Source organism: Streptomyces sp. NPDC093598 (assembly GCF_044764825.1).
Lineage (GTDB): Bacteria > Actinomycetota > Actinomycetes > Streptomycetales > Streptomycetaceae > Streptomyces.
In genome coordinates this window covers 1,012,792-1,068,923 of the sequence record NZ_JBIWIV010000002.1, presented here as the reverse complement: position 1 = coordinate 1,068,923, position 56,132 = coordinate 1,012,792, and the positions used below count along the sequence as shown (strand labels likewise).

Below are 56,132 nucleotides of genomic sequence, written 5' to 3'. Positions count from 1 at the left end.
CCCTCGACCTCCACCTCCACGACGTCACCCGGCTGGACCGGCCGCGAGTTGGCGGGGGTGCCGGACAGCAGGACGTCCCCGGGGTACAGGGTGATGGTGCGGGCGATGTCCGCGACGAGGTAGTGCATGTCCCAGGTCATCTCGTCGGTCGAGCCGTCCTGCACCACCTCTCCGTTGACGTACGTCCGCAGCCGCTTGCCGTGGAAGTCCCAGTCGGTGACCAGACCGGGGCCGAGCGGGCAGAGGGTGTCGGAGCCCTTCACCCGCAGCATCGACCCGGCGTCGGTGTCGCGGAAGTCGTGCAGGCCGTAGTCGTTGGCGACGGTGTAGCCGGCGATGTACTCCCCCGCCTCGGCCTGGGAGATGTTCCGGGCGGTCCTGCCGATGACGATGGCGACCTCGCCCTCGTAGTTGAGCCACTTGCAGCCCTCGGGGCGGACGATGGCGCCCTGGTGGGCGTTGAGGGCCGAGGTCGGCTTGTGGAAGTAGGTGGGGGTGTCGGGAAGTCCGATCCGGAACTCGTCCACCCGGCTGCGGTGGTTGAGGTGAACGGCGATGACCTTGGACGGCACGACCGGCGGCAGATGCTGTGCCGTCTCGGTCTTGACGCGTCGGCCGTCCCCGGCGACGAGTTCGTCACCGTCGACGGTGACCTGGACGGCGGCGCCGTCGAGGAGGATACGGCGGTACTCAGACATGGGCGGACTCCTGCGCGGGGGTGTGGTCTGCGGTCCAGCCGCCGGCGGGGCGGTCGAACCAGAGGTGGGCCTGGCCGGTGCCGACGGAGTTCTCGTACTCGCCGTACTGACGGGCCCGGGCGACGCAGCGCCGCTCGCCGAGCGCGCCGGCCATCATCAGGTAGTGGAAGAACTTCGCCTCCGGCTTGTGGCGCCAGAAGTCGTCCATCGTGTCGAGGACCTTGTCGTGGCGGCCCTCCTTGAACCAGGCGATGCGTTCGTGGTCGGCGGCACGGGCCTCGGGGGTGCGGATGTGCACCGGGTCGCTGGCCTCGTGGTCGCGCAGTTCGCGCAGCGGCCAGAAGGTGTGCGAGAGGGCGCCGGAGGCGATGAGCAGCACCCGTCGCCCGGGGGTCGCGGCGATCCCGTCGGCCAGGGCCCGCCCGAGCCGCAGATGGTCCTCCATGTCGCCGGTCTGGCAGACGCCGATGGTGACCCACCGCTTGTCGGGCAGTCCCTCCCCCAGGTACTTCCAGAGGTTGAGGGTGGCGTAGTAGATCGGCAGGTACTCGTCGTCGATCGGCGTGATCCAGGTGCCGTGCTTGTCGGCGAACGCCGCCACGTTGTGGGCGAGTTCGGGATCGCCGGGGAAGTCGTAGGGCATCCTGCACATGCCGCGCGGCAGTTCCTCGGAGGTGAAGAGCCCGGCTCTGCGCTGCTGGGCGGTGACGACGAACTCGACGGTGGTCGCCCAGTGCGAGTCCAGGACGACGACGGTGTCGTAATCGGTGGCGGCATCCCGCGCGAAAACGTCCTCGCGCAGCTGCCGCAGCCCGGTGACGAGGGTGATCTCCTTGCCCTCGTTGAGCTCCAGCCGGTCGGCCTCGGGCAGCACGATGGTGGGCACGTGGGCGAGCAGCCCGGCCCCGACGATCTCACCCATGGTCCTGGCTCCATCCCTTCGGGGCGGTGACGGTGTTCTTCAGATCGCAGTAGAAGTCGAAGCTCCAGGTGCCGCCCTCACGGCCGACCCCGGACTGCCGGGAGCCGCCGAAGGGCGCCTGGAGGTCGCGCACGAAGAAGCAGTTGACCCAGACGGTGCCGGCGACGAGCCGCCCGGTGACCCGCTCGGCACGCTCCCGGTCGCCGGTCGCGACGGTGGCGGCCAGCCCGAACCGGGTGTCGTTCGCGAGCCGTACGGCCTCGTCCTCACCGGTGAAGGTCTGGAGGGTCAGGACCGGCCCGAAGACCTCCTCCTGCACGATCTCCGAGTCCTGGGCGACGTCGGTGAGCAGGGTCGGCGCGTAGTACTGCCCGTCCTTGCGATGTCCGCCGATGACCGCCCGCGCCCCCGCCGCGACCGCCCGCTGCACAAAACCGTCGATCTTCTCCAGCTGGCGGGGGTGGATGGTGGGCCCGATGTCGGTGCTCTCGTCACGCGGGTCGCCCTGCCGCAGGGCCGTGGCCTTCTCGACGAACCGGCGGGTGAACTCCTCGGCGACCGGTTCCTCGACGAGCATCCGGGTGGCCGCCAGGCAGACCTGTCCGGCGTTGTCGTACTGCTCGACGGCGAGGTCGACGGCCAGGTCGAGATCGGCGTCCGCGAACACCAACAGGGGTGACTTGCCGCCGAGTTCCAGGCTCAGCGGCGTGAGGTTCGCGGCGGCGGACTCCGCGATCCGCTTGGCCGTCGGCACCGACCCGGTGAAGCTGATGCGGCGCACGTCGGGGTGGGAGGTGAGCGCGTCGCCGATCTCGGAGCCGTATCCCTGGACGACGTTGAGGACACCGGCGGGCAGTCCGGCCTCCGCGGCGATGTCGGCCAGCAGGGAGGCGGTCAGCGGCGACCACTCGGCGGGCTTGAGGACGACGGTGTCGCCGGCGGCGAGGGCGGGGGCGACCTTCCAGGTGGCCAGCATGAGGGGCGCGTTCCACGGGGTGATCAGCACGCAGGGACCGGCCGGGTCCCAGCTGACATGGTTGGTGTGACCGCGCGTCTCGAAGTCCTCGTGGTCGAGCCGGAGCAGCCAGTCGGCGAAGAAGCGGAAGTTGTGGGCGACGCGGGGCATGACGCCCCGCCGGTGGGAACGGAGCAGGGCGCCGTTGTCCGTGGTCTCGACGATCGCCAGTTCTTCGATCCGCTTCTCGACGCCGTCGGCGATGGCGTGCAGGATGCGGGCGCGTTCGGCGCGGGGGGTTGCGGCCCAGGCGGGAAACGCGTCCCGGGCGGCGGCGACAGCGGCCTCGGCCTCGGCGGGCCCGCCCCGGGCGATCTCGCCCAGCGCGCTGCCGTCGATCGGAGAGTGGTCGGTGAAGGTACCGGCGGAGACGACGCGACGCCCCCCGATCCAGTGCCGGGTGTCGACGGAAACCCCGGCGACGGAGATGTTGTCAGACATGAGAAGAGCTCCATTCAACGAAGGGCATTGCACGTCCTCAGGGGCGCGGGGCTGTATCGATTTGCGGCTCCGCGCGACAAGCCACGACGAGCCCGCACCCGACCACCGCACTACTCGGCACCCGCTCCGGACGTACCCCCCTCCAGCAACCGCCCCCCGTCCCAAACCACCCCGACCTGCCGGTAGTACGCGGCGATCGGCTCCCGGATCTCCAGCCGCGCCAGCTCCTCCGTCGGCGCTTCGAACAGCTCCAACTCCGCCTCGCCCACCCACGCTTGTCCGGCCTCGAAGGACGCCGCCCCGGACTCGACCAACTCGTCGAGCGCCAGCCCCTTGCCCTTCTCGATCGACGGCAGCCACCGGTGATGCGCCATGGGATGCGCGTTGACGAACCCGCCGCTCTCGGACGGCTCCCGCAGCGTCACCACGGCCTGCGCGAGACGCCTGTCCGCGGCCGCCAGCGTCGCACCGAACCGCGCCCCCGCCTCGATCCGCGGGGCGGGCCCGTACGGGTGGGGCCGGGTCTGGTGAATGGAGCCGAGCTTCTTCGGATACCCCTGGTGCAGCCCCCGCGCGATCGCGAAGTCCTTGTCCACCCAGATGTAGACGCAGCGCGAGTACGTCCGCCCCCGGAACCGGCACCGCACCACCGCGAACGCCTCCTTGTACTGCGCCCGCACGGGGTCCAGCAGCTCCTCCCCCGACGCCGAGCACGACTGCCAGTCGGCCCAGATCAGAGCGACGGCCCCTGGATCCTCGTCCGCCAACTCCAGTGGTTCGGGGAGCAGTTCACGCACGCGTGAGGGATCCGTCCGGTACTCGACGGTGAGCAGGTCACCGGAGTACTGCCAGGGCGGAGAGGGGATCAGCGACGAAGCGCCCGTCGCCGTCTTGGGATGGAAGTAACCACGAAGACCGGTCACGAGAGGGCTCCTTGCGAGGTGAGGGCGGGCTGCTTCAGCAGGTCGGCGCGGTACCGGGCGGCGGCACGGGCCGCGGAAGGCCCACCGAGCGCCACGACACCGACCAGCCGTCCGTGCAGGTGGTAACCGACCAGCACGTCCCCCGAGGGGTCACCGTCGAGGACCCGGACGTCGCCGAGACCCAGGACGGGCGCACCGAAGGACTGCAACCGGAAGTCGTGCTGGTCGCTCCAGAAGGTGGGCAGGGGCGCGAAGGGCGGCAGGCCGGCGTCGCCGACGACGAGTACCTTCGCCGCGTGCTTGGCCGAGTCGGTCGGCACGGACCAGTGCTCGACCCGCCGTGGCACACCGTCGTAGCGGGCGTTCGGGAAGCGGGCGACATCACCCACCGCCACGACCTCGGGCCGGCCGCCGACGCGCAGATGCTCGTCGGTGAGCACCCCGTCACTCAGGTCGAGGCCGTTGCCGTCGAGCCACTCGGTGTTCGCGACCGACCCCACGGACTCCACCACCACGTCGGCGGGCAGCACGGACCCGTCGCTCAGCACGACACCGTTCACCCGGTCGCCGCCCTCGAACCCGGCGACACCCGCACCGAGCACGAAGCGCACCCCCCGCCCCTCGTGCCGCGTGCGCAGCTCGCGCGCGAGCAGCTCCCCGAGCGGCCCGACCATGGGCAGGGGCAGCGGATCGACCACGGTCACCTCGGCGGCACCGAGCCCGACCGCCGTGGCGGCCACCTCGCAGCCGATGAACCCGGCGCCGACCACGACGACCCGTACGCCGGGCCGGGTCAGCTCGTCCCGCAGCGCTTGCGCGTCGTCGATGGTGCGGACCGTGTGGCGGCCGGCGACCGGCCCGGGGCAGCCGAGCCGGCGGGGCCGCATGCCGGTGGCGGCGACCAGGGCGTCGTAGGAGAGTGCCGAGCCGTCGTCGAGTTCGACGGTCCGCTCGGCGAGGCGGGCCGAGACGATCCTCGTGCCCAGCCGCCACTCGACGTCGGTCGCGGACGCTTTCGGCGTGAAGGCCAGCGAAGCGAAGGCCGCCTTGCCCGCGAGGACCTCCTTGGACAGCGGGGGCCGGTTGTACGGCGGGTGCGGCTCGTCGCCGATCACCGTGATGCCGCCGGTCCAGCCCGCGGCGCGCAACTGCTCGGCAGCCCGCAGTCCGCCGAGTGAGGCACCGGCGACGACGATGCGCCCGCTCATGTCAGTCCTCGATCCGGATGGCCTGCAACGGGCAGACGTCCGCGGCCTCCTCGACCTCGTCGCGCAGGGCGTCGTCGGGGTCGGGGACGTAGGCCAGCCGGCCGTCGTCGTCCATCCGGAAGACGTCGGGGGCCGAGAAGACGCACTGGCCGTGGTCCTGGCACTTGTTCATGTCGACGACGACCTTCATGGCCGGTCCTCCTGAATGTGAGGGCGTCGAAGCGGAAGGAAAGGGGCCCGGCCGGAAGGGGCCGGGCCCCGGCCAACGGGGTGCGGTCGAACGCGCCCCGAACTCGTTTGGCTTCAAACAAGGTAGGCAGGGGCAGGGGTCTGGTCAAGAGCTATCCGGATGGATAAATTTCTGCCCCGACCCTCTTGTGGGGCCTCTCGTCCAGCCTTACCGTTTGGCAGCAAACAAGCTCCGGGCGGTCCTGGCTCCGCCGCGCCCGGCTGCTCGCTCTCACGCCACCCGCCTCCCCGGCCCCGTGTCCCGGAGGTGTTCCGACGTCCGCCGAGGAGACAACGGTGAGCGCCCACGATTCTGAAGAAGTCCGCCGCCACATGAGCCGGCTCGCCGCCGACGGCATCGACGTGGTCCGGGTGACCTACCCCGACCTGATCGGCACCGACCGGGCGCGTGACGTGCTGCTCGAGGAGCTGCCCCGGGCCTGTGAGCACGGTCTGGCGTTCTGCCGGGCCGTCTACCACACCAGCCCGCAGGGCGATGTGGTCCCGGTCAGCGGCGGGCTGGACGCGGGGCTGCCGGACATCTGCGTCCGTCCGGACCTCGACACGCTGGTGCCGCTGCCCTGGGAGCCGGGGGTGGCTGCCTGTCTGGGCGAGGTCGTCGACCCGGCGACCGGCGCGCCCGCGCCCGAGTCGCCCCGCGACCTGCTGCGGTCCGTCCTCACCCGGTGCGCCGAGCACGGACTGCGGCCGGTCGTCGGACCCGAGCTGGAGTACTTCCTGTGCGAGCCGGACCCGTCGGGCGGCTGGCGCCGCTACGCACCCGACCCCGGTGTCGTCTACACCGCCGGTCTGCGCGCCGACCCGGACAACCACCTGCTGCGCACCCTGCGCCAGGTGCGCGATCTGAGGGTCGGGGCGATCAGCGGCAACCACGAGTTCGACGGCGGCCAGATCGAGATCAACCTGGCCCACTCGCAGGCCGTGTCGGCCGCCGACCGCTCCTTCCGCTTCAAGGCCGCGATCAAGGAGCTGGCCCGCAAGGAGGGCCGGCTGGCCACCTTCATGGCCAAGCCCTTCAACGACGCCGGCGGCTCCGGCTTCCACCTCCACCTGTCCTGCGACGACGAGGAGGGCCGCAACACCTTCGACGACCCGTCGGGCCCGTACGGCCTGTCCGCCACCGCCCGGCACGCCGTCGCCGGTGTCCTCGCCCACGCGCCCGCCCTCGCCGCGCTGCTCAACCCCACGATCAACTCGTACAAACGCTTCGGCCCGGACACCCTCGCGCCCTGGCTGATCGACTGGGGGCTGGACAACCGCAGCGCCATGGTGCGCATCCCGCCCGAGCGCGGCACCGGCGCCCGGCTCGAACTGCGCCTCGGCGACGCGAGCGCCAACCCCTATCTGGCGATCGCCGGGACGGTCGCCGCCGCGCTGCTGGGCGTGCTGGCCGGCGAGGAGCCGCCCGCCCCGCTGGAGGGCTACGGCTACGACACCGCCCGCTCCGCCCTCCTGCCGCAGACGCTGTCCGCCGCGCTGGACGCGCTGGAGGCCGACACCACCCTGACCGACCTGCTCGGCAAGGGCTTCACCACGTCCTTCCTCTCCTACAAGCGCGACGAGGTCGAACGCTTCCACCGGCATGTCACGGACTGGGAGTTCACCGAGTACGCCTACCACCTGTGACGCCGAGGAGCATGCCGATGACGACCGAGACCCCGACCGACGCCGTGCGCGAGCCGCTGCCCCTGGCCGAGGTGAACCTCGCCGACCTGGACCGGTTCACCGACGGCGTGACGCCCTGGCGGATGTTCCACACCCTGCGCCACGAGGACCCGGTGCACTGGCAGCCCGAGGAGGCGCCCAACTCCGGGTTCTGGGCGCTGACCCGGCACCAGGACATCGTGCGGGTCGACCGTGACGCGCAGACGTTCACGTCGACGAGGTTCGTCAACCTGGAAGAGGTCGACGACGACCAGATCAAGAAGCGCGCCTCGATCCTCGAACTGGACGGGGTGCGGCACCGGGCGCTGCGCAGCCTGATCCAGCGGCAGTTCGGTGCGAACGTGATCAGCGGCTACACCGACTTCCTGCGCGGGCTGACCGCGAAGACCCTCGATGCCGCCCTCGCCAAGGGCCGCTTCGACTTCGTCGAGGACGTCTCGGCGGACTTCCCCATCAACGTGCTCGCCCGGCTGCTGGACGTGCCCCCGGAGGACAACCAGCGGCTCATCGACTGGGGCAACCGCATCATCGGCCACACCGACCCCGACTACGCGGACGTCCTGCTGCACAGCGAGGAGAGCGAGCGGTACCGCGATCTGCCCTTCCGCTCCCCCGCCTCGCTGGAGGTCTTCGAGTACGGCCGTGAGCTGGCACGGCAGCGCCGGGGCGGTGACGGCACGGACCTGGTCTCCCGGCTGGTCAACACCACGCCCCGCGACGGGGTCCCGCTCTCCCCGCAGGACTTCGACAACTACTTCCTGCTGCTGGTCGTCGCCGGCAACGAGACCACCCGGCACACCATCTCCCACTCCATGCTGGCCCTCGTCCAGCACCCCGAGCAGCTGGCCCGCCTCCAGGAGGACCCCTCGCTGATCCCGGTCGCGGTCGAGGAGTTCCTGCGCTGGGCCTCCCCCGTCTACCACTTCCGCCGCACCGCCACGCGCGATGTCGAGCTGGGCGGCAAACGGGTGAAGGAGGGTGACAAGGTGGTGATGTGGTTCGCCTCCGGCAACCGCGACGAGGAGGTCTTCGGCAACCCCTACGACTTCGACGTCACGCGTCGCGACAACGACCACGTCACCTTCGGCAAGGGCAGCCCCCATCTGTGCCTGGGCAACCTCCTCGCCCGCACCGAGATCCGCATCATGTTCGAGGAGCTGATCCCGCGCCTGGCGGACATCCGCCTGGCCGGTGAGGTGCCGCGCGTACGCTCCAATTTCGTCAACGGCATCAAGAGGCTGCCGGTGGAGGTCACCCTGGCCTGACGCCTGCGCTCACCACCCGAGGTGCGGTGCGCCCAGCACCTCGCTGCCGATGTGCGTGCCCGCCTCCGGCTCGTCCGGCCATCTGCCGTGCCGTTCGATGGCGGCCGCGTGCTGGAAGGTCCCTCCGGGAAGGAGCCCCGGCCATCCGCCCCACCGCCAGGCTGGCCGGTCGCGGGCGCTGGGGGAACAGCGGAGCTCCGGACATGCATCGCTGCGCGGTCGGCGAGAGGCTGGTGAGGTCGGCACGGCACGCGTCCCGAGGAGATCGTCATGGACACCGCCACCCTGGAAGAGATGCGGACCACGCTGCGGGGGCCGGTGATCGGCCCGCAGGACGCCGGTTACGACCAGGCCCGCAAGATCTACAACGCGATGATCGACAAACGGCCCGCCGCCCTCGTGCCCTGCACGGACACCGCCGACGTGATGGCCGCGGTGACCTACGTCCGCGACCACGGCCTGGAACTCGCCGTGCGGGGTGGCGGGCACAGCGGCCCCGGCCTGTGCCTCGTGGACGACGGCGTGACGATCGACCTCTCGCCGATGCGCTGGGTGCGGGTCGACCCGGAGGCGCGGACCGCCGAGGTCGGTGGCGGCAGCCACCTCGGCGACCTCGACCACGCCACCCAGGCCTTCGGTCTCGCCACCCCGACGGGCATCATCTCCATGACGGGCGTCGGCGGCCTGACCCTCGGCGGCGGCCACGGCTACCTCACCCGCAAGTACGGGCTGACCGTGGACAACCTGATCGCCGCGGACGTGGTGCTGGCCGACGGCGGTTTCGTCACCGCGAGCGAGACCGAGCACCCGGACCTGTTCTGGGCGCTGCGGGGCGGCGGCGGCAACTTCGGCATCGCGACCTCCCTCACCTACCGGCTGCACCCGGTGGGCACGGTCGGGGTCGGCGTGACCGTCTGGCCGGTCGACAGCACGCGCGAGGTACTGGCGTGGTACCGCGAGTTCCTCCCGCAGGCACCCGACGACGTCTACGGCTTCTTCGCCGTCCTCGTCGTCCCGCCCGGCCCGCCCTTCCCCGAGGAACTCCACGGGCAGAAGGTGTGCGGCGTCGTATGGTGCTGCACGGGTGACCCGGACGCGGTCGGCGAGACGCTCTCGGTGGTGAACGACGCGGGCCGGCCGGCCTTCCACTTCACGACGCCGATGCCGTACGACGCGTTGCAGGGCATGTTCGACGAGCTGATCCCGACCGGCTACCAGTGGTACTGGCGGGGCGACTTCTTCGACCACATCCCCGACGCCGCCCTGGACGTGCACCTCGCGTACGGCCGGAACAACCCCACGCCGCTCTCGCTGATGCACCTCTACCCGATCGACGGGGCCGCCCACCGGGTCGGCCCGGACGACACCGCGTGGAGCTACCGGGACGCGCTCTGGTCCGGCGTCTTCGCCGGTGTCGATCCCGACCCGGCCAACGCCGAGACGATCAGACAGTGGTGCGTGGGCTACCAGGAGGAGCTGCACCCGTACTCGATGGGCGGCTCGTACGTGAACTTCATGGGCTCGGGCGAGGGCCGGGAGCGGGTCCGGGCGACGTACCGCGACCACTACGACAGGCTCGCCCGGATCAAGCGGACCTACGACCCGGACAACCTCTTCCACGCCAACATGAACATCGAGCCGGCGCGAGGATGACGGACACCGGCCACCCCCCAGAAAGGCCCGTCATGGGACAGATGATCGACGCCGACGGCGTGGAACTCTGGGTCGAGCAGCGGGGCGAGGGACCCGACGTCCTGCTCCTCGCGGGGCTCGGGGACCCCGCCGAGGCATGGCAGCCGCAGCTCGACGGGCTCTGCGACCGCTACCGGATCACCGCGTTCGACAACCGTGGCGCCGGCCGCACCCCGCTGCCCGAAGGCCCGCTCTCCGTACCGCGGATGGCCGACGACGCCGCGGCGCTGCTGCGCGCACTGCAGATCCCGGCCGCTCACATCGCGGGCTTCTCGGGAGGCAGTTTCATCGCCCAGGAACTGGCCCTGCGCCATCCCGGCCTGGTCCGCAGCCTCGTCCTGATGAGCACGATGGGCCGCTCGGATCCCTACTTCCGCACCATGACGCGCTTCTGGCACTGGATGGTCGAACGCGCCCCGGACGAGCGGGCCATGCTCGAGGCGTTCTACCTGTGGGTCTACACCCCGCGCGCCCACGCCGACGGCACGGTCGACCGCCTCGTCGACGAGGCCCTGACCTTCGAGCACCCGCAGTCCGCCGAGGCCTTCCAACGCCAGCTCGCGGCGTTCGCCGGCCACGACACCCTCGACCGCCTGGGCGACATCACCGCCCCGGCCCTCGTGCTCGCCGGCGAGATCGACCTCGCCACACCTCCGCGCTTCGGCCGCGCGGTCGCGGAAGGCATCCCGGGCGCCGTGTTCGAAGTGCTGCCCGGGGAGGCGCATCAGCCCTTCCAGGAGGTGCCGGAGGTGTTCAACGCGCGGGTCCTCACCTTCTGGAGGGAGGTGGAGGCGCGGGCCGACGGGTGAGCGCGACGGCCGTGTCGACCGTCCACCGGATCGGCGCAGGGCCGGGGCGGTACGCACCGCGGCGGGCCGCCCGGTGCCCGCCGGGCAGTGGCGGCGGACACCGGGCGGCCCGGATGTGTCAGGCCGCGACGAGGGCGGGGTCCCGTTCCTCCGCCGCGGCGAGCAGGGCGAGGAGCGTCGCCCGGGCGCGCGCCACGCGGGAACGGACCGTGCCGACGGGGCAGTTGCTCAGCGCGGCTGCCTCCGCGTAGGACAGGCCGAGCAGCTGCGTGAGGACGAACGCCTCGCGGCGTTCGTCCGGCAGTCCGGCCAGCAGCTCCAGCAGTGCCACACCCTCGTCGAAGCCGGGCAGGCCGCGCGGCTGGGCGAGTTCGGCCGCCGGCTCCCAGTCCGGCAGGTCGGCCGGGCGGGGCCGTACAGCGGTGTACCGGATGCTGTCGGCCACCGCGCGCCGGGCGATGGCCAGCAGCCAGGCCCGGGCCGAGGAACGGCCCTCGAACCGGTGCAGGCTGCCGAGCGCCCGCAGGAACGTGTCCTGCGCCAGATCGTCCACCGCCTGCGGGTCGGCGCACAGATGGGCGACGTAGCGGATGACGTCACGATGCAGGGCGCGCACGAAGTGGTCGACGGCCGCGGGGTCGCCGCCGCGGGCGGCCAGCGCCCAGGCGGTTATCGACGCGTCGGCCGACGCCGATCTCTCGTGCGGAAGAGGCAGGGCAGGAGTGATCACCTGAAGTCCTTCTCGGGCATCCGGAACCACGGGCACGCGGGCGGGCCGTGAGGTCGGACGTGCGCGCGTGAATGCGGTCCGGTGAGCGGGGGGTGCGGGCGTGCCCGTACGGCGCGTGGGAGGCGTGACCGCCTGCGGGTGCGCGCGGGTACGGGCGTACGGCCGCGACCGGGGCGCGCAGGGGCTGCCCCGGGTTACCACCGGCTGCCGTCAGGCGGCAGCGGGCCCCGCGGGTGGTCCCCGAGTGGTGATCGCGTGGACGAGGAGGAGGCGGCGCGGCGTGCGGTTCGACGGCCGTCGCCGTGCGCGCACGGGCGGGGGCGGCGGCGCGGGGAGGGCGAACAGGAGCCGCAGTGGCGCGGCGAGCCGGCTGCCCACGGCACGCAGCAGCCGGAAGACGGCCCGTTCCCCGTGGCCCAGCCACAGGCCGCACAGCAGCGCGGCCAGGAGGTGGGCGGCGAGCATGCCGAGGGAAGAGTCACCGCCGGGGACATGCCTCATGTGCGGGGACATGGACCCCATGGCGTCCGGGCCCATGCCGTGACTCATGGATCCCATGCCGTGAGTCATCGCCGGCATGTCCATGGAGTCCGTCCCCGGTGCGGCCGGCGTCGGCGGCCCGAGTGAGAACGCCGAGTGGAGAGCCGTCTGGACGGCGACGGCGACGGCCACGACCGTCCGGAGTCCGCGCTCACGGCCCGCCAGACACCAGCCCGCCACGCCCGTCACGGCCCAGCCGGCCACCAGCGTCGGCAGGGGCACATGGTCGCCGGACATCATGACGTGCCCCAGGGCGGCGAGCACGACACAGGCGGCCGCGAACACCGCGGCCCGTATCGTGCGAGCACACCACCCAGCTGTCATGGCGCCTCATCCTCGCATCCGGCCCCGCCCCGACACCCATGGGTACGGATGTCGCCCGGGCCGGGCACTCAATCCCAGCCATGTGATCCAGGCCACTGCCGTGCACCGAGGCGGTGGCACAGGCCGACGGTGACATCGCGTCAGTGGTGGGCGTGGACCACGGCGTGCCCCCGGCCGCGGCCGATCATCCACTTGTTGACCGGGGTCGTGATCAGGAAGGCGACCGCGAAACCGCCCAGCAGCGCGGACCAGAACAGGCCGTCCGACAGATGGGCGTCCATCGCGCCCGGGGTGAGCGCGATGATCGCGTTGTCCACGAATTCCATCACGGCGATCGAGACCGTGTCCGCGGCGAGCGCGACCCGGATCGCGGCCTTGAGGCCGAGGCCGGCCCGCAGAACCGCGAACAGGGTGAACGAGTAGCCGAAGAGGAACGCGAGCCCGATCGCCAGCACCATCGTGGGCACGTTGTCCCACTCCAGCGCCGTGCCGATCACCATGCCGAGGATCTCGCCGATCGCACACCCGGTCAGGCAGTGCAGTGTCGCCTTCACGGCGGTCGCCCAGGACGCCGTCCCGTGCGCATGCTTCTCAGGTCCATGAGCGGTGTGGTCCATACCCCGCACCATATACCCCCGAGGGGTACCTTCACGAGATCCGGATAGAGTGGGCTGCCATGACGACGCAGCCGACTCCACCGACCCGGCCGACGCAGGCCTACCTCGACGAACTGTTCTCCCTCGACGGCCGGGTCGCGGTGGTCACCGGTGGCAGTTCCGGCATCGGGCGCGCCATCACCCGCGCCCTGGCCTATGCAGGAGCGAGTGTGGTCGTCGTGGCCCGCGGCGAGGCCGGTCTGACCGCGACCGTCGAGGAGCTGACGGCACAGGGGTGCCGCGCCGCGTGGGTCAGCGCGGACCTGAGCAGCCGCGACGCCGTGCGGACGGCCGCCGAGCGGGCGGTCGAGGCGTTCGGGGAGCCCGACATCCTCGTCAACAGCGCCGGGATCAATCTGCGTCCGCCGATGGACGAGCTCACCGAGGACGTCTGGGACGCGACGATGGCCGTCAACCTGGAGGCGCCGTTCCTGCTGGGACAGCGCTTCGGCCCCGGTATGGCGGAGCGCGGGTACGGACGGATCATCCACATCAGCTCGCAGCAGGCGCACCGCGCGTTCGTCCAGAGTGGCGCCTACGGCGCGTCCAAGGGCGGGCTTGAGGCACTGGCGCGTTCCCAGGCGGAGGCGTGGTCGCCACGCGGCGTCACCTGCAACCTCCTCGTGCCGGGCTTCGTCATGACACCGCTCAACGCGCGCCTTTCGGCGGACCCGGAGAAGGTGGCCGCCCTCGCCGCCCGCACGATGACCGGGCGCAACGGTGTGCCCGAGGACTTCGCGGGCGCGGCGGTCTTCCTGGCGAGCGCGGCGTCCGCCTACGTCACCGGGCAGTCGGTCTTCGTCGACGGCGGGCTGTCCGTCCACTGATGCCGGCCCCGGCGGCCGGGTCAGCCGCCGGGTGAGTCCCTCCACCACACGAAGACCTCCGTGCTCGGCCCCCGTTCGGAGAACCGGCCGGACGGCGATGCCTCGCGCAGCGACCGCCGCAGGTCCGCCTCGAAGTCGGCCCGGCCTTCTCCGAACAGGTGCGGAGCGGAGAACGACATCGAGAACACCCCGTCGACGACGTCGTCACAGGTCCGCTCCAGCGCCTGCCCACCCGGGACGACGAGCCGGCGGGGGCCGGCGAACCCCGCCCGGACGAACACCTCGGCCTCCCCGCCCGGAGTCCCGTGCGGCAGCACCCCGCGCCCAGCGCGCCGCACGGGACCCAGGTACCGCTTGACCAGCTCGTCCACGGCCGCGTACGGGACCGGCGGGTGCGGCAGGCCGTCGGCGGTCCGGGGCTCGGTCTTCAGGTCCGCGATGTGCAGCAGGGCCCCGCCGGGCCGGAGCATGCCCCTGACGGTCGCCGCCACCAGGTCACGGTCCATCCAGTGGAAGGACTGGGCGAAGGAGGCGACGGTGAAGGTGCCGAGCCCCGCGGGCAGGGTCTCGGCGCGGGCCCGCACCCACCGGGACTTCCCGGCCACCCCGCGTTCGGCGGCGCCGCGTCCGGCTTCGGCGATCATCCCGCTGTCGGGGTCCACGCCGACGATCTCGCCGAACAGGTGCGCAAGGCCGAGGGCGACGGTGCCGGGCCCGCAGCCCACGTCGATCAGCCGCCCCCGCCCGTCCAGCCGCAGCGCCTCGGCGAGCGCGTCCGCGAGCCCGGGGGCGTACGGCAGCCGGCCGCGCGCGTAATGGGCGGCGGTCCCCGAGAACAAGGTGTCGTCCCACTCCCAGCCGGCCACCACGCCCCCCACCGCCCTCACCGCACAGAGATCCGCGACCACCCGTCCGGGTGATGACCTCGATGCTTCCACAGCCGCGCCGGTCACCGGGAATCCCCCGAACGGGGAGCTGCCGACGGGCGATGGCCGGTGCCCGGTGTCACGCTGGGCACACATGACCCGCGGAAGGGAAGCATCGCCATGATCACCACGGAGTACGTCCCCGGTTCCCCCTGCTGGCTCGACCTGGGCGCTCCGGACGTCCGGGCCGCCGCCGCCTTCTACGGTGCCGTCCTCGGGTGGGACTACGAGTCGATGGGTGAGAGCGAGGACTTCGAAGGCGGGATGTTCAAGAAGGACGGGAAGATCGTCGCCGGGCTCGGCAAGCTCACCGAGGAGGGGGCGCGCCCGGCCTGGATGCTCTACTACAGCGTCACCGACGCGGACGCCACGACGCAGGCCGTGCAGCAGGCGGGCGGCGCCGTGCGGGTCGCGCCGATGGACCTCGACGACTGGGGCCGGATGGCGCAGTTCAGCGACCCGCTGGGCGGCCAGTTCGCCGTCTGGCAGCCGGGGACCAACAAGGGCCTGGAGCTGGTGGACCAGCCGGGCTCGCTGTCGTGGACCGAACTGCTCACGACCGACGCGGCGGGCGCGCGGGAGTTCTACGGCACCCTGTTCGGCTGGCAGTTCAGCGACATGCCGCTGCCGGGTGACGCGGGCACGTACACCCTGATCACCCCCGCCGGGCTGTCCGAGGACCGGATGCACGGCGGCCTCATGCAGCTCCGCGCGGAGGACCTGACGCTGACGGGCGGGCGGCCGTACTGGCACCCGGTGTTCGCCGTCGACGACTGCGACGCCGCGGTGGCCAAGGTCACCGAGAGCGGCGGCAGCGTGCAGATGGGGCCGGAGGACGCGGAGGGCGTCGGCCGGCTCGCCGTCTGCCTCGACCCGGCGAACGCGGACTTCGTGGTCCTCTCCCCCTCCGAGACCTGACCGGGCCACCGAGGCAGCGGCAGGACTCGGTGCGGGGTGGCAGCAGCGCGTCACCACTGGACACCCCGCATCACCGCCTCGACACGACTACGGTCGCGGTATGAGCGAAAGGCCCGAGTCCGCGGACGCCCTCCAGCTCGCCCGCCTGGCGGAGGGCTGGGCCGAGGCGATCGTGTCCAACGACCCGGTGCGGATCGCGAGCTTCATGGCGGACGAGTGGGTCATCGTCTCCGATGCGGGGATCGACCCGAAGGAGAAGTTCCTCTCCCTCGTCGAGTCCGGCACGCTCACCCACTCGGCGATGGACCTCAGGACCGACCCCAGGGTCCGCCTCTACGGCGACACCGCCGTGGTGACCGGGCGGGTGACCAACACGGCCCACTACCAGGGCGAGCGCCACGACGCCGACGAGTGGACGACGGACGTGTTCGTGCGGCGGCAGGGCCGCTGGCTGTGCGTGCTGAGCCACATCACACCGGCGGCCCCCGACTGACCCCACAGCCCTCTTGCATATGATGCGCAAATGCGCGACTACAGCATCAGGGAAGCCACGGCGGCCGACATCGACGGGGCCCGGGCGGTGATGCTCGACGCCGTGTACCGCGACTTCGGCACGGGTTACGTGCCGCGGTGGCATGCCGACATCATCGATCCGGTGTCGTTCTACGTCACGCCGCCCCGGCACACCCTCCTGGTCGCCGTGGACGAGCAGGAGGGGGCGGTGGCGGCCACGGCGGCACTGGACGCGCGCGGCCCGGCGCACCCGCCGAACCCGCGCTGGCTGGCCGAGCGGTTCCCCTCGGGTGAGACCGCACAGCTCCGGCGGGTGTACGTGCGCCCCGAGCACCGGCGGCGCGGGCTGGCCCGCCAACTGGTGGCGGGACTGATGGAGTTCGCCCTGGCCGACGGCGGATACCGGTCCGTGTACCTGCACACGTACCCGCACTCCCCCGGCGCGATGGGTCTGTGGCGAGCACTGGGCAAGGTGCTGCACGACGAGCGGGAGGAGGTGCCCGGCGGGGGCAGCGGCGTCGTGCACTTCGAGATACCGCTCGTTTAACGAAAATGGTATTCATATACACTATGAGAACGCCCCACCGCCGACTCCTGTCCGGCCTGCTCGCGCTGCCCCTGCTCTCCGGTTGTTTCGCGTCCTCCGGTGACGACTCCTCGGCTTCCTCCGAGTCCGGCGGCGGCGCACGCCTGCGAGTCGCCCTCCCCTTCGCCCCGACCGAGAACTACTCGCCGTACGGCCAGGACGCGATGCTCCTGTCCCGGCTCGGTGTCATCGAGGGGCTGACCAAGCTGGACGCCAACGGCACGGCGGTACCCGCGCTGGCCGACTCGTGGAGCAGTGAGAACGGCGGCAAGAGCTGGGTGTTCACCCTGCGGGACGCGAGGTTCCAGGACGGCGAGGCGGTCACCGCCGAGGCCGTCGCCGCCGCCCTCACGGCCGCCGGGAAGGCCGACCCGGCACCGTCCGCGCTCTCCGGTGTGAAGCTGACCGCCACGGCCGAGAACGACAAGCGGGTCCGGGTCAGCACGGCCGAGGCCGACCCCGTACTGCCGTTGCGGCTGTCGAACCCCTCCCTCGCGGTGTTCGCGCCGAAGGCGTACGACAGTAAGGGCAAGGTGAACGTCGTCGGCACCGCCACCGGCCCCTTCGCACTCACCAGGATCGACGGTGACACCGCCGCCACGCTGAACCGTTTCGACGACTACTGGGGCGGCCGGGCCCAGGCGTCCGGCGTCACCGCCAGGTTCGTCTCCGACGGCACCGCCCGCGCCAACGCCCTGCGCACCGGCGAGGTCGACATCGCCGAGTCCCTTCCCGTCGCCCAGGTCACCTCCCTGGACAAGAACACCGTCAAGGAGGTCAACACCGCCCGCAACACCAGCCTTTACCTCAACACCAAGTCGGGCGCCTTCACCGACGCGGGGCTGCGGGCAGCCGCACGCGAGGCGATCGACACCTCGGTCATCGCCAAGGGCGCGTACGAGGGGTACGCCGTGCCCGCGCAGGGCCTGTTCGGTCCGGCCCTGACCTGGGCGGCCGGCAAGCGCGTCGAACCGGCCGGGCGGGCTCGGGCGACCGGCCCCGACGGCAAGAGCATCACCCTCGCCACCTACAGCGACCGGCCCGAGCTGCCGGAGGCCGCCCAGGTGCTCCAGCAGCAGCTGCAGAAGGCGGGGTTCAAGGTGAAGCTGGAGGTGCGCACGTACACGCGTCTCGAAGGCGACCTGCTGGGCGGCAAGTTCGACGCCGCGGTCTTCTCCCGCAACATGATGCTCGACACCGGCGACCCGGTCACCGTCCTCGCCGGCGACTACACCTGCGACGGTTCCAACAACCTGTCGTTCCTGTGCGACAAGAACGTGGACAAGCTGGTCGCCGACGCCCAGGCCGAGTCCGACACGGCCGAACGGCAGGCCGCCGCCATGAAGGCGGAGGCGGCCGTCCTCGGCACCGACTCGGTGATCCCGCTGGTGCATCTGAAGCTCGTCGCGGGCATCGCGACGTCCGTGCAGGGCGCGCTGCCCGATCCCTACGAGCGCACCCTCATTGGTACGGGGACCCGACGCTGAACAGCGACAAGACCCCCTCGTTGAAAGGGGCCGCCGCCGGGCTGCGCGCGGTCGCGCGCAGCAGCGCCCCGGCGCTGCTGTGGCGGGCCGTGCTCGTGGCCGCCCTGGTGTGCGGAATCGGCCTGCTGCCCTGGCTGTCGCGCACCGACCCCGCGCTGACCGTGCTCAGGGCGCGGTCGGCGGACCGCGACCCCACGCCCGAGACCCTGCGCGCCATCCGGGACCAACTGGGCCTCGACGACGGCCCCCTGATGCTGCTCGGCCGCTGGCTGGGCGGGCTGCTGCACGGGGACGCGGGCACGTCGTGGGTGTCCGGCAGCCAGGTGCTGCCGGGCGTGGTGCAAGCACTCGGCGTGTCACTGCTGTTGATGGCGGGAGCCCTGGTGGTCGCCGCGGGCACGGCGGCCGCCGTCTGCGCCCGCACGCTCCGGCTGGGCGCCCGGGGCCGGCTCGGGGAGCGTCGTCCCGGCGGGACAGGGACGGCCGTGCTGGCCGCGCTGCCCGAGTTCCTCGTCGCCTCGGTGCTGGCCTCGGTGATCGGTGTGCAGCTGGGATGGCTGCCCGCCCTGGGCTGGTACGGGCCGCAGTGGATGGTGCTGCCCTCGCTCGCCATCGGCCTGCCCGCAGGGGCGGTTCTGGGGCGGATGCTGGACGACCTGCTGCCCGGCGCGTTCGAAGAGCCCTGGGCCATGGCGGCCGCGGCGCGCGGCGTTCCGCCGAAGTCCGTGGCGCGGCAGGCGGTGCGCCGCTGTGTCCCCGGACTGCTGCCCAACCTGGCACTGTTCGTGGTCGGACTGACCGGCGGATCGGTCGCCGTCGAGCAGATCTTCGACATCCCGGGCCTCGGCCGGCTCACCCTGCACGCCGCACTCTCCCAGGACCTGCCCGCCCTGCAGACCGGCACACTCGCCCTCGTCCTGCTCGCGGCCACCGCCGGCGTTCTCGCCCGGCTCGCCGCCCGGCTGCTGATCGGTCCGGCGCTGCGCGACGGCGCCCTGCAGTCCCTGCACCGGCCCCGGCCCCCCGCGCCCCGTACCCTGCCGCTGCTCTATGGAGGACTGCTCGCCGCCGTCATCGGCTTCGGGCTGCCCCGCGACGCGCTCGCCCTGGACACGCTCGCCCGGCTGCAAGCCCCCTCCCCGGAGCACCCCTTCGGCACGGACGCGCTCGGCCGGGACGTCCTCGCCCGGATCTCCCACGGGGCGCTGACCACCCTCGGCACCGCCCTCGCGGTGAGTGCCGCCGCCCTCGTCGCCGGACTGCTGCTGGGGCTGCTGCCGAGGCTGTCCGGGCCGCTTGTCGACACCCTCAGCGCGGTACCGCCCGTACTGGCCGGCCTCCTCGTCACCGGCATCATGGGCAGCGGCCCCTGGACGCCCGCGTCGGCCGTGGCCGTCGTGGCCTGGTCCCCGCTGGCCGCGCACACCTCCTCCCTGCTGCGGCAGGAGCGCGCGACCACCCACCTGACGGCCACCCGGGCGCTAGGCGCCGGCCGCTGGTACCTGCTCGTGCACGAACTGCTGCCCGCTGTCCTGCCCCCGGTCGCCCGGCACGCCCTGCTCCGGCTCCCGGGCATCGCGCTGAGCCTCGCCGCGCTCGGCTTTCTCGGCCTGGGCGCCCAGCCGCCGTCCCCCGACTGGGGCCTGCTGCTCGCCGAGAACCAGCCGTACGCCGAGCGTGCCCCCTGGGCCGTCCTCTTCCCCGCCGCCGTACTCGCCCTGCTCGGGGCGCTCGCGGTGACGGCCGCGGGCGGCCTGCGACCGCCCCGGCGGCGTACACGGCCCGCCCGCCCGGCCCCCTCACCAGGGGAACGGGTCATGCCGGCCCCGCTGCGGCGACCCGACCGCCCCGACGCCCTCCTGACTTCCGTGTCCGCCTCACCGACAGAAGAACGATGACCCACCTCATCTCCCGCGTGCTGGGCCGCAAGGCCCCCCGCGCGTCCACCGGCAGTGCGGCGCCCGAGGCGCCGCGCGAGAGCACCTGGCGGCTCTGCAGGGAACTGTCGCCGCTGCTGCGGCTGCTGATCCTCACCCAGCTCGCCTTCAACATCGGCTTCTACGCCGTGCTGCCGTTCCTCGCCGAGCACCTCGGTACCGCGATCGGCATGGCGGGCTGGCTGGTCGGGTTCGTGCTGGGGCTGCGCACGTTCAGCCAGCAGGGGCTGTTCGTGGTCGGCGGCTGGCTCGTCGACCGGTTCGGGGTGCGACCGGTCGTGCTGGCGGGCTGTGTGCTGCGCATCGCCGGGTTCGCGTGGCTCGGCCATGCGGAGGCGAGCGGGGCCGTGATCGGGGCGGTGCTGGTGATCGGTTTCGCCGCCGCCCTGTTCTCTCCGGCCGTGGAGTCCGAGGTGGCCCGCCAGGCGGTGGTCTGGGAGGAGGACGGGCACGGCCCGCGCACCCGGGTCCTCGCCCTGTTCAGTGTGGCGGGCCAGGTCGGGGCGTTCGCCGGGCCGCTGCTCGGCGCACTGCTGCTCGCCGTCGACTTCCGCACGGCGTGCCTCGCCGGTGCCGCGGTGTTCGTGCTCGTCCTCGCCGGGCACCTGTGGCTGATGCCGCAGCACATCCCCGGCCGGGTCCGCGTCCGGGAGCGGGGCGGGGCCCGCGTCCTGCTGCGCAACCGCCGCTTCCTCGCCCTGTGCTGCGCGTACGGCACCTACCTGCTCGCCTACAACCAGCTGTATCTGGCCCTGCCGGACGAGGTGCAGCGCGCGGCCGGCTCCCAGGCGCCCCTGTCCTGGCTCTTCGCGCTGTCCTCGGTGCTGGTGGTCTTCACCCAGCTGCCGGTGACCCGCTGGGCGGGCCACCGGCTCGATCTGCGCCGCTCCATGACCGCGGGACTGCTGCTGATCGCATCCGGCTTCGCGGTGGTGGCCGCGGCGCGGCCCGCAGGCTGGACGGGCGCCGCCGGGCTGCTGCCGGCCGCGGGCTTCGTGATCTTGCTCACCGTGGGGCAGATGCTGGTCGTGCCCGCCGCGCGCGCCTGGGTGCCCGACCTCGCCGAGGAGGGCCGGCTCGGCCTCTACATGGGTGCGCTGTCGTCCGTCTCCGGCCTGATCGTCCTCGCCGGCAGCGCGGCCACGGGCTCCCTGCTCGACCTGGGCCTGCCTGCCGCCGTGCCGTGGCTGGTCCTCGCGGCCGTACCCGCGCTGGCGGTGGCTCTGCTGCCGCGCCGTGAGGAGGGGGCGAGCTCGGCGGCCTGAAACGGCGCCGGCGCCCTGCGGCGACCGGGCGCGCGGGAGCTTCACTCCGGCGGACGACCTCTTCGCTCCGGGATTTCCGAGACCGCACCCTCCGAGGACACCGCTGTGGAGATCAGTGGTCATGCCGCGCCAGTATCCTGGGTCGGCTGCGGCACCCCCCACCAATCCCCGTGCAGAAGCGGGGAGTTCGGCCTGCGGCGACGACCTTCCCACACGCATGAGACGAGGACGAGTGCTGCTAGCGGGCCGCTACCGGCTGGATGTTGAGATCGGGCGCGGTGGAATGGGAGAGGTCTGGCGCGCGTACGACGAGACGCTCGCCAGAGCGGTGGCCGTCAAGCTGCTGCTGCCCCAGGACACCGACGCCACGGCAACGTCCCGGTTCCGTCTGGAGGCGCAGACCGCCGGGCGTCTCAACCACCCCAACGTGGTCGGTGTGCTGGACTTCGGCGAGTACGACAACCGGCTGTACCTGGTGATGGAGCTGGTCGAGGGCGACAGTCTCGCCGGAGTGCTGACCGGCTCCGGCGCGCTGCCCGCCGAGCGGGTGGCCCGGCTCGCCGCGCAGGCGTCCGCGGGGCTCGCCGCCGCGCACGCGCAGGGCATCGTGCACCGGGACGTCAAACCCGCCAACCTGCTGCTGGACGCCCACGGCACGCTCAAGATCGGCGACTTCGGCATCGCGCGGTTCCTCGACGACCCGGGCGCCGCGCTCACCGCCACCGGCCAGATCGTCGGCACCGGCCTCTACCTCGCGCCCGAGCGGGCCCTGGGCAAGCCCGCGGGGCCCGCCTCCGACATGTACTCCCTGGGCTGCGTGCTCTACCAGCTCCTCAGCGGCCGCCCGCCGTTCCAGGCCGACACCGCCGTCGCCCTCCTCCACCAGCATCTCGACTCCGCCCCCGTGCCGCCTCGCGAACTCGGTGTCTCCGGACTCCCGCCCGCGTTCGAGAACTACCTCCTCGGTCTGCTCGCCAAGCAGCCCGAGGACCGGCCCACCGCCCAGCAGGCCGCCGAGTGGTTCACCGGGGGTGCCTGGCGGGGCCTGCCCGAGCCGCTCCCGGAAGTCTCGCCGCCGCTGCGGCCGACGACCACGTCCGCGGCGACGTCCGCCGGGCCGGGCCCGTACGCCGCCGCCGGGGCCGGCAACCCGACCACGTACGCGCTGCCCGCGACCACGGGGCATCGCACCGCGGCCCGGGCGGCCCAGGCGGGGCGTTCGGGCCGCTCGCGCGGGCGCGGCAACCGGTCGAGACTGGCCGCGACGGCCGCCGCCGCGGCACTCTTCCTCGCGGCGATGCTCATCGGCATGCGCTGGTTCTCGCCCGACACGACCACGGAGGGCACGGAGCCCGACACGTCCCCGTCCGCGAGCAGCCCCGCCGCCACGCCGTCCACCGACTCCGCGTCGTCTTCGTCCTCCGATTCCGAGGCCGATCCCGGGACCGGCCCGGCGGCCGGCCCGGGGGCAGCCGACACGCCGACCACCGGCACCGTGGCCGATGTCACTCCGCCCACGCCGACCGCTTCCCCGACGCCTCCCGCTCCGGCGCCCGGCGCAACGCCTCCGACGCAGGAAGCGGGTGACGGCGGCCCGGGGCAGCCGAAGCCGCAGAAGCCGCGCCAGGCCGGGGAGGACGGGGAGAGTGACGCCGGCGCAGACGACGGGGGCGACGACTGACGCGGCCGTGACGTCGTACGGCGGGGCCCTGCCAGCAGCGCGTGGATCAGCCGAGGGATGCGCCGGTGTGCGAGTGGGCGCCCCCTCGCGCGCCCCCTGGGGTGGCTTGTCATCGCCCTTACCCCGGCCTTATTGTCACCAGGCCTTGGTGAACGGGAAATCCGGTGTGATGCCGGTGCGGCCCTCGCCACTGTGAATCGGGAAGTCCGGCTCCGGCCCTCACGGGCAGCCACTGGGTCCTTGCGACCCGGGAAGGCGGAGTCCGGGCGGTGGTACCCGTCAGCCAGGAGACCGGCCAAGGCGCGTCAACCATCCACGAGGTGCTGGAGAGGGTCTGCTGAGCCATGCACATAGCCGAGGGTTTCCTTCCTCCGGCGCACGCGGTCGCCTGGGGCGTCGCGTCGGCGCCGTTCGTCGTCCACGGGGTCCGGTCGCTCACCCGTGAAGTGCGCGAGCACCCCGAGAGCACCCTGCTCCTCGGTGCGTCCGGCGCCTTCACCTTCGTCCTGTCCGCCCTGAAACTGCCGTCCGTCACGGGCAGTTGCTCGCACCCCACCGGCACGGGCCTCGGAGCCATCCTGTTCCGGCCGCCCATCATGGCGGTGCTGGGCACCATCACCCTGCTCTTCCAGGCGCTGCTGCTCGCGCACGGCGGCCTGACCACGCTCGGCGCCAACGTCTTCTCGATGGCGATCGTCGGCCCCTGGGCCGGATACGCCGTCTATAAAATGCTGCGGCGCTCCAACGCGCCACTGATGGTCACGGTGTTCTGCGGCGCGTTCGTCGCCGACCTGTCCACCTACTGCGTCACCAGCGTGCAGCTGGCGTTCGCGTTCCCCGACCCGGGCAGCGGATTCCTGGGCGCGCTCGGCAAGTTCGGCTCCATCTTCGCCGTCACCCAGATCCCGCTCGCGGTGAGCGAGGGCCTGCTGACCGTGCTCGTGATGCGGCTGCTGGTGCAGTCCAGCAAGGGCGAACTGACCCGGCTGGGCGTGCTCCTCGCCAAGAAGCAGGCACGGACCGAGACCGAGGCGGTGGCCCGATGAGCCGGAACACGAAGATCAACCTGCTGCTGCTGTTCGCCGTGGCCGCGCTCGCCGTGCTGCCCTTGGCGCTCGGCCTCGGCGACCACAAGAAGGAGCCGTTCACGGGCGCCGACGCCGAGGCCGAGACGGCGATCACGGAGCTGAAGCCGGACTACGAGCCGTGGTTCTCTCCGCTGTACGAGCCGCCGTCCGGCGAGATCGAGTCGGCGCTGTTCGCCCTCCAGGCGGCCCTCGGCGCCGGCGTCCTCGCCTACTACTTCGGCCTGCGCCGGGGACGCCGGCAGGGCGAGCAGCGGACGCTGGAGCGGGAGGCCGGCAGCGCGCTCGCGGACGCCGCCGGGAAGTCCACCGCGGAACGGGACTGAGCCCGGGTGCTGCCGATCGACGCGGCGGCGCACAGCAGTCGCTGGCGCCGCCGCCATCCCGTGGACAAGGCCGTGCTCGGGCTCGGCCTCACGGTGCTCGCGATCTCCCTGCCGCCCTGGCCGGGTGCGGCCCTGGTGCTCCTGACCGCCCTGGTGGTGCTGTTGGGGCCGGCCGGTGTGCCCGGGCGGCGGCTGTGGCGGGCCTACCGGGTGCCGCTGGGCTTCTGCGTGACCGGCGCCGTCACCCTGCTCGTCCAGGTGGGCGGTCCGGGCGGCTTCGTCTCCCTCGCCGCCGACGGGCCGGTCCGGGCCGGGGAGTTGCTGCTGCGCACCTCGGCGGCCTCCCTGGGCGTGCTGCTGTTCGCCTTCACCACACCCATGTCGGACCTGCTGCCGCGCCTGGTCCGGGCCGGGATTCCCACGCCGGTCGTCGACGTCGCGCTGGTGACGTACCGGATGAGCTTCCTGCTGCTGGACGCCGTGCGCCGCATCCGGGAGGCCCAGGCGGCCCGGCTCGGGCACACCAGCCGGGCCGCGGAGTGGCGTTCCCTGGCCGGGCTCGGCGCCACCGCGTTCGTCCGGGCCTTCGACCGGGCCACCCGTCTCCAGGCCGGGCTCGCCGGGCGCGGCTACGACGGCACGCTGCGCGTCCTGGTGCCCGAGGCCCGGGTCTCCGTCCGCTTCACGGCGGCCAGTTGCGCGCTGCTCGCGGTGCTGGCCGTCCTCACCTTCGTACTGGAAAGGCCGCTGACATGAGCGAGCCCGCCCTCGTCGCCCTGCGGGGCGTGTCCTTCGGCTACGAGGACGGTCCGGCCGTGCTCAGCGGCCTCGACTTCGAGATCCGCGAGGGGCGCGCGCTCGCGCTGCTCGGCCGCAACGGCAGCGGCAAGACCACGCTGATGCGGCTGCTCTCCGGCGGCCTGCGGCCCCACGAGGGCCGGCTGACGGTCGAGGGACAGCCGGTGTCGTACGACCGCAAGGGCCTGACCCGGCTGCGGACGACCGTGCAGCTGGTGGTGCAGGACCCGGACGACCAGCTGTTCGCGGCGTCCGTCGAGCAGGACGTGTCGTTCGGGCCGCTGAACCTCGGCCTGGACGACACCGAGGTGCGGGCGCGGGTGGCGGAGGCGCTCGCCGCGCTGGACATCACGGGCCTGGCCGACCGGCCCACCCATCTGCTCTCCTACGGGCAGCGCAAACGGACCGCCATCGCCGGGGCGGTCGCCATGCGGCCGCGCGTCCTCGTCCTCGACGAGCCGACCGCCGGACTCGACCCCGACGGCCAGGAACGGCTCCTGGCGACCCTCGACGGGCTCCGCGCGGCCGGCACCACGGTGGTGATGGCCACGCACGACGTCGACCTCGCCCTGCGCTGGGCCGACGACGCGGCGCTCCTCACCCCGTCCGGCGTCCGCACCGGGCCCGCGGCCACGGCACTGGCCCGCACGGATCTCCTCCGCGAGGCGGGGCTGCGCCTGCCGTGGGGGGCGGCGGCGGAGGAACTCCTGCGCGCCCATGGGTTGTTGACCGAGACGGAGCCGGGGCCGCGCACGCCGGAGGAACTCGCCGCTGTGACGCCCGCCCGACCGGGGGCGTCCGGAAGGTGAGGCTCACCCCCCGTGCCTCGCCGGGCCGGGAACGGCGAGGTCAGTCGAAGTAGGACTGGAGCGTGCCGCGGCGCCGGATGTCGAGGGTCGCGCAGTGGAACGAGCCGCCGAAGGGGGCGTAGTGCAGCAGGTCGCACGGGATCGGCTCGAAGCCCCACTTCTCCAGCGCGCGCAGCATCCCGGTGTGGTGCCGCTCCGCGATCACCTGCTTCTCGTCGAGCATGAGCACGTTCATGCTGAGCCACTTGCCGCACATCGAGGTGAGCCTGAGCAGCCGCTCGTCGATCGGGTCGGGCTCGGGAGCGACCAGGACGTCCCAGGAGCCGAGGACGTCGGGCAGGCGGTCGGCGTCGATGTACTCGGGGTTGATCAGCACCTTGCCGGGCGCGAGCAGGACGAACGTCGTGTCGATGTGCATCGGGGTGCGGCAGCGGCTGGCGATCTCGTGGATGCGGTACTCGGGGCCGAGGTGGCGTCGCAGCCAGTCGATGCCCGTCGCGTTGGTGACGTTGCTGCGGGTGACGAACAGGTCCCGTCCCGCCCGGACGAAGTCCGCCGCGTCGAAGACGGGCTCGAACTCGGTGAGGATGTACCGCATGGGCTCGCCCGGCTCGGGGACGCGGAAGTCCGGATCGAACAGCTCGTCGGTGAGCTGCGGCTTGGGGGCCGCCGTCCAGCGGGCGCCGCGCCGGAAGTAGTCCTTGAGGATCGGGCGGTAGGAGTGCGTCTCGAAGTAGCGGCACGGCCACGCCATCGGCGTCTCGATGATCTCGTCGCCGATCACGAGCATGCTGTCGCGCGGGCAGGTGTTGCAGAAGCCGCGCGAGGTCCAGTCGGGGGTGCCGAAGCGGCGCCGGTGGTCGACCGCCTCCGGTCGCCTGACCGTGACGCCGAGGGACTCCAGCAGGGCGACGAAGGCGTCGATCTCCTGCTGCGCCTTCTCGACGAGCAGCCGCGGATACCGGAAACCGGCCGCGAGCCCCTGCAACCGCCCTGCCCACGGCGGCACGTTGCAGGTCACCACCGCGTGGTCGGAGGGGATCGTCGCGCCCTCCAGGCGCCCGACGATGATCTCCTCCAGCGGATCCCACTCGGTGTGGGAACCGACCGGCGACACCAGCCGCTCCGCGCCCTCGCCGGGCGCGGGCGGTACTCCGGGATTCTGCAGGACGGTCATGCTCACCACTCTTCGAATCGCAAGCTCTGTGATACGCCGCAAGGTGCCGGATAACTCAACGTGACCCGCCGGAGTCGTGACGTCAACGGTCGAGACGCTCCCGGCTACTGTCCAGGTGCCCGGAACGCGCTTGTCCACGCTCGCCGCACCGCACTACGGTGCCGAGGTGGATCTCTTCTCACGCACCTGGACGGCACTGCGCGCGGCGGTCGACGACCTGTCCGACGAGGACTTCGGACGGCCCTCCGGCTGTACGGGCTGGCTGGTGCGGGACCTGGTGTGCCACCTGATCATCGACGCCCAGGACGTTCTGATCACCCTGGCCACCCCGTCCGGCCGGGAACCCACGCGTGACGCGCTGACGTACTGGGAGATCTCCGCCACGCCGCCCACCGGCGACGACCCGCTCGACGCGCTGACGGTCCGGCTGGCGGCCGCGTACGAGGATCCGCGCCTGCTCACGTTCCACCTGGACGACGTCGGTTCCGCCGCCGGCCGCGCCGCCCTGCTCGCGGACCCGGCCGGGAGGGTCGGTACCCGTGACGAGGTCCTCACCGTGGCCGACTACCTCGACACGTACGTCATGGAGTGGACGCTGCACCATCTCGACCTGATCGCCTACCTCCCGGACCCGGCGCAGCCGCCGGCGGAGGGGCTCACCCGTTCCCGCGAGATGCTGGAGCAGATCGTGGGGAGCCCGTTCCCTGCCTCCTTCCACGACGTGGACGCCCTGTTGATCGGCACCGGGAGGCGGGCGCCGACCCAGGCGGAGCAGGCCGAGCTCGGCGCACTGGCCTCGAAGGTGCCGCTGTACCTGGGCTGACTTCGCGGCCGCGAATCCGCTGCTCACGGGCCCGCCGTCGAACCCTTCCGGCTGAGGTGGGAGCATGGGCGGCATGGACATCCGCCGCAGGAACAATGTCAACGTCGTCGGACCCGACGGCGCGCCGGTGCTGCTCCTGGCGCACGGGTTCGGCTGCGACCAGAACATGTGGCGGCTGGTGGTGCCGGTGCTTGCCGAACGCTACCGGGTGGTGCTGTTCGACTACGTCGGCTCCGGCAGCTCGGACCTTTCGGTATGGAGCGAGGAGCGGTACTCCTCGCTGGGCGGCTACGCCGCTGACGTCGTCGACGTCTGCGAGGAGCTGGACCTGCGGCAGGCGGTGTTCGTGGGGCACTCGGTCAGTGCCATGGTCGGAGTGCTGGCCGCGCAGGCCTCGCCGGAGCGGATCGGGGCGCTCGTGATGGTGACCCCCTCGCCCTGCTACATCGACGACGAGGGCTACCGCGGCGGCTTCAGCACGGAGGACATCGACGAACTGCTCGCCTCCCTGGAGGCGAACTACCTGGGCTGGTCGTCCGCGATGGCCCCGGTGATCATGGGCAACCCGGAGCGGCCGGAGCTGGGCCAGGAACTGACCAACAGCTTCTGCGCCACCGACCCCGACATCGCCCGGGTCTTCGCCCGCACGACCTTCCTCACCGACAGCCGCGAGGACCTGAAGGGCGTGTCCGTGCCGACGCTCGTGCTGGAGTGCGAGCAGGACGCCATCGCGCCCCGCGAGGTCGGCGCCTATGTGCAGGCCTCGATCCCCGCCTCCCGTCTGGTCACGCTCGACGCCACCGGGCACTGCCCGCAGCTCAGCGCGCCGGAGGCCACCGCCGAGGCGATCCTGGACTTCCTGAAGTCGCTGAAGTGATGTGTCGTGCCGGCGGCATACAGGAGCCCGCCGGGACGGGGGACGAGGCGAGCACGGACGCGGCCTTCTCCGCACTGCTGGAGGACAGCGTGGAGGACCTGTACGAGTCCGCGCCCTGCGGCTACCTGTCCACGATGATGGACGGCACGATCGCCAAGATCAACACCACGCTGCTGGACTGGCTCGGCCTGGAACGCGAGGCCGTGGCGGGCCGCAAGCGCTTCGCGGACCTGCTCACCATCGGCGGGAAGTTGTACTACGAAACGCACTTCGCCCCGCTGCTGCGCATGCAGGGCGAGCTGCGGGGCATCGCCCTGGAGATGCGGCGCCAGGACGGCGGCCGGCTGCCGGTGCTGGTCTCCGCCGTGATCAAGTACGGCACCGAGGGCGAGCCCCTGCTGATCCGCATCACCGTCTTCGACGCCTCGGACCGCCGCGCCTACGAGAAGGAACTCCTGCACCGCCGGCAGGAGGCCGAGCGGGCCCGCGCCGAGGCGGACGAGGCCCGGCGGCAGGCCGAGGCCGACCGGACCAGGCTGGCCGACGCGCTCGCCGTCCTGCAGCGCTCCCTCGTCCCGGACTCGCTGCCCGCGGTGCCCGGCCTGGAGACGGCCGTCCACTACCACACGGCCGCGCCGGACCAGCTCGGCGGCGACTTCTACGACCTGTTCCCCGTCGCCGGCGACCGGTGGGCGTTCTTCCTCGGCGACGTGTGCGGCAAGGGCCCCGAGGCCGCCTCCCTCACCTCGCTGACCCGCTACACCCTGCGCGCCGCGGCCCACCACGACCCGGACCCGGCCTCGGCGCTGAGCACGCTGAACGCCGTCCTGCACGAGCGGTACACCGGCGATGGCAACCCCCGGTACTGCACCTGCATCGTCGGGATCGTCGAGCCGGGCGGCGAGCACGGGCCGACGACCGTGCGCCTCGCCTCGGGCGGCCACCCGCCGGCGCTCGTCCTGCGGTCCGACGGCCGTGCCGAGTTCCTGCCCACCCCTGGCGGGCTGCTCATCGGCGTCGTCCCCGGCGCGCCGATCGGCACCGCGGAGACCGTACTGGCGCCCGGTGACACGGTCGTGCTGTACACCGACGGTCTCACCGAGGCCCGCCTCGGCCCACGCCGCGACGACCTGTACGGCGAGGACGCACTGCACGCCTTCGCCACCGAACACGCCCCCGCCGCACCGCACGAGGTCATCGGTGCCCTCACCGCGCTGCTCGAAAGCTTCGGCGACGGTCTCGACGACGACACCGCCCTGCTGGCCCTCGGCGTTCCCGCCGCCCCTTCCCTCATGGCCCCCACGACGATTCACACCTCATGAACCCGCTCACCATCAAACGGAGCGACACCGCGACCGGCCCCGTTCTGCACGTCGCCGGCGACCTGGACTTCGACCAGGCTCCCGCCCTCCGCCCCCCTCTCGACCGGCTCACCCTCTCGCCGGGGCAGTGCCTGGTCCTCGACCTGTCCGGGCTCGACTTCTGCGACTCCTCGGGCATCACCGCACTCCTCGCCGCCCGCCAGCACGCCCTGGCCGCCGACGCCGACGTCGTCCTGGCCGCCGTACCGGCGAACCTGCTGCGCGTCCTCACCCTCGTCGGCCTACCAGGTCTTCACCCTGCGCCCGGACTCCAGCGCCGCGTCATGACGCCGACTCCGGTCACCTCGCCGAGGCCTGGACGATCGCGCCCGTCGCGGCCGTCCAGAACCACTTCCACGCCGGACAGCGCGACGACGCCCGGCTCCTGGCCGCCTGCGAGGAGGCCGGCATCGCCTTCGTGCCGTTCTTCCCACTGGGCGGCGGCATGAGCGATCTCACCGGTGACCGCATGGTCAAGGTCGCGGAACGGCACGGGGCCACCGTCCCGCAGATCGCGCTGGCCTGGCTGCTCGCGTCCTCCCCCGTCACGCTGGCCATCCCCCCACCCCGTCGTCCGCCGCGCCGTTCACCGGCGTGCGCCACCGTCCCACCCCGAGTCCCGAATCCGCCCGCCGCGCCCCTTGGCGCTCCCCGCACACCATTCCCCGGCCGGAAAACACTTGGACGCCGTGGTCGGTATCGCGGGACACTTCCGGACTCGACCCGAAACCTCACACATCCGTTGCGGCGATGGCCCCTGCCCGCACGCGCGGCGTGGCGGGCGGCCACAGGACGACACAGGGGTGGGATGGAAACGCCGGAAACACAGAGGGTTTTACCGGGCAGGCGCTCGGTGCTGCTCGCACTTCGCTACTACGGACGGGAGTTGTCCCGGCTCCGCCGGTGGACGGCACCCGCGATGGTGCTGTCGGCGCTGGGCAACATCGGAATCAACTACGTCGCGCCGCTGATCGTGGCCAAGCTCGTCGGCGACCTCGCCGGCGACAAGGACGTCACGGTCGCCTCGACGCTGCCGTACGTGCTCGGCTTCGCCGGTGTCCTGCTGGTCGCGGAGGCACTGTGGCGCATCGCCCTGCACTGCCTCAACCGTCTCGACGCCCTGGGCATCGAGCACCTGTACGTGATCGGGATGGACGAACTGTTCGCCAAGGACGCCGCGTTCTTCCACGACAACTTCGCCGGCTCGCTGACCAAGCGGGTCCTCAGCTTCGCGTCCCGCTTCGAGCAGTTCGTCGACACGCTGACGTTCCAGATCGTGGGGAGCTTCGTGCCGCTGGCGTTCGGCGCTGTGGTGCTGTGGCGCTACGAACCGCTGCTCGTCGTCGGTCTCCTGGTGATGATCGCGCTGACGGCGGTGCTGGTCGTGCCGCTCGTCCGGCGCCGCCAGGTACTCGTCGACCAGCGTGAGGAGGCGATCGCCCGGGTGTCGGGCCATGTCGCCGACAGTCTGATGAACATGGACACGGTGCGGGCGTTCGCCGCGGAGGAGCGCGAGGCCGCCGAACACCGGTCCCGGGTCGCGAGGTCACGCCGGCTCACCGTGCGGTCGTGGGACTACGGCAATCTGCGCATCGACACGCTGGTCGCGCCGATGTCCGTCCTCACCAGCGCGATGGGCCTGCTGCTCGCGGTGACGCTGGGCGGCGGCGCGCACGGCGTGGAGGCGATCGTGGTCGCCTTCGCCTACTACAACAACGCCACCCGGATCATGTTCGAGTTCAACCAGATATACCGCCGGCTGGAGAGCTCGATGACGGAGGCCGCCCAGTTCACCGAACTGCTCCTGACGCCGCCCACTGTGCTCGACCCGCCGGCACCGGAGCCGCTGCGGACCCGGGCCTCCGACGTCCGCTTCGAGAAGGTGACGTTCGCCCACCGGGGCGGGCGACCGCTCTTCGAGGGCCTCGACCTGGCCGTGCCGAGCGGGGCGAAGATCGGCCTCGTGGGCCGGTCCGGTGGCGGCAAGACCTCCCTCACCCGGCTGCTGCTGCGGATGACCGACATCGACGGCGGCCGCATCCTGATCGGTGGCCAGGACATCAGCCGGGTGCGCCAGGCCGACCTGCGCGGCCGGATCGCGTACGTGCCGCAGGACCCGGCGATGTTCCACCGCACCCTGCGGGACAACATCGCCTTCGCCCGGCCGGACGCCACCGACGCCGAGATCCGCCGGGCGGCCGAGGCGGCCCATGTCATGGAGTTCGCCGACGCGTTGCCGGACGGGTTCGACACCATGGTGGGCGAGCGGGGCGTCAAGCTGTCCGGCGGGCAGCGCCAGCGGGTCGCTCTCGCCCGGGCGATCCTCAGGGACGCGCCGATCCTGCTGCTCGACGAGGCGACCAGCGCCCTGGACTCCGAGAGCGAACTGCTGGTCCAGGAGGCGCTGTGGCGGCTCATGGACGGGCGGACCGCACTGGTGGTGGCGCACCGGCTGAGCACGGTCGCCGGCATGGACCAGCTCGTCGTCCTCGACCGCGGCCGGATCGTCGAGCAGGGCACCCACCAGGAGTTGCTCGCGATCGAGGGTGCCTACGCGAAGCTGTGGCAGCACCAGTCGGGCGGCTTCCTGGACGACACCCCCGGGCGGGCCGAGGTGCTGTAGCGCGGGCTCGCTCACCTCCGCGTGAGGGCCCGTGCCCGGGCAGCCAGGGCCTCCAGCAGAAGGTCCACCGCCTGCTCGAAGGAGCTGTCCGCCATCGCGGGCAGCTCCGCGCGCACCGCGGTCAGGGACGGGTACGTCGCCGGATCGAGGTCCTGGTAGACGTCTCGCCACGACCGGTGATCGGCCTCGCGCCGGTGTGGGGGCAGAGCGTGGAACGCCGCCTCCGTGGCGGCGTGGCTGAGCACGGTGTCGATGAAGGCGAGATAGAGCCGTGCTGCGTCGGCCGGTGGGAAGCCGGCGGCGAGCAGCAGGCCGATCCCGGTCTCCACGGCACGGATCTCGTTGCGGCGCCGGGTCACGCGGTGGGCGGCCATGGCGGCCGCCCGGGGATGGGCGAGGTACCCCGCGCGGACCCTGAGGGCCATCTCGCGCAGGGAGGCCACCCAGTCGTCCCCGGGGGTGAAGCCGGCCATGGCGTCGCCGATGATCCGGTCGGCGATGGCGAGGACCAGGTCGTCGGTGCCGTGGAAGTAGCGGTACAGCGCGGTCGGGTCGCAGCCCAGGGCCGCGCCGAGCCGGCGCACGCTCAGCGCCTCCGGGCCGTGCTCGCCGATGAGCCGCAACGCGGTCTCCACGATCAGGTCCTCCGACAGCAGGACCCCCGACCGGGTCGGTCTCCGACGCCGGCGTTCCTGCGGGACACGGGTGGTCATGACCGGGACTCCTCTCCTCGCGCACCGAAGGCTTCTCGCGCACCGACGGCATCCCGGCCGACCGGCGGCGTCTCGCGTAACGCAGTGAACGGCCCCCGTCGCCTTACGTCAACAGGGTTGACCCAATATGGACACCGGCTGTTCCATCACAGTCCCGCGCGGCTCTTCCCACCCCGTCCCCCGAGGAGCCTTCATGCCGTCCGCACCGCCCCCGCCCCGCCCCGTGCTGCGCCGTTCCCTCGGCGTCGTCGACGGCGTGGCCATCGCCGCCTCCAGCACCGCGGCCACCACCAGCATCGCCATCGGCATGGGCACGATCGCGACCGTCGTGGGCCTGCAGGCCCCGGCGCTGCTCCTGCTGGCGTTCCTGCCGGTGCTGGGCATCGCCCTGGCCTACGCCCGTCTCAACCGCTCCGAACCCAACTGCGGCAACGGCTACACATGGGTCGGCAGATCCCTCGGACCCTGGCCCGGCTTCCTCACCGGCTGGGTGACGCTGGTCGGCTCGGTCATCTTCTGCGCCTACACCAGCGCGATCATGGGCTCGGTCATGCTGGCCTTCGCCAACAAGGCGGGCCTGCGCAGCCTGGCCGGCATCGCCCTGGACCCGACGTCCACCGGTGTCTGCACGGCGGTCGGGCTGGTGATCCTGCTCGCCCTCACCGCCCTGGCCGTCACCGGCGTCCGGAGCGCCACCCGGTTCCAGTTCGCCCTGCTGGTCTTCGAGTACGCGGTGCTGCTCGGATTCTGCGGCTGGGCCCTGGTCACCGGCGACCACGCCGTCTCCCTGTCCTGGTTCAACCCGTTCGAGATCTCCAGCGGCACCGCCTTCGCCCAGGGCATGGTCCTCGCGGTGTTCTTCTTCTGGGGCTGGGACGCGGCGTTCAGCGTCACCGAGGAGACGAAGGACCCGGGCGACTCGGCCCGCGGCGGGCTCATCGCCCTGTTCGCGATGCTCGGCCTGTTCCTCTTCGCCTCGGTCGCCTTCCAGCGCGAGATGAGCCTGGCGGAACTCGTCCGCAACGGCCCGCAGGCCCTCGGCCACCTCGGGGAGAAGCTGGCCGCCGAGCCCTGGGCCACCCTGCCCCTGCTCGCCCTGATGTTCTCAGCGGTCGCCTCCGTACAGGCCACCCTGATCCCCACGGCGCGCGGCCTGCTCGCGATGGGCCGCGACCGCACCATGGGCCCGCTGTGGACCCGGGTCCACCCGCGCTACGGCACGCCCGCCGCCGGGACGGTCGTCGTGATGTCCGTCGCCGCCGTGATCGCCCTGCTCGCCTTCGCGATCCCCGAGCTGAGCGACATGCTGCTGGCCGCCGTCAACGCCATCGGCCTGATCGTGGCCCTCTACTACGGCCTCACCGCGCTCGCCTGCGCCGTGCGCTTCCGCGCCGCACGGCACGAAGGACCGCGCGAGGCGCTGCTCTGCGTCGGCGTGCCCGCCGCGTCCGGGCTGGTGCTGCTGGGCCTCGGCGGCTACCTCGGATACTCGTACCTCACCATGAGCGATCACTTCGAACTGAGCCCGGACAACGGCTGGTTCATGTTCTCGCTGCCCGCCGTGATCGTCCTCGCCGGCCTCGCCATGGCCGTCGTGGCCAAGTACGTCCGGCGCTCGCCCTACTTCACCACCGGGCGCGGCACCGACGCCGAAGCCCTCACCCTGCCGATGGACCGCGCGGCGGTCTGACCCTCCTTGGAGTTCACCCCGATGTCACACCCCCCTGCCCAGGGACCCGCGGACCTCGTCCTGACCGGCGGTCCGGTGCACACCGTCGACCCGGCCCGCAGCCGCGCCACCTCGGTGGCCGTACGCGGCGGGCGGATCGTCGCCGTCGGTCACGACGAGCTGCGCGACCTGACCGGGCCGCGCACCGAGGTCGTCGACCTCGCCGGGAAGCTGCTGCTGCCGGGCTTCCAGGACGCCCACGTCCATCCGATGGGCGCGGGCCTCGAACTCGGCCAGTGCCATCTCGGCGACACCGCCGACGCGGGCGAGTACCTGCGCAGGATCGGAGCGTACGCCGACGAGCATCCGGACGCCGAGTGGATCACCGGGGGCGGCTGGTCCCTGGAGGCGTTCCCCGGCGGCTCCCCGACGGCCGCCGCCCTCGACGCGATCGTCCCGGACCGCCCCGTCTTCCTGCCCAACCGCGACCACCACGGCGCCTGGGTCAACAGCCGGGCGCTGCAACGCGCGGGCATCGACGCCCGGACCCCCGACCCCGCCGACGGCCGGATCGAGCGCGACGCCGAGGGGAACCCCACCGGGATGCTCCAGGAGGGCGCGGTCCACCTGGTGGGCAGGCTGGTGCCGGACCCCACACCCGAGGAGCAGCTCGCCGGCCTGCTGCGCGCCCAGGCCGTGCTGCACTCCCACGGCGTCACCGCCTGGCAGGACGCCATCGTCGGCACGTACGCCAACCTGACCGATCCGGCTCCGGCCTACCTGACGGCCCTGGACCGGGGCCTGCTCACCGCCCGGGTCGTCGGCGCCCTGTGGTGGGACCGGGAGCGCGGCGCCGAGCAGATCCCCGAACTCGTGGCCAGGCGTGAGGAGTTGAGCCGGGACCGGTTCCGCGCCGGCACCGTGAAGATCATGCAGGACGGCATCGCCGAGAACCACACCGCCGCCATGCTGGACCCCTATCTGACCGGGTGCGGCTGCGCCTCGGACAACAGCGGCATCAGCTTCGTCGAGCCGGGCGAGTTGCGGAAGTACGTCACCGAGCTGGACGCGTCCGGATTCCAGGTGCACTTCCACGCGCTCGGCGACCGCGCGGTGCGTGAGGCGCTCGACGCCGTGGAGTCCGCCCGGGCCGCCAACGGCAACCGCGACACACGCCACCACCTGGCCCACCTCCAGGTCGTCCACCCCGGCGACCTGCCCCGTTTTCGTGCGCTGGGCGCGAGCGCCAACCTGCAGATGCTGTGGGCCGCCCACGAACCGCAGATGGACGAGCTGACCCTGCCCTTCCTGGGGCCGGAACGCGGCGCGTGGCAGTACCCCTTCGGGGATCTGCTGCGCGCCGGGGCGACCCTCGCGGCCGGCAGCGACTGGCCCGTCAGCAGCCCCGATCCGCTCCAGGCCATCCATGTCGCCGTCAACCGCGTCTCCCCCGAAGCCCCCGAGGGCACCCCGGCCTTCTTTCCGGAGCAGCGCATCGACCTGGGCACCGCCATCGCCGCTTACACGGCGGGCAGCGCGTATGTGAACCACCTCGACGACACCACCGGCAGCATCACCGTCGGCAAGTCGGCCGACCTCGTCGTCCTGGACCGCGATCCGTTCGCGGGCCCGCCCGAGGAGATCGCCGCGACCCGGGTCCTGGAGACCTTCGTCGAGGGCCGGCGGGTGCACACCGGCGCCTGAGGCGTGTTCCAGTGGGAGCAGGAGCTCACCGTGCGCGGCGCCGACATGCGCCGCGGGGAACGGGGCGAGACGCCGAAGGCGGAGTTGGTGCCGCCGTCCGGCGAGCGAGCCCCAGCCGCAGGCCTCGTGAGCCGCGTGACCCGCGGGTCCGCTCAGGTCTGCCGGGCGTGCACCGGATGGTGGGCGACATCGTCCGGGCACCGACGATGCGGCTCCGGCTTCCGCCGGTCGCGCCGCCAGTCGTACGCCGCGAGAGCCAGGGACGCGGCCATCCCGGCGAGCCCGGCGGCCATCGCCAGGAAGAGCGCACCGCGGTAGTCGTCGCTCCTGCTGCCGAGCACCAGGTAGTAGATGCCGGGCAGGGCGGCGGTGCCCACCGCGGCGCCGAGCCGCTGGCCGGTCTGCAGGGCGCCGCCCGCCGCTCCCGCCATGTGCACGGGCACGTCGCGCAGCGTCATGGTGATGTTGGGGGAGATCACGCACCCGCCGCCGACGCCGCCGAGGAACAGGACCGGGGCGGCGATCCAGGGGGCGATGTCGAGGGGCGCGAAGCGCAACAGCAGTGCGGCGCCGCCCAGCCCGAGGATCACGCCCGTGAGCCCGCCCACGGTGAGCAGGCGGCCCAGCCGGTCGACGAGGCGCCCGGAGACCGCGGCGGCGAAGGCCGAGCCCAGGGCGAAGGGTGTGACGGCGAGGCCGGACTCGAGCGGGGAGAAGCCCAGGCCGTGCTGGTAGAAGAGGGCGAAGACCAGCCAGACCCCACTGAAGCCGATGAAGTAGAGCGTGCCGACGCCGGCGCCCACGGCGTAGCCGCGCACGGTGGTGAACAGGCGCGGATCGAGCAGCGGCTGGGTCCCGCGGTTCAGCAGGCGGCGCTGCCAGCGGGTGAAGACGTAGAGGAGCCCGGCGCCGGCCAGGAACATCCACCACAGCCGTGTGAGGCCGCCGGTTTCGGCCTGGACCAGCGGATACATGAGCGCGAGGACGCCGAGGCCGAGGAGCAGGACGCCGGGCAGGTCGACGTGTTCCCGGCCGGAGCGCCGGGTGCGGGGCAGCAGGCGGCGGCCGAGGAGGACCGCGAGGATGCCGATGGGGACGTTGACGTAGAAAATCCACCGCCAGCCCTGGGCCCCGTCGGCCAGGGCGAGGATGAGGCCGCCGGTGAGAGGGCCGACGCCGGAGGAGATGCCGACGGTGGCGCCGAAGAAGCCGAAGGCGCGGCCGCGTTCGCCGCCCCGGAACATCTGCTGGATGAGCGCGGAGTTCTGCGGGGCCATGAAGCCGGCCGCCAGGCCCTGGGCGAGCCGGGCCACCACCAGCAGCGTGATGTTCGGGGCCGCCCCGCAGGCCGCGCTGAAGAGCACGAAGCCGCTGAGGGCGAACAGGAAGATGCGGCGCCGGTCCAGGGCGTCGCCGAGGCGGCCGGCGGTGACGAGGGCGAGGCCGAAGGAGAGGGCGTAGCCGGACACCACCCACTGCACCTCGGCCGCGGAGGCGTGCAACTGCTGCTGGATGGTGGGCAGGGCCACCGCCACGATCGACACGTCCAGCAGGCTCATGAACCCGGCGACCAGGGTGACCCACAGGGCCCGCCAACGGTTCGGGTCCGGCTCGTACCCGTCGTCCTGTGCGCCCTGGTTCCGGCCGCCCGCCGCTGACGCTGTCACTTGGGCTCCTCTCACCAGGCACGCACCCGGCGAATCAAGTTCCCCCGCCGGGGCACGGGCACACCCCCGTCCCGGAGATCCTCCCGGACGGCGCGGCGACCCGCCTCTCACTCTGAGCGCCCGTGCATCACCCTGCGTGATCGACCGGATGCCGCGCGAAGGGGATCGTTTGAGCGCGCGAGATCTGTGCAGGCGTGGTGCTTGGGAAGACGTACGGCGAAAGGAACCACGTGATGGCGGCGACCGACAACGACGAGTCGGTGGATCCCGCGGCTGTGAGACGACACCCGATGCTGTTCCGGGCGATCGAGAAACGACGTCATCCGAGACTGCGCCGCAGCGACATCACGGTGACCGACGATGCGGCGGTCAAGCGCGCCACCAAGGCCGCGGCCCTGGGCAACGCGATGGAGTGGTACGACTTCGGCATCTACAGCTATCTGGCGTCGACCATCGGGAGGGTCTTCTTCCCCTCCGGCAGCGACACCGCCCAGCTGCTCGGCTCCTTCGCGACCTTCGCGGTGGCCTTCCTGGTGCGTCCCCTCGGAGGCATGGTCTTCGGGCCGCTCGGGGACAAGGTGGGGCGCAAGCGCATCCTCTCCCTCACCATGATCATGATGGCGGTGGGGACCTTCGCCATCGGCCTGGTGCCCTCGCACGCCGTCATCGGCCTGTGGGCCCCGGCCCTGCTGATCTTCTTCCGGCTGGTGCAGGGATTCTCGACCGGCGGGGAGTACGGGGGCGCCTCGACGTTCATCGCGGAGTACGCGCCGGACAAGCGGCGCGGCTTCTTCGGCAGCTTCCTGGAACTCGGCACACTCGCCGGTTATGTCGGGGCCTCCGGTCTCGTCGTCGTCCTCCAGACGGTCCTCAGCGACGACCAGATGCTGGCGTGGGGCTGGCGCATCCCCTTCCTGGTCGCGGCCCCGCTCGGCCTCATCGGCCTCTACCTGCGGCTCAAGCTGGACGAGACGCCCGCCTTCCAGAAGCTGGAGGGCGGTCAGGCCAAGGCGAGCGAGGCCGCCGACGCCGTGGAGACCTCGGCCGCCGCCGACCTCGGCAAGATCTTCACCCGGTACTGGCGGCCGCTGCTGCTGTGCCTGGCGCTGGTCGCGGCGTACAACATCACCGACTACATGCTGCTGTCGTACATGCCGACGTACCTGTCGGACGAGCTGGGCTACGGGACCAACCACGGCCTGCTGATCCTGCTCGTCGTGATGGTGGTGCAGATGTGCGTCATCAACCAGGTCGGGCGGCTGTCGGACCGCTTCGGGCGCAAGCCGCTGCTGATGACGGGGATGCTCGGTTTCCTGTTCCTGTCCCTGCCGTCGTTCCTGCTCATCCGGCAGGGCAGCGTCGTCCTCATCACCCTGGGCCTGCTGCTGATGGGGCTCTCGCTGGTGGCGATGCTCGGCACGATGTCGGCGGCGCTCCCGGCGATATTCCCCACGCAGGTGCGCTACGGCTCGCTGTCGGTGGCGTACAACCTGGCCACCTCGATCTTCGGCGGCACGACACCGCTGGTGATCACCGCCCTGATCAGTGCCTTCGACTCGACCCTCATGCCGGCGTACTACGCCACCGGCGCCGCGGTGATCGGCGTCATCGCCGTGCTGTGCATGCGGGAGACCGCCAACAAGCCCCTGGCCGGCTCCCCGCCGTCCGTGGAGACGGAGGCGGAGGCGCGGGAACTCGTCCAGGCGCAGTCCCCCCAGCCCAGGTTCTGACCGACGCGGTAGGCCCCGTCCGCACCAGTGCGGACGGGGCCTTTCGCGGTTGGGTCCGGGCAGGGCGGGAACGCGGTGCGCGGTACGACCCCCAAGGTGAGGCCGGTAAGGCGATGACCGAGTACGAACGTTCCCGCACGATGCCCGCACAGCCCGAGCAGGTCTTCGACCAGGCCGCGAACGTCGGCCGGCTGGACAGCTGGCTGCCGGAGGCCCTGCACGTGGAGGCCGGGGAGCTGCCGGCCGTCACCGTGCACGAGGACCGCACCGACGAGGACACCTCCGCCCTGTTGCGCGCCCGGCGGGACCAGATGCGGCTCGAATGGGGCACCCGCGACCAGGGCGACTACGCGGGCTGGCTCCAGGTCGCCGGGCTGGACGGCGGGACCAGCGAGGTGACCGTGCATCTGTCGTTCTTCGACGACAGCCACGACCCGGGCGAGCAGGCCGTCGCCGATGCCCTGGACTCCAGCCTGAGGCGGCTGGAGGAGCAGGTGCGGCTGCACGTCGACCACGCGGCCGGCTGACGCACCGTGGCGCGCACCAAGCAGTACGCCGTCGCCGCGTCCGGGCAGTGGACCGACGAGGAGGAGGGCCGGCGTCGACTGCCCTCGGGTGAGGTGCACGCCTGGGAGCCGGGCCGCAACGAAACGGTCTGCGGCCTGTCCCTCAGCCGTTCCCGGCTGGTCCGCTTCCCGCACGTCGGCTGGCCGGACACCTTCCCGGAGTCCGGCGGCGCGGCGGACCGGGTACAGCGGCAGTGCCCGCGCTGCGCCTCGGTGGCGGGCCGCCGGGGGCCGGACGCCCGCCCGCGCTGGCAGCGCATCGATCCCCGGCCGTGAGCGCGCCCGCGCCGACGGGCCCGGCGTGGCGGCATCCCCGCGACCGGCCCCGTCGGCGGACGCGGGATCTCAAGGAGGGCCGGCGTCCGCCCCCGGAACCGGCCCGCGGTCCCGGCCGTCGCACACCGGGGCGGCGCCGCACGCGGCGGCCATGGGGCGGATGGGGACCCCGTTGGTGCGCAGCACCTCGCGCACGTCCAGGATCAGGGAGAACACCTCGCGATTGCGGTCCTCGCCCTGCTCGTCCCAGGCCCGCTGCTCGGCCTCGACGGCCATACGGTCCTCGGCGAACACCCGCTCGGTGAAGCGCCTGATGAGCGGCCAGGCCAGGTGCAGAGCGCCGGGAAGGCGCGGCTTCTCGATCATGAGGAGGCCGAAGGTGTGGCATCTGCGCTGCTCGGCGTCCTCGGGCACGTAGGCGGCCCAGAGGCGGAAGGCGGGCCGCTCGGCGTTCTCCGGGACCAGGTCGAGGGTCTGGTACGGGTACTCGGTGCGGATCGTCATGACGTCGCGGGAGTCACTGCCGCCGATGCCCTCGGAGGCCAGCAGGCTGGCCCCGCGGTTCCGCTTGCCCCCGGCGTGGCTGAACACGTACCTGGCCTCCACCGACCGCTCATCGGTGCGGTGGTCCAGCAGTTCGGGGTGGAGCCTGCCGACGACGCCCCGGTGGAGGAACTGGTGGTTCATGTCGAGCAGGTTCTCGTGCATGAAGGAGTAGTGGCAGCGCACCGTGCGGGAGTAGGTCATCGTCCTGTAGCGCGGCGAGCCGAACGCCGGCAGGTCGGGCAGCGGGGTGACGGCCGCCTTGTCCGGGTCGCCCGGGAACGCGAACACCAGGCCGTACGCCTCGCGGACGGGGTAACCGCGCACGCCACGCGGCGGCCGGCCGTCGCCCTTGGAGAGGTACGGGATCTGCGAAAGGCGGCCGTCGCCGCGGTAGGCCCAGGCGTGGTAGCAGCAGCGCAAGGCCTCGCCCTCCACGACGCCCATGCTCAGCGGGACCTGACGGTGGGCGCAGCGGTCCTCCAGCGCGTACACGGTGCCGCTCTCGCCTCGGTACAGCGCGATGCGCTCACCGGCGAACATCGTCGCGAACGTCCGCCTGCTCCGCACGTCCTTCGACAGCGCGACCGGGTACCAGTGGTCCGGGTTCGCCCCGACGCGCCGGAGGTCGACCATGCCGGTGACCGGGTCGCGGTGCGCCGGGGGCCACTCGCTCCCGGCAGAGAAGGTCCCGGCCTCGTCGGTCTCGGTCATACCTCTCCCTCGCGCGTACGGCAGCGACAGCCGCGCGTCACATCAGGCAGCACCGAGCTGCCGACGCGGACGCCCCGGCACCGCCCATCCTGGCCGTGAGGTGCCGTTCACGCCCTGCCCAGCGCGTACGGACGGGTGAGTCCGCCGGGGGCGTACTGGCCAGGTCGGCCACCGGGGCTAGAGATCGAGCGCGGGGAGACCTGCCAGGCCGGTGTCGCCCATGATGCGGTCCACGGTCTCCCGCAGGGTGCTGTCGGAGCCGATGACGGTCTCGACGCCGCCGGGCAGCAGGTCCAGTTCCCGGTACCAGTCCCGCAGCTGCGGCTCGCCGAACTCGTTCGCGATCGGCTTGGTGGCATGGCGGAGGAGGGTCTCCTCGAACGGGACGTGCAGGTAGTAGGCGTGGGTCGGCCCGCGGTGGTCGGCCCGCAGCCGGGTGAGCATCTCGCCGTAGCGGTCGGCGTACAGGATCCCTTCGACGAGGACGTGGTACCCGGCATCGAGCGCGTAGCGGGCCGTCAGGTCGATCAGACCGATGTTCGCCGCCCCGGGCCGGTCCCTCTCCCGCAGCACGACGCGGCGCAGATTGTCCTGTCCGACCAGCGCCAGCCCCCGCCCGAACCTCTCACGGACCCCGGCCGCGACGGACGACTTCCCCGCCGCGCTGTTGCCCCGCAGCACGATCAGCCGGGTCTGTTCGGTCCCCACCATCACGGTGGCCACCTCAGGCGGGACGGTGACGGTGTTCGGGCACGGTGCCGCCGACCGCCCACAGCCACGTGCGCCTGTGGGTGCGGCCCACCGGGTCCGTGCTGTGCGCGGCTGCCACCGCCGTCATGAACGGCCCTGCGAGGAAGGTCGTGCCGAGTGGGGCGATGGCCCCGTCCGTGCCGATCGCCACACCGCGCCCGACGGTGCCCTGACTCGTCACGCGCTCCACGTCAGGGCCTCACCAGTCCGCCGACCCACCAGTCGTGGGGCTGTCCGTCGTTGGCGATGCCGCGGTGGCGCAGTGTCCCTTCGACGGTGAAGCCGAGCTTCTCGGCGACGGCGCGCGAGCCGGTGTTCCCGGTCATGGCCCACCACTCGATGCGGTGGACGTCGAGCGTGGCCCACCCCCAGTCGCACAGCGCCCGCGCGGCCTCGACCGAACAGCCCTGGCCACGCTGCGCCTTGACCGCCCAGTAGCCCAGTTCGTAGACGCCCTGGCTCACCTTGGTGAGGCAGTAGGAGCCGACGAGCGCCGCGCTGTCCTTGCGGAACGCTCCGAGGATGTAGTCCTTGTCGGTGGCCCAGGCCTCGGGCCACTCCTCGCACACCCTCTTCTCGGCGTCCTGCCGCCTGAAGGGCACGGGGACCGGCGTGTAGAACTGGATGTCCTCGTCCTGGCAGGCGTCGTACACCGCGTCCACGTCGCCCGGCTCGAAGGGCCGCAGGACCAATCGCTCGGTCTCGAGAGTCACCGGATCCACCGCGTCAGTATGAGCGCGGCCCGTTGCCGGGGACCAGTGAATATCGACAGCGGACCGCGCCGCCGCGCGTCGTCCGCGGGTGCCGGAGTGGCGCGGCCCGCCTGGTGTCGAGGAGACGTTCCGCGCCTGGCAGTGTGGTCGCGGGCGGCGATCGCGACACGGGGAAGAAGGAGCGTGGCCGGTGTGGCCCGCAATCGCCCGGCACCGGCCCCGCGCGTCACTCCTCATCGCGCAGCCGGGCCGCCAAGGAGACCAGCGACTCCGTCTCCTCGCTGTGGTGGCCCAGGGCGGTGAGGTGGGCGATCGCCGCGTCCAGGCGGGTGAGGGCGGGGGCGGGGCGTTCCAGGTAGAGGCCTTCCACGGCTCCCGCGAGGCGGACGCACTCGGCCCACTCGCCGACACGGTCGTCTCCCCGCCCCGGCTCGCCGAGCAGGGCGAGAGCCTTCTCCAGAGCCGCCAGCGCGTCCTCGTACGCGCCGGCGTAGGCGTTCACCCGCCCGTGTTCGTAGGCCAAGGCCGTGTCCAGGGAACGGCCGTGGGCCTCGTACTCGGCGGCGCGGGCCTCGTCGGCGATCCGGCCGGCGTCGGCGAGAACGGCGAGGGCGTCGGGCAGACCGTCCGCACCCTGCTGCTGCGCCTGGAGGCGGGCGAGCTCGCGCAGGGAGTTGCTGAGGTGCTCGTAGCGCGGGGCCCGGGCGTGGGCGGCGAGTGCCTGGTCGGCGGCCTCGCGGGCCCGGCCGAACTCGCCGGACTCGGCGAGGAGTACGGCCGTCTCCGCGGCGATCATGGCGTGGCTGCCCGGGTCGTCGTCCCAGCCGGCCGACTCGGCGGCGAGGGCGACGAACTCCGCCGTGGCGGCCTTGAGGTCCTCCCCCGCGTGCAGCGCGCGGGCGCGGGTCAGACGCAGCTGGGCGACGAGCCGGTCGTCCAGCTCTCCGGCGGCGACGTCCGGTTCGGCCAGCAGGGAGTCGAGCAAGGCGATGCAGTCCTCGACGCGGCCCAGGTCGAGGCTGAGCTGAGCGGCGTTGCTGTACGTGCAGTACGCGTCGGTACGGCTGCCGCCGCGCAGGTCCAGCTCCGCCGAGCGCGTCAGGTGCCGCAGTGCCTCGTCGGGGCGGCCCAGGCGCATGCAGGCCTCGGCCAGGTCACCGTGGAGGCGGGTGGCGCCGACCGCCTCGGCCGGCCAGTCGGCGGCCAGTCGCAGCCCCTCGGCCAGGTCGCGGTACGCGGCCTCGGCGTCCTGGAGGACGAGCTGGAGCCGCCCGCGCAGTCCGAGCGTGCGGGGCAGGTGCCAGGCGGGGCCGTGCGCCTCGAGTCGTTCGAGGAGGGCGTCGGCCTCGTCGACCGCGGCGGGCAGGTCGCCGGAGATGGCGTACGTTGTGGCCCGCAGCAGCTGGGCGCCGGAGAACTGTCCGGCGATGTCGTGCCGGGTGGCGAACGCGCGCAGCAGGTCGGCCTCGGCGAAGACCGGTGCGACGTGCTCCTCACTGCGCGTCGTCTGCAGACGAAGGGCGAGCGCGGTCGCCCGCAGCCGCAGCAGCCGGGCCTCCTGGTGCGGGGTGAGGTGGGGCGTCTCCTCGTGCAGGCGGACCATGGACGCGTGGGCGGCGGTCAGTGCGGCGGCCTTGGCCTCGGGTCCGTCGGCGCCCTCGGCGGGGATCTCGGCCGTGGCGAGCAGGACGCAGGCACGGGCGAGCGCCGCGTCACCCGGCGCGCCGGCGTCGTCGTACAGGCCCGCGGCTTCCTCGTGGAGGGCGGCGGCGTCGGCGAACTCGTCCTTCTCGCCCGCCCTGTCCGCCTCGTCGGCCAGCAGGTCCGCGCGCAGCCGTGCGAGCGGGCCCACGGCCGGGTCGTCGGGGTGGGTGTAGTCGCGGGCGGCGACGAGCGTGCGCAGCCGCGCCCAGCAGGCCGCTGCGTCCGGGTGCCCCTGCTCGTCCAGCGCCCGCGTGGTGAGGATGAGTTCGGGCAGCGCGTCGGGGATGTCGGCGGCCGTGCGGGCGGCGGGCGCGGCGACCGGGGCGGCCGGGGCCACGTCGTCGAGGCTGCGGGTGCGCAGGGTCAGCCCGAGTGTGTCCAGGAGCGGGGTGCGGTCGAGGCGGGCCCGGCGGCGGTCGGTGTGGGCCGTGGTGCCGTTGCGGGCGTCGAAGCGGGCGGCGAGGTCGCCGGCGCGGTCCCGCACCTCCGCGCGCAGGCCGGTGACGGTCCAGGTGCGGCCCGCGTACCCGGCGGCGGGCAGGTCGCCGTGGCCGAGGAGCTCGACGCGCTGGAGGAGGACCTCCACACCGGTGAGGAAGTCGAGCTGGTCCAGAGGCGAGTCGACCTCGTCGAACAGGCTGCGGTTCTCGGCGAGCAGTTCCAGGCCGCGGGCCTCGTTGCCGGTCAGTGCGCAGAACTCCAGGTGCCGGCCGACCTCCCCGGACATCGAGGGGTTGCGGCGGCAGCCGCGGTAGCCGGCGAGGTGCAGTTCACGGGCCCGGTCGGCGCTGCCGGTGCGCAGCAGGGGGAGCAGCACGTACGACAGGGAGCGGGCCGGCTCCTCCTGGCAGGACTCCTTGCCGGCCAGGACGGGCTCCCAGGCGCGCAGCGCCCGCTCGTCGTCGCCCGCCCTGAGGTGGTGGAGGGCACGCTCGCAGATCTCGCAGGCCTCGCAGTCGCTGAGCCGGGTGCGGGTGCGGCCCGCCCACAGCTCGTAGGCGAGGGTGGTGTCCTCGCCCACGTGTGCGGCGAGCTGGTGCGCCTGCCCGTAGTAGGGGTGCAGGCCGAGGCCGGCCTTCTCGTAGCGGTCGCGCATCTCCGTCAGCCACTGGCGCAGGCTGGCCAGTGGTATCTCGGGCAGGGCGCGCAGGGCGTTGGACACCCACTTGAACCGCCAGAACAGCATGTGGCGCAGGCGGTCGTCGAAGACGTCGGGCTGCTCGTCGAAGAGGGTGAGCAGGCGGGCGAAGACGACGGGCGACTTCCGGGGCTCGGAGCCGTAGGTGTACGCCTCCTGGAGTTCGAGGAGCGCGTGGACGAGCGGGACGGGCTCCGCGAACTGCTCGGCGGTGTCGACGAGCTCCTCGGCGGTGACGGTGCGGGTGCGGCCGTAGGGGCGCCGGCCGTTCTCCTGGAGCGCCTGGTACAGCTCGTCGGTGGTCTGGGGTGCGGTCGTCGGCATCGTCAGCTGTCCTTGCGGAGGGCGTGGGCGAGAAGGTCGAGGAAGGAGCGGTTGATGAGGCTCGACTCGGCGGGCCTGAGCGGGCGCCGGGACAGCATCGCGGCCTGCCCGTAGAGAGCTTCGGCGCTGGTGCGGGCCAGCTCGGGCTCGTCGATCGACACGGCCGTGCGGACCAGCGGGTTGAGCTGGTTGAGGATGAGCTGGGCCCGCGGTGCCTCCTGGCGCAGCGCGCCGAGGATGTCACCCCACAGGCCGCCCTCCTGCTCACGGGCGAGCTGGGAGCGGGTGCGCTCGTGCCGGGCCTCGCGGCTGTCGATGAGCAGGGCGGGCGCGGAGACGGGCTGGAAGGTACGCAGGGCGACGTCGCAGTCGAAGACGGCGAGGGCGTCGCGGGCCTGGGCGAGGTAGGCCGCCGCGGCGAGTTCGGTCTCCCGGTCGACGGGGTCGAGGTGGGCGGTGAGGGTCGCCGGGTCGAGGTCGGCGACGGTGGCCTCGGGCCTGATCTCGGGCAGCCGGTGGACCAGTTCACGGTCGTAGGTGTAGCCGCCGTTGACGACGCCGAGGCCGGCGGCCGAGGCGATCGCCGCGACCTGCCGGAACTCCTCCACGCTGGATGTCACGAGCACCGTGCGGTGGGTGCGTGCGAACTCGTCGAGGGTGGTGTGCCCGTCGGTGGTCTCGAACGGCAGCCAGGGCAGCAGCATCCGCAGGATCTCGTCGTCGTGCACCGCGAGCGACTTCACGGCCAGGTGGTGGGCCTGGAGGAAGCGGTGCAGCAGGTCCGGGTCGCTGGCGGCGGCGCGGGCGATCCAGGCGCGCAGCCGCTCGGCGAGGGCTTCGCGGACGGCGGCGAGGGTGTCGTCCTCGTACAGGGACTCACGGGACGCCGTCGGGCGCAGGCTCTCGGCGTCGACGACGCAGCGGACGAAGAACGCCCAGTCGGGCAGGATCTCCTCGGCCTGCTCGGAGAGCAGCATGCCCTTGACGTGCACGCGGTGGCCGTGACGGCGCCCGGCCGGCACCGTCTCGGGCAGCACACATGCGATGCCCTTCAGGCCCACGGCCGGCAGGTCCAGTTCGATGGTGTCCAGCGGCTTGAAGCCGAAGACCTCCTCGCCGTACGCGGCCAGTGCGCGGGAACGGGCCCCGGGTGTGGGGTATGTACGCGCCCAGGGGGCGGGCTCGGAGTTGACGGACGCGCCCGGACCGCCTGTGCCACCTGTGCCGCCCGTGCCGTCGTCGAAGGTCACCGGGTGGCGCAGCAGGGAGCCGAAGTGGCGGGCCAGCGCGTGCACCTGGGCCGGGCGGGTCCACTCCCCCGCGTCGGCGCGCGGCGTCAGCGTGACGGTGGTGCCGGGCCGTGGGCGGGCGGTGGCGGGCAGGGTGCGGACGGTGTAGCTGCCGTCGCCGCGGCCCCGCCACTCCACCGCGGGTGCGTCGGGGGTACGGGCGGAGCGGCTGAGGACGTGGATCTCGTCCGCGACGAGGAAGCAGGAGAGCAGTCCGATGCCGAACTGCCCGATGAAGTCGCCGCGTTGTTCGGCGATCCTCTCCGCGCGCTTGCTGCTGCGGCCGATGGTGGCGAGGAAGCTGTGCACGTCTGCCTCGGTGAGACCGACGCCGTCGTCCTCGACGCGCACCACCGAGCCGTCGGCGTACAGACGGACGCCGAAGGCGTCGGCGGGGGCGGCCGGTTCGAGGGAGTGCCGGGCGGTGAGCGCGTCCACCGCGTTCTGCATCAGTTCGCGCAGGTAGACGCGGGGGCTGGAGTAGAGGTGGTGGGAGAGGAGATCGACGAGGCCGCGCAGGTCCACCTGGAAGGTGCGGTCGGCGCCGGGCGGGGTGTGGGCGGTGTCGGGAAGAGTCATGGGGCAGTCCGGGGTGGGAGGGGTGGCGGGGTGGCAGGTGGGGCGCGGGGGGGCGGGAGGCGAGCGCGTGCTCGGACGCGGGCGGTGAGGCGGGGCGCCGGGGCGATGCGGGCTCAGGCGCGACGTGCACGGGCGCGGGTGGCGGCCGAGCGCTTCGACACGCGGGTGCACGCGCGGGCCCGTGCGCCTCGTTGACCGAGCGGGCGCTCGCTTCGGTGCTCAGGCGCGGCGGTGCGCGCGGGCGAACTGCTTCTCGGGCTCGGCGAAGTACGTCCAGGGCCACTCGGTGTAGGCGCCGTCCAGTGTCCGGAAGACGCGCCGGACCGTGTGGCGCTCACCGGCCAGGGACAGGGCCATGGCGAACATGTTGAAGTCGTTCTGCCAGCCCGGGCGCCACACGTAGGCGGGGTGGAGGATGCTGTGGTCGGCCGCCTCGCGCAACTGCGCCTGGATCTCGGGGGTGACGAGGTAGTCCCCGCGGTCCGCCTCGACCCACTCCTCGATGTACGCCATGGCGATCACGCAGCCGAGACGGTGGCCGTGCGGGGCGCGGGCGAACGCGTCCTGGGCGAACGCCAGGGCCTGCCCCGGCTCGCCGCCCCAGCGGGGCTGGAGCTGCGACAGCCACCCGAGGTGGGTGTCGAGATCCAGCGGGTCGCGGCGCAGGGCGGCGTCGCGGCGGGTCTCGTTCACGGCGCGGCCCAGTGACATGCCGCGGCCGGAGGTGAGGAGGTGGCACCAGGGCGTGACCCATTCCGGCCGCAACTCGGCGGCTTCCAGCAACTGCTCCTCGGCGATCTCGAGCCGCTCGTGGAAGACCCGCCACTGCTCCTGCGTGACGTTCACGGCCAGCTCGGCGGTGCGCGCCTCCCAGCCCCAGGTGATGTGACGCGCCCCGGATATCAGCAGGGCCGTCGCCCGGTGCTCCTTGTCCTCCTCGACGGCCCGGCCTATCCAGTCCTGCACGCCGTCCAACCCGGCTAGCTCACCCAGGACTCGGTGGTCGCGGCCGAGATCGAAGGGGACCAGCGCCGCCTTGACCGCCTCCCAGTCGCCCGCGTCGGCCGCCTCGATCAGCGCGAGCACCCGCGCGTCCCCGAGCGCGCGCAGCGTGTACATCCCGTTCTTCTGCCTGCGCGGCGCAGGAAGGACATGCGGATCCGGCGCCGGTCTCTCCGCACCCCTGCCGAACAGCTTGCCGAACATGCCGCGCCCTCCCCTGGTCCCGCGTGATCTTCCGGTGCAGCATAAGCGGACCCACCGACATGGTCTCCACCGGGTTTTCACCGTCACTTCACGAGGCCGGACGGCCCCCCACGGCGGGCCGACCTGCGCATGAGTCGGGGATGGCGCAGGTCAGCCCTCGGGGACGCGCAGCGCCAGGAGGGCCACGTCGTCGTCGTTGCCGGAGGGCCGGACACGGCGCAGGAGCTCGTCGGTGAACGAGGCGAGGGGCCGGTGCGCGAGGGCGGCGGCGTGCTGGCGCAGTCGGTCGAGGCCCTCGTCGAGGGTGCGGCGGGGCGCTTCGATGAGGCCGTCCGTGTACAGCACCAGGGTGGAGCCGGGCGGGAGCAGAGCGGTCGCGTCAGGGCGTCGGGTGCCCGTCTGGGTGCCCAGGAGGATGCCGTGGCCGTCGGTGAGGTAGCGGGCCAGACCGTCCCGGCTGATCAGCAGCGGCGGCGGATGGCCGGCGTTGGTCCAGGACAGTTTCCAGTGCCCGTCGTCGGCCGGTTCGACCCGGGCGAAGATCGTCGTGGCCATGTCGACGTCGGTGATGTGCTGAATCGCCTGGTCGAGCCGTTCGACGATCCGGCTGGGGGGTTCGTGCTGGGACCAGGCGTAGGCGCGGAGCATGTTGCGGACCTGCGCCATGCCGGCCGCCGCCTCCAGGTCGTGGCCGACGACGTCTCCGATGGCCAGGGCGGTGGACGCGTCGGCCAGGGCAAAGGCGTCGTACCAGTCACCGCCGACCTGTGACGCGTCGGGTGCGGGCAGGTAGCGGACGGTCATCTCCAGACCCGTGACGCCCGGCATCTGCGGCAGCAGATGGTTCTGCATGGTCTCGGCCACCTTGCGCTGACGCTGGTAGAGGCGGGCGTTGTCCAGGGCGAGACCGGCACGGCGTGCGATGTCCTCGATCAGGGGAAGGTCCACGGGCGTGAAAGCCGCCCGATTCTCGTCGCGGCCCAGGGTCAGCGCTCCGAGGACCGCACGGGTGCTGCGGATGGGCGCGATGGCCGCGGAGTGCATCCCCGTCGCTTCGAACAGGCGGCGCTGCTCGACCGCGATGCCGGAGTCCGGTGGCCCCTGGTAGGTCTGCGGGCCGGCCAGGTTGGAGGCGACGCCGCGCAGGGCCCGGGACAGGGGCATCGGGGATTCCTCGGGAACCGGCGGCATCGGCCCCTGCAGATCCTCGTGGTGCACGAGGGTGTCACCGTCGGCATGGACCACGACGGTACGCCACACCTCGTCACGTTCCGTGATCAGATCGACGATCGCCCAGTCCGCGAGGCGGGGCAGGACCAGGGTCACCAGCCGCCGCAGCGCCTCCTCGACGTCGAGCGTGGAGGTCAGCTGCGCGGTGGTCTCGGCCAGCAGGGCCAGCCGGTGCAGCTCCGACAGCGGCTGGGCCGCCGGCTCCGGTTGCGGCTCGGTGACCTGTGGGTGGTCGGGGGTGTGGAAGACGACGAGCGTGCCGCCGTGCCGGCCGCCGACGTCGTACGGCGTGATCAGCCAGGAGATGCGCAGCAGGGAGCCGTCGGCGCGGGCGAAGTAGTCCTCGTCGGCCTGGGCCGTGCGTCCGGCGTGGAACGCGTGCCGCATGGCGCACTGGGTGCGGGGCAGCGGCTGCCCTTGCGGGCCGCGGTGCAGCAGGTCGTGCGCGTCATGCCCGATCAGGTCTTCGGCGGACCGGCCCAGCAGGTACTCGGCGCGGGCGTTCGCGGCGATGATGCAGCCCTGCTCGTCCACGACGTAGGCGCCGGCGCCGATGGCTTCCAGAGACCCGGCCAGCACGATGGACGCTGTCGGCACGGACGGCCCGTGAACGGTCTCCGTGCGCTCCGGCCCCGTCATCGCGGCCTCCCTGCCGATCGGGCCGGCGTCCCGCTCGCCGGCTTGCCCTGCTTGCTTGCCTTCCCCGTATGCCCATACGAAGGGAAATTCCACGTCGTCACGGTGACGCGCCTCCCCACGCGGCCCGCACGGGCCGCTGACCTGCGGCACCGGGGGCAGAGGGGGCGCTCAGCGGCAGAGCCGGCCGGGACGGCCACTCACGTCAGGTCCAGATCGGTGTGCAGCAGATGGTGGTCCGAGTACGGACTCGGAAGGACACGGTGCTCGAGCGGGACGATGCCGCGCAGGAACACGTAGTCGAACTTGGTCTGCCAGTCGGTGGTCGGCCCGCAGGTCCCGGTGGGCGACGGACGGCACTGCGGGTCCGCATCCGTGGCCAGCGCCCAGATCCCGCCGAGTTCGGGGGCGTCCGGCACGGCGTTCAAGTCGCCGAGAAGGATCGCGCGGTCGTGCCGGGCGAGCTCCGCGGCGAGCACGCGGGTCTGATCGGTGCGGACCGCCTCTTGCCGTCGTTGGGCGAGATGCGTGTTGAAGACCCGGACGGACCGGTCGCCCACGGTGGTGGTGACGGCCATGTACCCACGGTCCTCGGATCCGCCGTCGGGATACTCCACGGCGACCGGGTCCGTCATCGGTGCGGCCGAGAGGATCGCCTGCCCGTAGGCCCCCGGGCTCCACGGCGTGCCGCCGCAGCGGCCCCACTTGCGAAGCACCGTCCCGTACTCGACGTGGTAGACGAGCCCGTGGAGGTTCTCCAGATACTCCCGGATCCTCTCGACGTCACGCACGCACGCTTCCTGGAGACCGACGACCTGGGGCGCGTACGCGGCGATCTCCGCGGCCCGGTGGACATCGCTCACCTCGCAGGGGTTGCAGATGTTCCACGTCATGACCCGGTTCGGTACGACGTCGCGGACGGCGCCGGCGGGCCGTGACCCGGCGAAGAGGGCACCGCTCGGTGCGCTGGGGCCGACGAGCACCATGCAGACCGCCACCATGGCGCCCGCGAGCAACCGCGCACCCGTGCCGCTACCGAGCACCCTCGCCTCCTCACGGTGGATCCACCTGACGTCTGACGTTGTTCTGCACGAGGTTATGGGACGGGCTCGTCGGCGACACAGGTGCGGTGCCATCTCGTGACCGCGACCTTGACGGAGAAGGTGACGCTCCGCGGTCCTGGCGCCTTCGACGGTGAAGGACCAGGCTGAGCGTAGGGTGGCTGAACTGGTGATCGACACGGGCGGTGGCGCATGGAGTGGCAGAAGTTCGCCGAGGACATGGCCGTGCTCGCGCGGACCCTCCTGAAGCAGGACTCGGTGCAGCAGACGCTGGACGAGATCGCGGCGTCGGCCGTGAAGCTGGTGGACGGCTGTGACGCGGCCGGGGTCCTCGCGGTGCGCAAGGGCCGTGCCGTGACGCTGTCCTCGTACGGCGACATGGTCGAGGAATCCGATCGTCTGCAGGGCGAACTGGGCGAGGGGCCGTGCTTCGATCTGGCCCGTCGCGCGGAGAAGGAGCGGGTGTTCCGGATCGCGGACATGAACAGGCCCCAGCCGGACTGGCCGCGGTACGCCGAGGCCGCGCGCGGGCTGGGCATCGGCAGCATGACCGGCGTCCTGCTCTACACCCACGACGAGGACTTCGGGGCGCTGAACCTGTACGCCCGCCGCCCGGGGATCTTCACCGAGGAGAACGCCACCGCCGGCTGGCTGCTGGCCTCGCACGCCGCCGTCGCCCTCGCGGACGCCCGTACCATCGACCAGCTCGAGCACGCCCTGGAGACCCGGCACGCCATCGGCGAGGCCATGGGCATGCTCATGGAACGTCACGGGATGAGCGAGGACGACGCCTTCAACGTCCTGCGCAACATCTCCCAGCATCACAACATCAAGTTGCGCGACGTCGCCCAGCGGATCCGTGACAAGCGCGCCGACGGCCCGGCGTGAACATCGCGGGCGACCGAGGCCCGTCGGGCCGGGCCGAGGCCGGACGGGCCGTGAACCGACGGCTCCTCAGGTCAGGTTCAGCCCGCCGTCGAGCACGACGACCTCGCCGGTGAGATAGGTGCTGGCGATCATCGATGCCACGAGGCCGGCCACGTCGTCGGGCAGGGCGGGGCGATGCATGGGGGCCCGGTCCCGCCACAGTTCGTGGGCCTGTGCCCATTCCTTCGTCATCGGCGTGTCCACCAGCCCCGGCGCCACCGCGTTCACCCGCACCTCGGGCCCGAGCGCGGCCGCGAGCAGCCGGGTCACATGGTTCAGCGCGGCCTTGCTCGCCGCGTAGGGCACCGAGGAGCCCTTGGGCCGGACGCCGGCGTGGCTGGTGATGTTCACGATGCTGCCGCCCGCCGGGGAGCGGCGCAGCGCCGGAAGGGCCGCGGTACACAGCACCCAGGGCGCGATCAGGTTGACCTCCAGCAGTTGCCGCCAGTCCGCCGGTGTCGCCGCAGCGAGGTCGTCATGCGGGATCGGCCGGCTGATGCCCGCGTTGTTCACCAGCACGTCCAGCCGCCCGTACCGGTCGAGAGCCGCCTCGACCAGTCCCCGGGCCTCTTCCTCCTGTGCCAGATCCGCCCGTACGTACGCCCCACCCAGCTCCGCCGCCAGGGCCTCGCCGGCCTCCGCACTGCGCCGCGAGTGCACGACGACGCTCATCCCGTCAGCCGCCAGCCGCCGCGCGACGGCCTCCCCGATCCCCGACGTGGACCCGGTCACCAGGGCTACGGGCCGATCCGCTCGTTCGAACTCCATGTCCGCGGATCTTGCCACGCCTGCCGGGTGGCACGGGCACGGCGCGAGCGATCTCACGGTCCTGATCGTCCGGTCGCAGGTGCAGGTGGAGCCGGTTCTTCACGGTCCCACTCCAAAGCCGTCCGCGAAGTCCAGGCCCGCGTCCGCGCTCGTCCGGAGCGGCATGCTGTCAGCCGGACACGACGCGAAGGGTCGCCGAGGTTGCGCCGGGTCACGACGGCGCCGGGGTGCTCGGCGAGCCACGCCTGCTCGGCGGTGTCGGCGAGGGCGCTGCTCACCGAAGGAGCTCCGGTCGTGCCGTGCTTTCAGGAACGCAGAACACCCGGCTTCACGCAATCGCGTCTGTGGGCACCTCAAGGCCGCGGGCGGTGACCAAGCGGGCCGTTCCGTCGGACAGCCGGTACGACAGTCCGGCCACGGCGGCCTGCCCCGCATCGACCGCCTGGGCCAGGACGCGGGAACGCTCCAGCAGAATGTCGACGGTGTGCCGGATGTGCTCGGCGATGAAGTCGGCGTCCTCGGTGCGCCCGGCAGCGCGGGCGGCCAGCACGCTGGGAGTCACCCGCTCGATCACGTCCCGCACATAGCCACCCGCCGGCGTGCCGTCGTCGACGGCGGAGCGGGTGGCCGCGACCGCGCCGCACGCGTCGTGGCCCAGCACCACGACCAGCGGGGCGCCGAGCACGCTCACCCCGTACTCAATGCTGCCCAGTACCTCCGACCCCGCGACGTGTCCGGCGGTGCGGACCACGAACAGGTCCCCCAGGCCGCGGTCGAAGATGATCTCGGCGGCCAGGCGGGAGTCGGAGCAGCCGAAAAGCACGGCGAACGGGTTCTGGGCCGGGACGACCTCGGTGCGGCGCGCGGCGTCCTGGTTCGGATGCTCCGGCGAACCGGCGACGAACCGCTGGTTGCCGTCCAGCAGCATCTCGAAGGCTTCACGGGGCGTAAGTGTCTGTGCGTCGGCCATGTCAGGCAGACTACGTCCATGTCCGGGCACGGCACAGCGAGGCCTGGCCGTGGACGATGTGGGACTGGGGCAGGACCGAGACCTTCGGCGCGTCCCGGT

50 protein-coding genes, 2 pseudogenes and 1 riboswitch (1 of these 53 running past the window's edge) are annotated in these 56,132 nt (G+C 72.5%); of the genes and pseudogenes, 28 read left to right on the top strand and 24 right to left on the bottom strand.

From position 1 onward, the window contains the following. The 6 genes from ACIRDU_RS10870 to ACIRDU_RS10845 all read right to left on the bottom strand — a co-directional run. Positions 1-698 carry the 5' portion of a fumarylacetoacetate hydrolase family protein gene (locus tag ACIRDU_RS10870; protein WP_403576928.1) on the bottom strand. It extends 148 nt beyond the left edge of the window, so 698 of the gene's 846 nt are visible here — the first part of the coding sequence; it begins with the start codon at positions 696-698; its stop codon lies off the left edge, out of view. Next, a complete protein-coding gene (locus ACIRDU_RS10865) occupies positions 691-1,620 on the bottom strand; it encodes a 3,4-dihydroxyphenylacetate 2,3-dioxygenase (protein WP_403576926.1) in 930 nt (309 codons plus the stop codon). Before ACIRDU_RS10865 ends, ACIRDU_RS10870 begins: the two co-directional genes overlap by 8 nt. Continuing rightward, positions 1,613-3,076, bottom strand: a complete 1,464-nt coding sequence (locus ACIRDU_RS10860) for an aldehyde dehydrogenase (protein ID WP_403576924.1) — start codon at positions 3,074-3,076, stop codon at positions 1,613-1,615. The genes ACIRDU_RS10865 and ACIRDU_RS10860 overlap by 8 nt, the downstream gene beginning before the upstream one ends. 110 nt (positions 3,077-3,186) lie before the next feature. Beyond that, entirely contained in the window at positions 3,187-3,999 is an 813-nt protein-coding gene (locus ACIRDU_RS10855; protein ID WP_403576921.1) for an acetoacetate decarboxylase family protein, read from the bottom strand. Next, positions 3,996-5,207 carry an NAD(P)/FAD-dependent oxidoreductase gene (locus ACIRDU_RS10850; protein ID WP_403576919.1) on the bottom strand — a complete coding sequence of 404 codons (1,212 nt, stop codon included), beginning with the start codon at positions 5,205-5,207 and terminating at the stop codon, positions 3,996-3,998. The genes ACIRDU_RS10855 and ACIRDU_RS10850 overlap by 4 nt, the downstream gene beginning before the upstream one ends. 1 nt (position 5,208) lies before the next feature. After that, complete coding sequence (locus tag ACIRDU_RS10845; protein WP_031108213.1) at positions 5,209-5,397, bottom strand: ferredoxin; 189 nt, start codon at positions 5,395-5,397, stop codon at positions 5,209-5,211. 335 nt (positions 5,398-5,732) lie between these two features. Between ACIRDU_RS10845 and ACIRDU_RS10840 the strand changes: the two genes are divergently transcribed. The 4 genes from ACIRDU_RS10840 (at position 5,733) to ACIRDU_RS10825 (ending at position 10,887) form a co-directional block, all read left to right on the top strand. Further along, entirely contained in the window at positions 5,733-7,082 is a 1,350-nt protein-coding gene (locus ACIRDU_RS10840) for a glutamine synthetase family protein (protein WP_403576917.1), read from the top strand. Positions 7,083-7,099: 17 nt separating this feature from the next. Then, positions 7,100-8,386, top strand: a complete 1,287-nt coding sequence (locus ACIRDU_RS10835) for a cytochrome P450 (RefSeq protein WP_403576915.1) — start codon at positions 7,100-7,102, stop codon at positions 8,384-8,386. 270 nt (positions 8,387-8,656) lie between these two features. Continuing rightward, positions 8,657-10,039 carry an FAD-binding oxidoreductase gene (locus ACIRDU_RS10830; protein WP_403576913.1) on the top strand — a complete coding sequence of 461 codons (1,383 nt, stop codon included), beginning with the start codon at positions 8,657-8,659 and terminating at the stop codon, positions 10,037-10,039. Between the two features lie 32 nt (positions 10,040-10,071). Further along, a complete protein-coding gene (locus ACIRDU_RS10825; protein ID WP_403576911.1) occupies positions 10,072-10,887 on the top strand; it encodes an alpha/beta fold hydrolase in 816 nt (271 codons plus the stop codon). A 118-nt stretch (positions 10,888-11,005) separates the two neighbouring features. Here ACIRDU_RS10825 and ACIRDU_RS10820 read toward each other — a convergent pair whose 3' ends face one another. The 3 genes from ACIRDU_RS10820 to ACIRDU_RS10810 form a co-directional block, all read right to left on the bottom strand. Then, the gene (locus ACIRDU_RS10820; protein WP_403576909.1) at positions 11,006-11,617 is read right to left on the bottom strand and encodes a sigma-70 family RNA polymerase sigma factor; all 612 of its coding nucleotides are present in this window, start codon (positions 11,615-11,617) and stop codon (positions 11,006-11,008) included. 210 nt (positions 11,618-11,827) lie between these two features. After that, the gene (locus ACIRDU_RS10815; protein ID WP_403576907.1) at positions 11,828-12,481 is read right to left on the bottom strand and encodes a hypothetical protein; all 654 of its coding nucleotides are present in this window, start codon (positions 12,479-12,481) and stop codon (positions 11,828-11,830) included. A 140-nt stretch (positions 12,482-12,621) separates the two neighbouring features. Then, complete coding sequence (locus tag ACIRDU_RS10810) at positions 12,622-13,098, bottom strand: DUF4396 domain-containing protein (protein WP_403576905.1); 477 nt, start codon at positions 13,096-13,098, stop codon at positions 12,622-12,624. Between the two features lie 59 nt (positions 13,099-13,157). On the opposite strand from ACIRDU_RS10810, the gene ACIRDU_RS10805 reads away from it, so the two are divergent. Then, positions 13,158-13,964 carry an SDR family NAD(P)-dependent oxidoreductase gene (locus ACIRDU_RS10805; RefSeq protein WP_403576903.1) on the top strand — a complete coding sequence of 269 codons (807 nt, stop codon included), beginning with the start codon at positions 13,158-13,160 and terminating at the stop codon, positions 13,962-13,964. Positions 13,965-13,984: 20 nt separating this feature from the next. Here the strand turns inward: ACIRDU_RS10805 and ACIRDU_RS10800 are convergent, their stop codons facing one another. Next, positions 13,985-14,833, bottom strand: a complete 849-nt coding sequence (locus ACIRDU_RS10800) for a class I SAM-dependent methyltransferase (RefSeq protein WP_403577389.1) — start codon at positions 14,831-14,833, stop codon at positions 13,985-13,987. Positions 14,834-15,010: 177 nt separating this feature from the next. Here ACIRDU_RS10800 and ACIRDU_RS10795 point away from each other — a divergent pair, with 177 nt between their 5' ends. The 11 genes from ACIRDU_RS10795 (at position 15,011) to ACIRDU_RS10745 (ending at position 26,295) form a co-directional block, all read left to right on the top strand. Further along, complete coding sequence (locus tag ACIRDU_RS10795) at positions 15,011-15,808, top strand: VOC family protein (protein ID WP_403576901.1); 798 nt, start codon at positions 15,011-15,013, stop codon at positions 15,806-15,808. A 100-nt stretch (positions 15,809-15,908) separates the two neighbouring features. Further along, positions 15,909-16,301: a nuclear transport factor 2 family protein gene (locus tag ACIRDU_RS10790; RefSeq protein WP_403576899.1), complete on the top strand. Its 393-nt coding sequence runs from the start codon at positions 15,909-15,911 to the stop codon at positions 16,299-16,301. Between the two features lie 30 nt (positions 16,302-16,331). Beyond that, complete coding sequence (locus ACIRDU_RS10785) at positions 16,332-16,868, top strand: GNAT family N-acetyltransferase (RefSeq protein ID WP_403576897.1); 537 nt, start codon at positions 16,332-16,334, stop codon at positions 16,866-16,868. Positions 16,869-16,891: 23 nt separating this feature from the next. Next, complete coding sequence (locus ACIRDU_RS10780) at positions 16,892-18,394, top strand: ABC transporter substrate-binding protein (RefSeq protein WP_403576895.1); 1,503 nt, start codon at positions 16,892-16,894, stop codon at positions 18,392-18,394. A gap of 89 nt (positions 18,395-18,483) precedes the next feature. Then, positions 18,484-20,292 (top strand): ABC transporter permease subunit, encoded by a 1,809-nt coding sequence (locus ACIRDU_RS10775; protein WP_403577386.1) that lies wholly within the window; start codon positions 18,484-18,486, stop codon positions 20,290-20,292. Then, positions 20,289-21,596 carry an MDR family MFS transporter gene (locus ACIRDU_RS10770; protein WP_403576893.1) on the top strand — a complete coding sequence of 436 codons (1,308 nt, stop codon included), beginning with the start codon at positions 20,289-20,291 and terminating at the stop codon, positions 21,594-21,596. The genes ACIRDU_RS10775 and ACIRDU_RS10770 overlap by 4 nt, the downstream gene beginning before the upstream one ends. A 217-nt stretch (positions 21,597-21,813) precedes the next feature. Further along, positions 21,814-23,277 (top strand): serine/threonine-protein kinase, encoded by a 1,464-nt coding sequence (locus tag ACIRDU_RS10765; protein ID WP_403576891.1) that lies wholly within the window; start codon positions 21,814-21,816, stop codon positions 23,275-23,277. 129 nt (positions 23,278-23,406) lie between these two features. Next, positions 23,407-23,592: riboswitch (cobalamin riboswitch) on the top strand. 29 nt (positions 23,593-23,621) lie between these two features. After that, the gene (locus tag ACIRDU_RS10760) at positions 23,622-24,323 is read left to right on the top strand and encodes an energy-coupling factor ABC transporter permease (RefSeq protein WP_403576889.1); all 702 of its coding nucleotides are present in this window, start codon (positions 23,622-23,624) and stop codon (positions 24,321-24,323) included. Next, positions 24,320-24,688, top strand: coding sequence for an energy-coupling factor ABC transporter substrate-binding protein (locus ACIRDU_RS10755; RefSeq protein WP_403576887.1), 369 nt, complete (start codon positions 24,320-24,322; stop codon positions 24,686-24,688). The genes ACIRDU_RS10760 and ACIRDU_RS10755 overlap by 4 nt, the downstream gene beginning before the upstream one ends. Positions 24,689-24,694: 6 nt before the next feature. After that, the gene (gene cbiQ / locus ACIRDU_RS10750) at positions 24,695-25,444 is read left to right on the top strand and encodes a cobalt ECF transporter T component CbiQ (protein ID WP_403576885.1); all 750 of its coding nucleotides are present in this window, start codon (positions 24,695-24,697) and stop codon (positions 25,442-25,444) included. Then, positions 25,441-26,295, top strand: a complete 855-nt coding sequence (locus ACIRDU_RS10745; RefSeq protein WP_403576883.1) for an energy-coupling factor ABC transporter ATP-binding protein — start codon at positions 25,441-25,443, stop codon at positions 26,293-26,295. The genes cbiQ and ACIRDU_RS10745 overlap by 4 nt, the downstream gene beginning before the upstream one ends. 40 nt (positions 26,296-26,335) lie before the next feature. Here ACIRDU_RS10745 and ACIRDU_RS10740 read toward each other — a convergent pair whose 3' ends face one another. Next, positions 26,336-27,472, bottom strand: coding sequence for an amidinotransferase (locus ACIRDU_RS10740; protein ID WP_403576881.1), 1,137 nt, complete (start codon positions 27,470-27,472; stop codon positions 26,336-26,338). 166 nt (positions 27,473-27,638) lie between these two features. On the opposite strand from ACIRDU_RS10740, the gene ACIRDU_RS10735 reads away from it, so the two are divergent. The 6 genes and pseudogenes from ACIRDU_RS10735 (at position 27,639) to ACIRDU_RS10710 (ending at position 33,156) form a co-directional block, all read left to right on the top strand. Beyond that, complete coding sequence (locus ACIRDU_RS10735; protein ID WP_403576879.1) at positions 27,639-28,295, top strand: maleylpyruvate isomerase N-terminal domain-containing protein; 657 nt, start codon at positions 27,639-27,641, stop codon at positions 28,293-28,295. Positions 28,296-28,368: 73 nt separating this feature from the next. After that, positions 28,369-29,172: an alpha/beta fold hydrolase gene (locus ACIRDU_RS10730; protein WP_403577384.1), complete on the top strand. Its 804-nt coding sequence runs from the start codon at positions 28,369-28,371 to the stop codon at positions 29,170-29,172. Next, entirely contained in the window at positions 29,172-30,494 is a 1,323-nt protein-coding gene (locus ACIRDU_RS10725; RefSeq protein ID WP_403577382.1) for a PP2C family protein-serine/threonine phosphatase, read from the top strand. Before ACIRDU_RS10730 ends, ACIRDU_RS10725 begins: the two co-directional genes overlap by 1 nt. After that, positions 30,491-30,718, top strand: a pseudogene (locus ACIRDU_RS10720) (STAS domain-containing protein); the annotation flags it as partial. The gene ACIRDU_RS10725 and the pseudogene ACIRDU_RS10720, both read left to right, overlap by 4 nt. Next, positions 30,622-31,047: pseudogene (locus ACIRDU_RS10715) on the top strand (hypothetical protein); the annotation flags it as partial. The pseudogenes ACIRDU_RS10720 and ACIRDU_RS10715, both read left to right, overlap by 97 nt. A gap of 339 nt (positions 31,048-31,386) precedes the next feature. Then, the gene (locus ACIRDU_RS10710; RefSeq protein ID WP_403577379.1) at positions 31,387-33,156 is read left to right on the top strand and encodes an ABC transporter ATP-binding protein; all 1,770 of its coding nucleotides are present in this window, start codon (positions 31,387-31,389) and stop codon (positions 33,154-33,156) included. An 11-nt stretch (positions 33,157-33,167) separates the two neighbouring features. On the opposite strand, the gene ACIRDU_RS10705 is transcribed toward ACIRDU_RS10710, so the two are convergent. Next, positions 33,168-33,869 carry a TetR/AcrR family transcriptional regulator gene (locus ACIRDU_RS10705; RefSeq protein ID WP_403576877.1) on the bottom strand — a complete coding sequence of 234 codons (702 nt, stop codon included), beginning with the start codon at positions 33,867-33,869 and terminating at the stop codon, positions 33,168-33,170. Between the two features lie 193 nt (positions 33,870-34,062). Here ACIRDU_RS10705 and ACIRDU_RS10700 point away from each other — a divergent pair, with 193 nt between their 5' ends. Both ACIRDU_RS10700 and ACIRDU_RS10695 read left to right on the top strand, forming a co-directional pair. Next, a complete protein-coding gene (locus tag ACIRDU_RS10700) occupies positions 34,063-35,559 on the top strand; it encodes an APC family permease (protein WP_403576875.1) in 1,497 nt (498 codons plus the stop codon). Positions 35,560-35,580: 21 nt separating this feature from the next. After that, the gene (locus ACIRDU_RS10695) at positions 35,581-37,242 is read left to right on the top strand and encodes an amidohydrolase (protein WP_403576873.1); all 1,662 of its coding nucleotides are present in this window, start codon (positions 35,581-35,583) and stop codon (positions 37,240-37,242) included. A gap of 152 nt (positions 37,243-37,394) precedes the next feature. On the opposite strand, the gene ACIRDU_RS10690 is transcribed toward ACIRDU_RS10695, so the two are convergent. Beyond that, positions 37,395-38,909 carry an MFS transporter gene (locus ACIRDU_RS10690; protein WP_403576871.1) on the bottom strand — a complete coding sequence of 505 codons (1,515 nt, stop codon included), beginning with the start codon at positions 38,907-38,909 and terminating at the stop codon, positions 37,395-37,397. 233 nt (positions 38,910-39,142) lie between these two features. Here ACIRDU_RS10690 and proP point away from each other — a divergent pair, with 233 nt between their 5' ends. From proP to ACIRDU_RS10675, 3 genes are all read left to right on the top strand, one after another. Next, positions 39,143-40,639, top strand: a complete 1,497-nt coding sequence (gene proP / locus ACIRDU_RS10685; RefSeq protein WP_403576869.1) for a glycine betaine/L-proline transporter ProP — start codon at positions 39,143-39,145, stop codon at positions 40,637-40,639. A 113-nt stretch (positions 40,640-40,752) separates the two neighbouring features. Beyond that, positions 40,753-41,166: an SRPBCC family protein gene (locus ACIRDU_RS10680; RefSeq protein ID WP_403576867.1), complete on the top strand. Its 414-nt coding sequence runs from the start codon at positions 40,753-40,755 to the stop codon at positions 41,164-41,166. 6 nt (positions 41,167-41,172) lie between these two features. Further along, a complete protein-coding gene (locus tag ACIRDU_RS10675) occupies positions 41,173-41,481 on the top strand; it encodes a hypothetical protein (RefSeq protein WP_403576865.1) in 309 nt (102 codons plus the stop codon). 69 nt (positions 41,482-41,550) lie between these two features. Here ACIRDU_RS10675 and ACIRDU_RS10670 read toward each other — a convergent pair whose 3' ends face one another. The 9 genes from ACIRDU_RS10670 to ACIRDU_RS10630 all read right to left on the bottom strand — a co-directional run bounded on the left by ACIRDU_RS10670 (position 41,551) and on the right by ACIRDU_RS10630 (position 53,308). Continuing rightward, positions 41,551-42,738 (bottom strand): Rieske 2Fe-2S domain-containing protein, encoded by a 1,188-nt coding sequence (locus ACIRDU_RS10670; RefSeq protein ID WP_403576863.1) that lies wholly within the window; start codon positions 42,736-42,738, stop codon positions 41,551-41,553. A 177-nt stretch (positions 42,739-42,915) separates the two neighbouring features. Next, positions 42,916-43,449, bottom strand: a complete 534-nt coding sequence (locus ACIRDU_RS10665; protein WP_403576861.1) for a kinase — start codon at positions 43,447-43,449, stop codon at positions 42,916-42,918. A gap of 13 nt (positions 43,450-43,462) precedes the next feature. Next, complete coding sequence (locus tag ACIRDU_RS10660; protein WP_403576859.1) at positions 43,463-43,669, bottom strand: hypothetical protein; 207 nt, start codon at positions 43,667-43,669, stop codon at positions 43,463-43,465. A 10-nt stretch (positions 43,670-43,679) separates the two neighbouring features. Beyond that, entirely contained in the window at positions 43,680-44,201 is a 522-nt protein-coding gene (locus ACIRDU_RS10655; RefSeq protein WP_403576857.1) for a GNAT family N-acetyltransferase, read from the bottom strand. A 226-nt stretch (positions 44,202-44,427) separates the two neighbouring features. Then, positions 44,428-47,367, bottom strand: coding sequence for a hypothetical protein (locus ACIRDU_RS10650; RefSeq protein ID WP_403576855.1), 2,940 nt, complete (start codon positions 47,365-47,367; stop codon positions 44,428-44,430). Positions 47,368-47,369: 2 nt separating this feature from the next. Further along, positions 47,370-49,235: an HSP90 family protein gene (locus tag ACIRDU_RS10645; protein WP_403576853.1), complete on the bottom strand. Its 1,866-nt coding sequence runs from the start codon at positions 49,233-49,235 to the stop codon at positions 47,370-47,372. A gap of 219 nt (positions 49,236-49,454) precedes the next feature. Continuing rightward, complete coding sequence (locus ACIRDU_RS10640) at positions 49,455-50,441, bottom strand: hypothetical protein (RefSeq protein WP_403576851.1); 987 nt, start codon at positions 50,439-50,441, stop codon at positions 49,455-49,457. A gap of 150 nt (positions 50,442-50,591) precedes the next feature. Beyond that, complete coding sequence (locus ACIRDU_RS10635; RefSeq protein ID WP_403576849.1) at positions 50,592-52,310, bottom strand: SpoIIE family protein phosphatase; 1,719 nt, start codon at positions 52,308-52,310, stop codon at positions 50,592-50,594. Between the two features lie 197 nt (positions 52,311-52,507). Next, on the bottom strand, positions 52,508-53,308 hold the full coding sequence (locus ACIRDU_RS10630; protein ID WP_403577377.1) for an endonuclease/exonuclease/phosphatase family protein: 801 nt from the start codon (positions 53,306-53,308) through the stop codon (positions 52,508-52,510). A gap of 252 nt (positions 53,309-53,560) precedes the next feature. On the opposite strand from ACIRDU_RS10630, the gene ACIRDU_RS10625 reads away from it, so the two are divergent. Beyond that, positions 53,561-54,256, top strand: coding sequence for a GAF and ANTAR domain-containing protein (locus ACIRDU_RS10625; RefSeq protein WP_403576847.1), 696 nt, complete (start codon positions 53,561-53,563; stop codon positions 54,254-54,256). A 66-nt stretch (positions 54,257-54,322) separates the two neighbouring features. Here the strand turns inward: ACIRDU_RS10625 and ACIRDU_RS10620 are convergent, their stop codons facing one another. Together ACIRDU_RS10620 and ACIRDU_RS10615 are read right to left on the bottom strand one after the other, a co-directional pair. Next, on the bottom strand, positions 54,323-55,063 hold the full coding sequence (locus ACIRDU_RS10620) for an SDR family NAD(P)-dependent oxidoreductase (protein WP_403576845.1): 741 nt from the start codon (positions 55,061-55,063) through the stop codon (positions 54,323-54,325). Positions 55,064-55,391: 328 nt separating this feature from the next. Then, entirely contained in the window at positions 55,392-56,033 is a 642-nt protein-coding gene (locus ACIRDU_RS10615) for a carbonic anhydrase (protein ID WP_403576843.1), read from the bottom strand. Positions 56,034-56,132 lie beyond the last annotated feature (99 nt).

Excerpts from the sequence above, each read along its gene's own strand:
- ACIRDU_RS10865 (WP_403576926.1), bottom strand. The coding sequence starts at position 1,620 with ATGGGTGAGATCGTCGGGGCCGGGCTGCTCGCCCACGTGCCCACCATC.
- ACIRDU_RS10860 (WP_403576924.1), bottom strand. The coding sequence starts at position 3,076 with ATGTCTGACAACATCTCCGTCGCCGGGGTTTCCGTCGACACCCGGCAC.
- ACIRDU_RS10850 (WP_403576919.1), bottom strand. The coding sequence starts at position 5,207 with ATGAGCGGGCGCATCGTCGTCGCCGGTGCCTCACTCGGCGGACTGCGG.
- ACIRDU_RS10845 (WP_031108213.1), bottom strand. The coding sequence starts at position 5,397 with ATGAAGGTCGTCGTCGACATGAACAAGTGCCAGGACCACGGCCAGTGC.
- ACIRDU_RS10835 (WP_403576915.1), top strand. The coding sequence starts at position 7,100 with ATGACGACCGAGACCCCGACCGACGCCGTGCGCGAGCCGCTGCCCCTG.
- ACIRDU_RS10830 (WP_403576913.1), top strand. The coding sequence starts at position 8,657 with ATGGACACCGCCACCCTGGAAGAGATGCGGACCACGCTGCGGGGGCCG.
- ACIRDU_RS10825 (WP_403576911.1), top strand. The coding sequence starts at position 10,072 with ATGGGACAGATGATCGACGCCGACGGCGTGGAACTCTGGGTCGAGCAG.
- ACIRDU_RS10815 (WP_403576907.1), bottom strand. The coding sequence starts at position 12,481 with ATGACAGCTGGGTGGTGTGCTCGCACGATACGGGCCGCGGTGTTCGCG.
- ACIRDU_RS10810 (WP_403576905.1), bottom strand. The coding sequence starts at position 13,098 with ATGGACCACACCGCTCATGGACCTGAGAAGCATGCGCACGGGACGGCG.
- ACIRDU_RS10805 (WP_403576903.1), top strand. The coding sequence starts at position 13,158 with ATGACGACGCAGCCGACTCCACCGACCCGGCCGACGCAGGCCTACCTC.
- ACIRDU_RS10795 (WP_403576901.1), top strand. The coding sequence starts at position 15,011 with ATGATCACCACGGAGTACGTCCCCGGTTCCCCCTGCTGGCTCGACCTG.
- ACIRDU_RS10790 (WP_403576899.1), top strand. The coding sequence starts at position 15,909 with ATGAGCGAAAGGCCCGAGTCCGCGGACGCCCTCCAGCTCGCCCGCCTG.
- ACIRDU_RS10785 (WP_403576897.1), top strand. The coding sequence starts at position 16,332 with ATGCGCGACTACAGCATCAGGGAAGCCACGGCGGCCGACATCGACGGG.
- ACIRDU_RS10780 (WP_403576895.1), top strand. The coding sequence starts at position 16,892 with ATGAGAACGCCCCACCGCCGACTCCTGTCCGGCCTGCTCGCGCTGCCC.
- ACIRDU_RS10770 (WP_403576893.1), top strand. The coding sequence starts at position 20,289 with ATGACCCACCTCATCTCCCGCGTGCTGGGCCGCAAGGCCCCCCGCGCG.
- ACIRDU_RS10765 (WP_403576891.1), top strand. The coding sequence starts at position 21,814 with ATGAGACGAGGACGAGTGCTGCTAGCGGGCCGCTACCGGCTGGATGTT.
- ACIRDU_RS10760 (WP_403576889.1), top strand. The coding sequence starts at position 23,622 with ATGCACATAGCCGAGGGTTTCCTTCCTCCGGCGCACGCGGTCGCCTGG.
- ACIRDU_RS10755 (WP_403576887.1), top strand. The coding sequence starts at position 24,320 with ATGAGCCGGAACACGAAGATCAACCTGCTGCTGCTGTTCGCCGTGGCC.
- ACIRDU_RS10745 (WP_403576883.1), top strand. The coding sequence starts at position 25,441 with ATGAGCGAGCCCGCCCTCGTCGCCCTGCGGGGCGTGTCCTTCGGCTAC.
- ACIRDU_RS10740 (WP_403576881.1), bottom strand. The coding sequence starts at position 27,472 with ATGACCGTCCTGCAGAATCCCGGAGTACCGCCCGCGCCCGGCGAGGGC.
- ACIRDU_RS10730 (WP_403577384.1), top strand. The coding sequence starts at position 28,369 with ATGGACATCCGCCGCAGGAACAATGTCAACGTCGTCGGACCCGACGGC.
- ACIRDU_RS10725 (WP_403577382.1), top strand. The coding sequence starts at position 29,172 with ATGTGTCGTGCCGGCGGCATACAGGAGCCCGCCGGGACGGGGGACGAG.
- ACIRDU_RS10705 (WP_403576877.1), bottom strand. The coding sequence starts at position 33,869 with ATGACCACCCGTGTCCCGCAGGAACGCCGGCGTCGGAGACCGACCCGG.
- ACIRDU_RS10700 (WP_403576875.1), top strand. The coding sequence starts at position 34,063 with ATGCCGTCCGCACCGCCCCCGCCCCGCCCCGTGCTGCGCCGTTCCCTC.
- ACIRDU_RS10695 (WP_403576873.1), top strand. The coding sequence starts at position 35,581 with ATGTCACACCCCCCTGCCCAGGGACCCGCGGACCTCGTCCTGACCGGC.
- proP (WP_403576869.1), top strand. The coding sequence starts at position 39,143 with ATGGCGGCGACCGACAACGACGAGTCGGTGGATCCCGCGGCTGTGAGA.
- ACIRDU_RS10680 (WP_403576867.1), top strand. The coding sequence starts at position 40,753 with ATGACCGAGTACGAACGTTCCCGCACGATGCCCGCACAGCCCGAGCAG.
- ACIRDU_RS10670 (WP_403576863.1), bottom strand. The coding sequence starts at position 42,738 with ATGACCGAGACCGACGAGGCCGGGACCTTCTCTGCCGGGAGCGAGTGG.
- ACIRDU_RS10665 (WP_403576861.1), bottom strand. The coding sequence starts at position 43,449 with ATGGTGGGGACCGAACAGACCCGGCTGATCGTGCTGCGGGGCAACAGC.
- ACIRDU_RS10650 (WP_403576855.1), bottom strand. The coding sequence starts at position 47,367 with ATGCCGACGACCGCACCCCAGACCACCGACGAGCTGTACCAGGCGCTC.
- ACIRDU_RS10645 (WP_403576853.1), bottom strand. The coding sequence starts at position 49,235 with ATGACTCTTCCCGACACCGCCCACACCCCGCCCGGCGCCGACCGCACC.
- ACIRDU_RS10640 (WP_403576851.1), bottom strand. The coding sequence starts at position 50,441 with ATGTTCGGCAAGCTGTTCGGCAGGGGTGCGGAGAGACCGGCGCCGGAT.
- ACIRDU_RS10635 (WP_403576849.1), bottom strand. The coding sequence starts at position 52,310 with ATGACGGGGCCGGAGCGCACGGAGACCGTTCACGGGCCGTCCGTGCCG.
- ACIRDU_RS10630 (WP_403577377.1), bottom strand. The coding sequence starts at position 53,308 with ATGGTGGCGGTCTGCATGGTGCTCGTCGGCCCCAGCGCACCGAGCGGT.
- ACIRDU_RS10625 (WP_403576847.1), top strand. The coding sequence starts at position 53,561 with ATGGAGTGGCAGAAGTTCGCCGAGGACATGGCCGTGCTCGCGCGGACC.
- ACIRDU_RS10620 (WP_403576845.1), bottom strand. The coding sequence starts at position 55,063 with ATGGAGTTCGAACGAGCGGATCGGCCCGTAGCCCTGGTGACCGGGTCC.
- ACIRDU_RS10615 (WP_403576843.1), bottom strand. The coding sequence starts at position 56,033 with ATGGCCGACGCACAGACACTTACGCCCCGTGAAGCCTTCGAGATGCTG.